We start from the raw sequence: 57,671 nt of genomic DNA, 5'->3' as shown, positions 1-57,671 counted from the left end.
TTATTCTGTATCAAACAAACATAAGCACAATTCTTGTGTAATCTTAATGGGCTTTTTTTCTGTAATTTCATATAGCTCGTGTATTATATCAGGAATTCCATCATGAAACTGTATTTGACAGCTTGCATGATAACCCTTCCAGGCATTAGCAATTGGCTGTGTTTTAAATTCCGAGAAAAAGCATAACACGGTTACCTTACATCTTATTATAGAATCCGGCTCAATTACCCCATTGTTGATCCGCATAATTGCATTGTACTCTTGTCCAGCAGGAATATCAGCATCGGCGAAACCGTGTATAAAATAAAGACAATTTTCAGCGTGCAGATATTTTCGGAAATTATCAACCAATAAAGGGTCAACATGATACTGTGTACTGTTCGCTTCTATTTCAGGAATCAGTATATCGCGCGAAAAGCCTGGATGGAATCGTGCCCAAAGGTTCAGTTTGCAGTTCTGGATTTTTGAATTATCGTGAGATAACATATATTTTCCTTTCAGAGTCAATGCGTTTTATTCCAAGGGTATACAAATTCCGATTTATAGAGATATTATACAGCAGTCCAATCCCCCCTGGCAATTAAAGCCTGCAATTGCTTATTTTTCCCTTGTGTCTGTTGGGTGTTATAGTTCTGCGGGCTTCCTGCCGGCTGTGCAGGCCTGCTTTTCAAGATTTTGCGAAGTGTTTTCATCGGAAATTCCTATCTCAAAAACCTGGCTCCTTTCTTGCTATATATTCATTAATACATAGATGCAATGGAGGGAAGAACATGAACAGTATGATGCTGGAACAAGGAACTATGCCCACGGCCACTCCCGAATCTCAAGGTGTTCCGTCCTGGGCTGTTTCTAATTTCCTGAAACGGATGAAACAGGAGGAATTGGAACTTCACAGTATCCAAATTCTCAGAAATGGGAAGTTGATTGCCGATGCGGTTGCGGCCCCGTATACGAAAGACAGTTTTCACCGGATCTTTTCAGCAGCCAAAGGCGTGGTGGCTACGGGGATGCTGTTTGCGATTCAGGAAGGCTATTATAAGCTTCACGATTTGGTGGTGCCCAGGCTGCCGAAAGAATGGATCCCAGAAGATTTGGACGAGCGGTGGAACAGGCTTACCATCTACCATCTTCTGACCATGAACACCGGACACGACTGCGACACCCTTTTTAAAATGTGGGGAAAGAGCGACTGCTGGATCAAGACATTTTTTGAGGTGCGCCCGGCCTATGAGCCGGGGACCTATTTCCGCTACGATATGGGGGCCCAGTATGTGATGAATGAGCTGATACGGCTGGCCACCGGGCAAAATCTGGGCGAATATTTGACGCCGCGGGTGTTTGAACCATTGGGAATCGGATATACCAACAACTTTACGGAGCCTGAAAAACTGTTCTTTTCTTCCACGATCCAGTTTCATCCGGACGGATTGACAAAACTGGCCCAGTTCTACCTTCAGAAAGGTTCCTGGGAGGGAAAACAGCTTTTGAGAGAAGATCTGGCGGTTATGGCGGGCATGCACCATTCCCCAAGCCATCACTACAATGATACCAATTCCGGGCAGCCGGATTCCAATTCAGGCTATGGATTCCATATGTGGAGAAACCGGGCGGGCGGTTTCCGTTTGTCCGGCGGACAGGGACAGTTCGGCATCGTTTTGCCGGATCAGAATATGGCTGTGGGAATTATGGCAACAGAGCATAATAACCGCCGCATCCTGGACGTATTTTTTGAAGAGATATTCCCCCATCTTTACCTGATGCCCAGACAGGAAGATCCCGAAGCTTATGAAGTGATGACAAAGATGTGCAAAGAGCTGAACCTGGCTCCAGAGACGGGAACATTTGATGATACGGCGGCATCAGCGGTGCATAGGATCAGATATCAGTTGGAGGAAAATGAGACGGGCCAGCAAGAGATCGGATTTGAATTTTTGGACGGCGAAGTGCGGATTCACTCTGTTTGGAGGGGCAAAGAGACGGAGTTTCGCTGCGGCATGGATGGCCGCTGGATCAAAAATCCGGGCGCAGGCTATCTGCTCAATAAAAATGATCCGGATCACATTGCGGATTTGGACCGAATTTTTTATTATGATCCATGGGAGACCATGCTGAGCGGCGGTTGGAAAAGCCCGGATACATTTGTATTCACCCTGCGGAGCGAGTCCCTGCTCTGCGGCTATACTTATAAATGCCGTTTCCGGGGAGATGAAATCGAGATACTCATACCGGATCATGCGGTTGTGGCCAGAAAAGAGGCCGATAAAACGGTAATGCATAAAATCACCGGCGCCAGAATCCGGTAAAGGAAAGGTGAAACATTTATTTCGAATGAGAAATGAGTGTTTCACCTTTTGTGCTGTTTTCAGGAAAAATACTGCAATATGAAATGGATGATAGATTTCACATTTGATTGACAGTGAAAAAAAACATGTTTATGATTGAACTAATAAATCAAAAGAGGGGAACGGGGCGAGGGGCAGATGACAAAAATATTATATATGCTGACGGAGGACTATCTGGAAGAACCAGTTTATAAATTAGCTGAGGAAATAGGCGTAGAAGTGATCCTTTTCCACATTTCCAGGGATGCGTCCGATGAAGAAATGAAAGCTTACATCAGCCAGTGGGAAGATATGGGCGTGGATATCATTCTGTGCAGGGGAAGCTGGTCCAGCAGGCTCAGCGGAATGGCAAAACGCGCCTATGTTATGCCTCTGAAATTTTCATTTGAAACAACCATTGCAATTCTCTGCGGATACAGGAAGGAAAATCCTGGATTTTTCGGGGCGGAACGGAGAAAAGTGCTGCTCATATCCAGTTATAAACTGCCCTTGAATATGGAAATTCTGGATGAATTGTTCAATGCGGAATTTACAAATGTGTGTTTCAGAAGCCGTGATGTGGATGAGGAGATGATCGAACTTGCCAGAGGCTTTGACCTGGTGATCTGCGGAAATAAGCACAATGCGGCGATGAGGAGGCTGGGAATCAATTCTTATTATCAGGTGATATCTGAGAACCAGACCCTGCATGATAATTTTGTGATGGCGGATATTCTGGCCCAGTCCAGAAAACAGCTTCAGGAGAAAAATGACGAGATTCGGAATATATTGGACAACAGTTTTAACGCGGTCATTTCCATGGACCGGGAGGGAATTATACGGCAGGGAAACGGACAGTTGAAGCGGTACTTTAAGCGTGATCTGAATGACATTATCGGAAAGAGCATTTATGAGTTCATTCCCAGCCTGGAGCCCGGTTTGGTGCAGAAAGTGGTGGACACGGCCACTGGATTTTATGGGGAACTGGTGGAATTTGACAACCGGATTCTGGTTATGAACAGCTTTCCCGTTTATTCAAAGGGTACGGTCAGCGGCGCAGCCCTTCATTTTGAAGAGCTGAGACAGATTGAGCGGGTGGAACAGAAGATCAAGGCGGAATTTTACAACAAAGGACTGGTGGCGAAATACAGCTTTGACGATATCATCGGCCAGTCCCAGAGCATGGAACAGGCCAAATCCTATGCCAGGGAGTTTGCCAAACACAGTTCCAATGTGCTGATCTATGGGGAAAGCGGGACGGGAAAGGAACTGTTTGCCCAGAGCATCCATAACCAGAGTTCCAGGAAAAACGGGCCCTTTGTGGCGGTAAACTGCGGCGCCCTGCCCAATAACCTGCTGGAGAGCGAGCTGTTCGGATATGTGGGCGGTGCATTTACCGGGGCGTCTAAGAACGGAAAGAAGGGCTTGATGGAGCTGGCCCATAAGGGTACCATTTTCCTGGATGAAATATCGGAAATGGATCTCATGGGGCAGGTCAGGCTTTTAAGGGTATTGGAGGAACGGGTGATTTCCAGAATCGGGGATGACCGGGTGATTCCGGTGGACGTTCGAATTGTGGCCGCATCCAATAAGAATTTGAAAAAGCTGGTGGAAGAGGGAAAATTCCGGGTGGATTTGTATTACCGATTGAATGTGCTGATGTTAAAAATTCCGCCTCTCAGGGAGCGGGAGGGGGATATAGAGATCTTGACGGACCGTTTTATCCAGCATTTTGGGGAGCTGAACAAGAAGCAGATCGAGGTGAGCCGGGAGGCGATGGATGTGATGGTCCACTATCCCTGGAGGGGAAATGTGAGGCAGCTTCGGAATTTCTGCGAACGCCTGGTCATCATTTCCAATAAACGGACTGTAGAAAGGGGATTTGTGATACAGCAGTTAAATGACAGCTACTTTGAAGTGATCGGTTCTGATCTGGAACAGGCAGACAGCAGCGGGAGCAGTCACACGGATACAGCCAAACGCAAAGAAGAGGGACTGGAAACCGGAAGCCGGAAAGAAAAGGGCCGGGAACCTGTCCGGAGGGAACAAACGGACGGTGAGGAAAGAGAAAAACGGCGGACTTTGCTTGCGAAAGCCGGAGACAGCGAAGAAAAACAGCGCCTTTTAGAAGCCCTGAACCAGGCGAAAGGAAGGCGGGATGTGGCGGCCGAACTGATGGGGATCAGCAAAACCAGCTTGTGGAGGCGGATGAAGAAATTTGGGATCGAAGAACGGTATTGAGAATAAAAAAATTGGAACGTTTCTTGCTTATAAAAATAACAGGGAAAGACTAAATGAAATGAAAAGGGGGACCTGTTATGCAAAGAAATACGTTGCCGGGCCAATACTCAGGATTTGGAGAACCCATTTATCCATCCTATCAGAAATTTTCCTTATATGTTCCCGGTTTTGACAATACCAGACTGGCTGTGGACGTCATCCGTCCTGTTGAGGAAGACGGTACGCCGGCGCCGGGGCCATTTCCGGCGATTCTGCTGATTTCGAGAGGCGGGAGATATGGAGATATTACGGATGCCAGCGGGCCGGATATCATCCACCACTGCGTTCCTTACGGATATGTGGGAGTGGTGGCGGAAATGCGGGGCTGCGGCGCATCCTATGGCACTAATGACAGCTTTTGCAGCATCGACAACCGCCAGGATGTTACCTGCATTTTAAACTGGATTGAAGCCCAGGAATGGAGCGACGGAAAGGTGGCTGCCTACGGGGGATCCAACCGGGGGCTGATCCAGTTCGCCTCGGCTGTGGCGAAACCGGCTCCGGGAAAGGCGCTGAAAGCTATCACCCCCGTGGTTGCCAATCCGGATTTTTATTACCAGGATTACCCTAACGGGGTTTCGGCTCTTCCAAGAAGAAAAAATCAGTCGGGAAGCCATGTGCCGAAAGAGAAATTATCGAAAGAAGAACTGTTAAAGACCGTGGTTCCGGTGGATGAGGATTCGGACGGAACTATGGCCTATGAGGCGTATGAGACGGGGCAGTATGGAAAAAACCATGCGTTTATGGGCTGGCTTTTGTTAGAAGACATGTGCCGGGATGATTCAAATCCCAATCTGGGCGGGGAACAGACCAATCTTACCATTCCGCCGGACACGGATTTGGAGGTGTTCAAAAACAGCGGGATCAAAGTGCACCAGTTTGCGGGTTTCATAGAATCGGGGGCATTTGGGCAGCTTATGGCGGCAAAAGAATGGGGCGGCAGCATTATCATAGGGCCCTGGGACCACCGGGAGAGCAGGCGGGGGACCAAAGGATTTCCGGAAGGGGAGTTCGACTTTAAAGCGGAACATTTAAAATGGTTTGACGCGGTGTTAAAGGGAAAAGACAACGGATATTTCCAGAAACCGCCTTTCATCTACTACACCCAGCAGGCGAAGCCGGGGGAGCACTGGAGGTGCAGCGATACCTGGCCTTTGGAAACGGTCCGGCCCATGACCCTTTACTTGTCTGGAAAGAAATCGGATACCGTAAATTCCGTCAATGACGGCAGTCTGGTTCAGAAAAAGCCGGAGGAAACTTCATTTGCACAGTACCGGGTGGATCCATCCATCCAGGTGTTTGACGATGGAGAAGGCAGCACCATGGACCGGATGCATTTGACCTGGGATGGGGATATGACGGAAGGGGTGGACAAAAAAGGGCTGACTTTCACCAGCGCCCCCCTCTTTAAAATGTATGAGAATGAAATGACAGGCGTAACCAGCGTGGATCTGTGGGTGACATGCACCCAGAACGACGCGGATTTCATCGTCTATCTGGAAGAAGTGCTGGCAGACGGTACGTCGAAATATGTGTCATTTGGCTGCCAGAGGGCGTCCCACAGAACCAGCCTGCCGAGAAAGGCCTGGAATGAGTGCGGAGCTCATTATCATCCCTGTATGCGGGCAGATATGGAGGCCTGTTTGGAGGAAGGCATGGATCAGCCGGTGCATCTGCAGTTTCACATTGAGCCGGTTTCCTATGTATTCCAAAAGGGCAGCCGGATCAGAATCACCGTCACCTGCGCCAACAGCCAGTGTTTCCAGCACAACATGTATGACCCGGCAAATCTGCCTGAAATCAGGCTGTGCCAGGGTGGGGAACTGGCTTCATTTGTGCGGATACCATTTGTGGAGCACACGGAAAATGTTTACAATGGCATTGTGAAGATGGGAGAAGAGGAAGGTCCGGGTTCGCTGTACTTTTTTAAGAACCATACGTACCTTTACTGCGGAGGCATTTGGCACAAATTCCAGTCGGATTCGCCTGAAATGGAATATAAGATGAAGGACGGGGCCGCTTATTTTAAAGCCGGATTCACGTTCCGTCAGGAGGGGTATCCGGTTATGGACGGCATTCTCCAGGATTACCGGGGAGGAGACAAGGCGGTTTCTCTGTTTCCGGCCAAACGCAGCCTGTTTTTGGACCGGGTACCGGTAAGCCCCAGGGAAGAAGTCCTGTATGTCCCGGATTCCAAAACTTTGTATATGGAAGTGTTCCGCTCTTTCGACGGCAGTGAAAATGCGCCCTGCATTGTATACATACACGGATACAGCGCAACTCCGTCCATGATACGCCCCCAGGTCATGGAATTCACCCAAAATGGCTACACGGTGATAGGAATCGATCTGCGGCCTTATCCGCCCAACTGTTTCCCGGATTACATTTACGATATCAAGGCGAATATCCGTTACATCCGGGCTCATGCACAGGAGCTGGGGATCGATCCGGACCGGATCGGGTGTTACGGGCAGTCTTTGGGCGGAAATTCAGCTCTCATGCTGGCCGCCGCCGGTTCGGTTCCGGAACTGGAAGGAAATGTGGCCGGAAATGAAGGCATTTCCAGCCGGGTACAGGCGGCGGCAGTGGGATTTGGCTGGTCGGACCTGCTCTATATGGGAAAGGACCTGCTGGACGAATACTCCCATGCCGGAGAAGAGGTAAAGCTTCAGAAGTTTAAAAATACGGACGGCCCATTTTCCCCCCTGGCCCAGGTGATCGGATTTGCCGGTGAAGGAAAAGGGGTGAAGGTGCTCAGGGATTATCTGGAGAGCGGTAAAGAGGGTTCTGACCCTGAGATGGACGAAATGCTGAGACGCGCCAGAGGCGCCAGCCCGGTCAATTATATCGGCCCGGACTGTCCGCCCATGGTTTTATACGCCGGCCTGGGTATGACCCGGGTGGATATTCCCAACCGTCAGACTTACCGGACTTTCGAGACGTGCAACCGCTACGGCGCGGACTGTTTTATGTTCAGCAATACCAATGGCGAATATGGGATGAAGCCGGAGATCACAAATGCAATAAGGTTCTTTTTCGACCGGAATCTGAAAAATGGCCCGGTGGTAAAAAAGAGCGTGATGGTTCCGGGAAGTTTTGATATTGTGGAAGACTACAAAGACCGTAAAATGGATTATGCTCCGGCAGTGAAAGACGGCCAGGGCAGGATACTGGTTTCATCGGAATATGTGAAAGAAAGATTTCAAATAGAAATTTCCGGTGAAACGGAAATTAACGGAAAGAGGTATTTCACGCCGGATAAGCTGGCCGGGACGGACATCGGTATGGAGTATTATCCTGATAAGGATATGGCTGTGCTGGCGCCTGTGAGCGCGCTCCAGGAAAAGAAGGTGCCTAGCAGGGAAGGGGTATAAAAAGGAAGAAATTTTTGCTTTTTGCGGGAGTTACGCAGAAAAGTGGACCGGGGAACCGTCAGGAGGCCAAAATCGGAAGGCCCCTTCCCCGGTCCGCTTTTCTGCTGGTGGTTTAATATTAAGTTTCAGAGGACATAAAACTTTATACTTTTTCTTTGGATAACAGGTGTTCAAATTCATCAATAGTTTTTGCATCGCCAGCCAGTAGTAGCCAGTTCATTAAAACATTCATATCCTTCTCGCCTTCAATCCGTAAAGTTAGTTCTTCTGGAAGTTCACCAAGTTTCTGTAAAAACTTAATTAAGCATGCCCGCGTTCCTTCCAGCCTTCCTTCTTCACGGCTCAGCCTTCTGGTTTCCTGAACATCATAAGCTTCAAAACTATCAAACAACATACTGATCCGCCTTTCTTTAATCATATCAGTAAATTCAGCTACTTCGTCTTTTGGCACATTAAGCCGGTGCAGAAATGCCGCCACAATTGTGCTGATCAGTTTCAGCAGATAATCCGGAGTATGAGTTTCCAAATGTTCGAAATACTCGGGCGGAATTCCATCCAGATTCTTAAAATCTTCTGAATTACGCAGTTTGTTAATCAGCATGATCAGAGACAATTCATCGCCGAAATTAATGATATCTTTATTGGTGTAATCGTGCAGCCGTACCACTTCATATACAAAATCAGGGATATAATCTTTAAATACATCCGCAAGATAAATCCGCTCGGAAAACCTCTTTGCCGCCGTCCAAATGCCGGTTCCTTCGTAATACACAATGGGCAGAATCGGCGGGTACTTAAAATCTCTGGTTTTTGTTACCCCCTCCGAAAGCTTCTCCATCTCTTTTTCATAATCGTTCCAGATCATCACCATATAACGAAGGAGTTTCATACACATCTCAAATGATACCGAGGATTGATGTTCGATCAGAGCAATAAAATACAGCATGCTCCCATCTCTGAGTTCAATCCTATTCACTGTATCAGAATTGCGTTCTTCATCCCACAGGGACACGAATCGTTCGGAGATATTCGTAATCTGGTCTGGAGAAATATCTTTTAAAATATCCAGATTTACGTAATCCCGAAGAAATTCGGCGCATAAAATAGGATCTTCGAACACCGCCTTGGCTCCCTGGTCGTGGATTTCCCTGATTGTACTGTTTTTCTTTTCTTTCATATCCTTTTCCTTTCATTTTGGAGGATAAGATATAAAAGAAATATTTCTGGTATATTCATTATACCAGAAGCAGGGAGAACAATACAATTAAATTTCTTTCATATCTTATCAAATTTACGGTATCTAAAGACTCTTTTATTTCATAAATAAAATGGGAATTACGGCAGGATTCTGCCTATTGATTCCAGACGGAATTAGAATAAACGTCCGAGAATATGTACAGTAAGTATAGCAATTGATAGAAGAAAAAACAACCATTTTTTGCTTTAAGTTAGCGTCACGCTCAATGTTAAATTTGTCTACAATTCTCAAAATTGTTTTTAATTTCTTGTTTATGAGAAAACCAGCAGAAAAGCAGGGAGGGCGGGGACGAAGTCCGGGGACCGGAACGAGGGAAACAAACCATACAGGGTTCGTGTGGAAACCGTTTAGTTGAACTTAGGCTTTCATCATCAAAGAAGGCGGACAGAAACTGAAAACCGAATCAGTTTCTGAGATGCCCCTGAACGGTGAAGTCATGAGGAGTTTGCCGTTCAGGGGCATCGGACTACCCTCCCCGCTTTTCTGCATAACTTTCTCCTTAAAACCTCAATTTCCCAACGGATTTTCCACCTCAAACAATTCATCCAAAGTCAGCTTCAATATTTTGTTGGCGAAGTAATAATCATGAATGCCCGGCTGTGTAATAAACTTATTTTTAAGCCCCAGACTGTCCAGATATTCGTGGAATTCTGTGCACAGCGGCAGGCCGTAATCCTCGGTTCCGCAGGCGGTGAAGATCATAGGCGGCTCGGTGCTGGAGTGGGAAAGCTGTTCGGCCAGCCAGATCAGGTCATTTTCGCTTCCCCTCACCTCATCTTTGGGGCCGAAGGCCGCGTCGATTACGTTGAAGCTGGCTTTGATGCCCCGCTGTTCCGCCAGTTCCCGCATTTTAACCTGGTCTTTGGCCCCTGAGACGGACATGACCGCGGCGAATTTTTCAGGGCAGCGCAGAGCGGCTTTCATAGCTCCGTGGGCGCCCATGGAAAAGCCCATGATGAAATTGTCTTTTCTCAATGGGGAGGAAGGAAAAAGGGTCTGGACGAGCCTTGGAATCTCTTCGGTCAGATAGGTGAAATAGGGCCGTCCGTATTTCATATCGCAGTAAAATGTCTCCGGCGCGTCGATGGACACGGACATCATATTTTTCTCATTTAAAAATAATTCCAGCTGTGTGTTCCTGTACCAGGTTGTGGAATCTCCGGTTCCTCCGTGGCAGAGATAGAGGGTGGGAAACTTCCGTCCCGGTTTGTAGATTTCATCCAGGCTTTTTCCCCGGAGAGGCCCTCTGCTGATATCGGGAAGGGTGACGGTAATTCTGGTTGCGCAGTTTAAGACTGCTGAGTAAAAATCATAATTGATCAGTCCCATGATAAACCTCCTTTGATTGGCCATTGTTTAATTTCTATTCATCTCTATCCTGTAGTTAAAGCAAATCTGGTGCCAATAATGGTAACAGTTAAAACTTCACTGAGCTGCCGCCAATAACTGCCCTTATCACCCGGCGATACGGTGAAAAATACAATTGTTGGCACCAGATTTGCTTAATTATATAATGAAATACAATTTTTCTGTAATAGTTCAGGAGGCGGGAAAAACGGTGAAGAAGATCAGCCGTTCTGAACAGTTATATTTTTCGTGATAAGTCCATGTCTGCGCTGCTGTCATGGGCTTAGGTGAAGTCAGCGGCGCAGAAACGGAGTAGCAGATGAATCAATTAATCGGGACAAAAGATATAAAATCACCTTATACAGGACGTAATTACTGCTTTACACAGAAAATGATGATCGTTTCGCCGGGCGGCAGAAAAGTGATGCTGAACCAGTACACCCACAATCTGAGCCGCCAGACTGTGGAGGATGACGGGGATATTTATATGGCCCTGCCTGATCTCGTTAAGATCTTCAGCCCGGAATGGAAACTGTCCGGTTCCGGCACGGTACAGTGCAGCGGTATAATAATGCGGTTTGAGGCCAATTACCGGAATGTGGAATGCGGAGAAAAGATGATTATGCTGAAGCGGGTTCCATTTGAAAAGGATGAATGGCTTTATGTTCCGGTGGCGGAAACCATGGAAAAGATATTCGGAAGATATGTGTTCCGCATCGGAAAATACATTGGGATCTGTGACCGGGAAGAGGACAGCGCATTGAAATTCGACGGCCCGTCCAGTCAGGATTTTACAGAACACAGGCTCGATTTCCGGTTTAATAAGACCATTGGCGATATCTATGACACCGTATGGATGCCGGAAGCAAAACGGCTCAACGTGTACCGCATGTATATTCCGTCCTCTTATGACGGAACCAAGCCATTTAAACTGCTGCTCTGCCTCCATGGAGGCAATGGGAATTCGGATACGGTGTTCATCAGGAGCGGCCAGAAACTCCAGTATTATGCGGAAAAATTCGGTTACATCCTGCTGGCCCCCAATTCCTTTGTTCACGGAAGCAATTACGGAGGGGTGATCCCGCCTGTCCACATGTTTCCGGAGCCGGAAGAAAAGACGGAGCACCCCCAGTTCTATTCTGCCGAAGTGGTGCGGGAAAACAGGGTCGCCCAGAATTATTTGAAACAGGTTTTGGATCTGGTACTTGAAAAATGGAATATTGACAGGTATCATATATTTGTAATGGGCAATTCCATGGGAAGCGTGGGCACCTTCCATGTGCTTTCCCAGTGGCCCAGGCTGTTTCGGGCGGGAGTTCCCACGGGAACCATGCCGCTCACCGAATATCTGGATGTGGAAACACTGAAACAGAGCCCCATTTATTTTCTGGTGGGAACTGAGGATTCCAATGATCCGGCGGACATGAGACGGCGGTATCTGGAACTGAAGGAACAAGGGTTGGATATCCGGTTTCAGATGATCGGCGGAGGATACCACTCCGACGCCTGGGTGCAGGAATTGGAAAGCATTTTTGCATTCTTTGAGGAACTTTGATAGAATGAAGGAGTTCAGAATGCAGGAGTTCAGAATGCAGGAGTTTAGAATACAGGATTTAGAATGTAGGTTTAGAAAGCAGAATTTATAAAGTAGGGCTTAATGAGCCTGATAACACAGAAGAAACGGGATGATGGTAATGTTAGAACTGGGATATCAGCAGGCATTGGAACAAAAACAGATTTTATCGCAGAAAATGATCCAGTCTGCTGAAATTCTTCAGATGGACGTGCAGGAACTGGAAGAGTATATCCAGAAACAGGCTCTGGAAAATCCTTTGATCGATTTAGAGGAGATGGAAAAGGGGATTTCCGGCTTTTTATACGGAACAGAAAAGCATGAAAATGGTGAAAATGAAGATTTAAAGCGGAAGCTGGAATGGCTGAACCATGCGGACGAACAAAACCGGCTGTATTATGCCCAGGAATATGAGGAATCCGAGGAGAAGACGCCGTGGAATTTCGCCATGGAAGAAAACAGTCTGGAAGATTTCCTGATGAGCCAGCTTGTTATGCTGGCCGATACGGAGGAAGACAGAGAATGTTTGGAATTTCTGGTCTGTTCCCTGGATTCTAAAGGCTATCTGAAAGAGGATACCTGGGCGCTGGCCCAGGAGATGAAGATTCCCCACAGCCGTTTGGAGAAGTATTTGAAAATCCTTCAGTCGGTGGAGCCGGCCGGGGTCGGGGCCCAGAACGTAAGCCAGTGCCTGATGATCCAGTTAGAACGGATGCGGGAGAGCGGCTTTATCGATGAAGAGCTGTTTGAGCATGTTTCCCGGATGGTGGAACAGCATTTGGAAGAGCTGGGAAAACGGCGTTTTGCTCAGGTGGCGGAGCAGATGGGAATTACGGTGGAACAGGTGGATGTCTGTTACCGGGTGATTCAGAAGCTGAACCCCATACCGGGCAACAGCTTCAGTTCCAGGGAAACCCTGCGTTATATCAAACCGGATGTAACAGTGGTTAAATTTGAGGATTATTTTGAAATTCTGGTAAATGATATGAACACGCCCAAAATTACGTTCAACCAATATTATCTCAGGATGATGAACCAGGATTCTTCTAAGGAAGTCCAGGAGTACATAAAGAACAAATACCAGCAGGCCCAGTGGATGCAGCATTGTGTGGAGGAGAGAGGCAGTACACTGAGAAAGGTGACGAGAGAAATTGTGTCCATTCAGCAGGAATTTTTTGAAAATCCCAACGGGAAACGGGTGCCCATGAATCTCCAGACCATTGCAAACCGCTTAGAAATCCATGAATCCACCGTGAGCAGGACGATCCGCAATAAGTTTCTGCAGTGTTCCAGGGGAGTTTTCCCCCTTAACTATTTCTTTGTGAAGGGAGTGGCGGAGGCCCCAGGAGGGCCGGTCACGCCGGAAGATTTGAAACAGAAGATCATGGAAGTGATCGGGCGGGAGAATAAACGGAAACCTTTGAGCGACCAGAAGATATCGGAAGAATTAAAGAAGATGGGAATCGAGATTTCGAGAAGGACAATTGCCAAGTACCGGGGGGAATTGATGATAGCCGATGCTTCGGGGAGAAAGGAATTTGTTTAGAGAACGGCAGATGTTCAGGCGGCTAATCCTCTTGAACGACAAAACCGGTTCCGCTGCCCTGAACGGATTCAAAAATAATGTAAACAGATAATATCATAAAGTGATCCGCCAGATAGGGGGCGGGCAATACAGGCTGAAACATTTACGGCCTGTATTGTCCGCTCCCTTTTCTTTGACGAGTAGAGCATGGTGTGAAAAATAATACGAAACCCAAAATAATATGAAATCAACATTTCACCGCCTGAAATGTGAAAGATTCCTTTCAATCCCCCCTGTTTGGAAAATTGATAGCTTTCAGGTGAAAGGGATTAAATATTAAAACACTTTATTGTAGAAATATATGAATAAAAAACATGAAATCGGCAGAAAAATTGGCACGGGTTTTGCTTATATAAAGATAAACAACAATTGAGAAATTAAAAGGAAAGGAGAGTAGGGTTTTAGATTTAATAAAATCCGAATAAGGGAATGGGGCGTTATGTAGCAAAAAGAATTTTATGGATGATTCCCGTTTTATTGGGCGTATCGTTTCTGGTGTTTACGCTGATGTATTTTACACCGGGAGATCCTGCCGCAATTATTATGGGACCGGAAGCGACTCCGGCAGAGCTGGAGGCATGCAGGGTGGAATTGGGACTGAATAAACCGTTTATCGAACGGTACCTGCTCTATATTTACAATGCATTTTTCCATTTTGATCTGGGCACTTCTTATATCAATGACCGTCCGGTTATGACAGAGCTGCTTCAGAGATTTCCTTATACCTTCAAGGTTGCGGGAATCAGCGTTCTGATCGCTATGGTGATCGGAATTCCTCTGGGAGTTATGGCTGCGGTAAACCAGTATACATGGAAGGACAACGCATCCATGCTGGTGGCGCTGTTTTCCATGTCCATGCCCAACTTCTGGTTCGCGCTCATGCTGGTACTTTTGTTTTCACTGAAACTGGGATGGCTGCCCGCAACGGGAATCGGCCACTGGACCTGTTATATCCTGCCGTGTTTTTCCATCGGGGTACATAGTGCGGCGGGGCTTGCCAGGCAGACCCGGTCGGGAATGCTGGAAGTCATACGACAGGATTACATCATCACTGCCAGGGCAAAAGGGCAGAAAGAAGGAAAGGTTATTTACGGCCACGCTCTCCGCAACGCGCTGATCCCCATCATCACACAGGTGGGAACCATGCTGGGACGCCAGATGGGCGGAGCCATTATCGCGGAATCCATTTTTTCCATACCGGGAATCGGATCCTATATGTCTACGGCCATTAAGAGCCGCGACTATCCGGTTGTCCAGGGCGGGGTGCTGTTTGTAGCCGTTATATTCGCGCTGTCCATGCTGCTGGTTGACATTCTGTACGCTTTCGCTGATCCGCGAATGAAATCCAGGTATCAGACGGCGAAAAAAAGAACTGCGTAGAGGGGGAAAAGGAACGTGACGGAAGTAAAAGAGAGAAAGAAAAAACAAAGCCAGTTTTCAATCATCATGCACCGGTTGAAAAGAAATAAAATGGCTATGCTGGGCCTGGTTGTTATCGTACTCATGACCCTGGCCGCGATATTTGCTCCCATTATTGCGCCCTTTGGGTATGAGCAGCAGGATTTATACCATATCTTTGCAGCTCCCGGAGGCGACCACCTGTTTGGGACGGACAATCTGGGCCGGGATATACTGAGCAGGCTTTTATATGGAGGACGGCAGTCCTTGAAAATCGGCATCGTATCGGTTGCCATTGCATCCACACTTGGAATCATCATCGGTTCCATTGCGGGATTTTACGGCGGAAGAGTGGATAACCTGCTGATGCGCTTCCTGGATGTTTTCCAGGCGGTTCCCGCACTGCTCATGTCCATCGCCATTGCGACCACGCTGGGGCCTGGAATCAATAACGCCATGCTGGCAATCGGCATCACCACGATTCCCGGCTATGCGCGAATGACGAGAGCTTCATTTATGAGTGTGCGGGGAATGGAATATGTGGAGGCGGCGACGGCCATCAATGCCACGGATTTCCGGATCATTTTGAAACATATCCTGCCCAATGCCATTTCACCTATGATCGTGCAGATCACCATGGGCGTGGCGTCGTCAATTCTGGCTGCGGCTTCTTTAAGCTTCATGGGTCTGGGCGCTCAGCCGCCGCTGCCTGAGTGGGGAGCCATGCTGTCGGCAGGAAGAACATATATCAGAGATTATCCATACCTTTGTATCATTCCGGGCGTGGTTATTATGATGGCCGTACTTTCCTTGAACATGCTGGGAGACGGTTTGAGGGATGCGCTGGATCCCCGTCTGAAAAACTAGGAGGTACCTATGAGTCAGGAAAAATTAATCGAAGTAAATGATCTGGTGGTGGAGTATACCGCCGACGGCAGCATCGTCCACGCCGTCAACGGAGTTTCCTTTTCCCTGAATAAGGGAGAAACCCTGGGCCTGGTAGGCGAGACGGGAGCGGGCAAAACCACCATAGCGAAGGCGATTTTAAGAATCCTTCCGGACCCGCCGGCCAAAATCCGTTCCGGCAGCATCATTCTGGAGGGCAGAAATATGTTCGAGATGTCGGAACGGGAGATGAGAACCATCCGTGGAAACAAGATTTCCATGATTTTCCAGGACCCGATGACGGCATTAAACCCCATTTACACGGTGGGATTTCAGATCGCGGAAGCCATCGGCCTGCATGAAAATATCAGCAGGAAGGAAGCCGAAATCAGAGCTGTTAAAATGCTTGAAATGGTAGGCATTCCGGGAGAACGTTTCAGTGAATATCCCCACCAGTTTTCCGGCGGAATGAAACAGAGGGTGGTAATCGCCATGGCTTTGGCCTGCAACCCGGAACTGCTTCTGGCAGACGAGCCGACCACTGCCTTAGACGTGACCATCCAGGCCCAGGTGCTGGATATGATGAATAATTTGAAGAAGGAACTGGACACCTCCATGATCCTGATCACCCACGATCTGGGAATTGTGGCGGAGATGTGCGACAAGGTGGCCGTGGCCTATGCCGGTGAAATCGTGGAAATTGGTTCGGCGGAGGAACTGTTCGACCACACCAGCCATCCGTATACAGAAGGGCTTTTCGGTTCCCTTCCCAGCTTAAAGAGCAAAGAAAAACGGCTGAAACCCATTGCGGGAATGATGCCTGATCCTATGAATCTTCCTGAGGGATGCTCATTTTCACCCAGATGCCCTTATGCCACGGAACGGTGCAGGAATAATAAAATAGAATTGGCGCATTTGGGCGGCACACATTACAGCCGCTGTATCAGAAAAGGGGAGGTGAAATAGTATGGAACCGATTTTGGAAGTTCAAAACTTAAAAAAGTATTTTACCACTCCTAAGGGAACTCTTCACGCGGTGGATGATGTATCGTTTTCTCTGGAAAAAGGGACTACGCTGGGAGTTGTAGGAGAATCGGGATGCGGAAAATCCACCCTGGGAAGGACCATTCTCCACCTTCTGGACAGCACAGGCGGAAAAATCATGTTCGAAGGCGAAGATGTGACCAATGTGAACAAACAGAAGCTGCGGCAGTTAAGGGAAAAGATGCAGATCATTTTCCAGGACCCCTTTTCTTCCCTGAATCCACGTATGTCGGTGAGTGAGATCATACAGGAACCCCTTGTGTTAAGAGGCGGAATGAGCAAGGAGGAGATGGAGAAGGAGACGCTTAACCTGATGGAAACCGTGGGTCTGGCGGAACGCCTTGCAACCTCTTATCCCCATGAACTGGACGGAGGCCGCAGACAGAGAATCGGAATTGCCAGGGCTTTGGCTTTAAACCCCAGCTTCATCGTATGTGACGAGCCGGTTTCCGCTTTGGACGTTTCCATTCAGGCGCAGATTTTAAACCTGATGCTGGATTTACAGGAACAGCGTGGGCTGACCTACATTTTCATCACCCACGATTTGTCGGTTGTGAAATATATTTCCAATGAAATTGCGGTTATGTATCTGGGACAGATGGTGGAAAAGACCACCTCGGATGAGCTGTTTGAATATACGCTGCATCCTTATACAAAGGCCTTATTGTCGGCGATTCCCATACCGGACATCCACGTGAAGAAAAACCGCATCCTGCTGAAAGGGGAGATCACATCTCCCATCAATCCGAAGCCGGGCTGCCGGTTTGCGGCCAGGTGCCCATATGTGGAAGAGAAATGCCATCAGCCCCAGGAGCTGAAGGAAATTATGCCGGGACATTTTGTTTCCTGCTGTAAGGTGAAAGAAATCAATAATTTATAAATTATATATGCCCGCAAGGGCAGAACGGAGGGTATTTATGAAGTTAAAAAAGGTTATGGCGCTGACTATGGCAGTGGTAATGGGGGTCAGCATGGCGGGATGCGGCGGTTCTGGCAAAGGAAGCCAGCCGGCGGCAGGCAGTGAGGCGAAAACGGCGGAATCGTCACAGACGGAAACCACGTCCGCGCCGGCAACGATTGACGCCAAATCAGCGGCAGGAGACGAAGACGCATTGGCGCAGGAGATGGTGATGCCCGCATCCAGTACAAGAGATACGGTCAATATCCAGGTCTCTTCCGATCCGGGTTCCTTATGTCCGTTTAATACAGGCGGCGGACAGTCTGCCAACATCATTTACAAACAGATTTGTGAACCTTTATTCGATTATGGATTTAATTATGAGGTGGTTCCCATTTTGGCGGAAAGCTGGGAACAGACCGACGACACCCACTATACGTTCCATTTGAGAGAAGGGGTTAAATATACGGACGGCAATGATTTTACCGCCAAAGATGTGATATTTTCCATCAAAATGTATGCCGCCGATCCGGCTAAAAAGCAGTATGTGAAGACCATTGATATTGAAAATACAAAAATTATTGACGACCATACTATTGAAATCGCATTGACGAAACCGGATGCCTATTTCATGAGCTGCTTTAAGAGCTGTGTGATCATGAATGAGGATTCCTATAACAACAGCCCGGATAAATTCGCAGAAAAACCCATCGGAACAGGCCCTTATAAATTGGAAAGCTACATCGGCGGAAACTCAGCCAAGCTGGTGGCAAATGAAGATTACTGGGAGGGAACGCCTGCAATTAAAAATGTAAATATCAAGGTGATTAACGACGTATCACAAAGATGTATCGAACTGGAAACAGGCGGTGTGGATCTGGTTGTGGAACTGGGACAGACGGATTATGGACGCATTGAATCCGACGACCGTTTTAACGCGATCATCAAACCTGGATACAAATCCAATTCCTTCTATTTTAACTGCAGCGAACATTCTATTTTCAATGATGTCAGAGTCCGTCAGGCAGTGGCCTATGCCATTGATAACGCGGCGATTTTCGCGGCAATCTATCAGAACAAATTTGGTTCTGTATCAACCGCGTTCCCGTCCAACGGTATGATCGACTATGATACGAAATGGGAAGAGGGCGGATATTATTCTTTAGATGTGGAAAAGGCAAAATCTCTGCTGCAGGAAGCCGGAATCGCAGAGGGAACCAAGATCACAATCATAACAAATGAGGATAAAACATTATTGTCAAACTGCGAAATCGTTCAGGCTATGCTGTCTCAGATCGGTTTGACAGCGGAAATTTCATCTTATGAAAAAGCGGTTTACAACTCTGCAATTGATGATGAAGCAGGCGGCTGGGATATGGCTACCAATGCATTTACCGCTCCGTCTGGTTATGTAGCTGATATGGGATATGCTTATTTTGCTAAAGACGGAATTAACCGTTCCTGTTATTTCAACCAGGAACTGGAAGACGCGGTAGTTGCCAGCACGCAGATCACGGATGACGCGAAGAGAAAAGAGCTGACCGACAAGATCGTGCAGATTCTTCAGGATGAAGTTCCGGCTTATGCTTATACACGTCTGGCCGTTAACTGGGCCTGGGTGAAAGAGCTGAAGGGATTCAATGTCTGGGGGCAGAATGATTTATTTGTTAAATATCTGTATTTTGAATAATTAGTGACAATTCAGGGGATGAGCCTTCTATACAGTTACAATTAAAATAATAACCGGAATGCTGCAGCCGAGGAAGGCAAAAACCCTGCCCGCTGCAGCATTTTGAATTTATTATGAAAATGAATTTATAATGAAAATACGGCCGCGCAGATATGCCCAAATTTGAGCCGGAGCCACACATTGGAATGCGCCGCGCAGCATTGACGCAAAAAGCGCTCCGGCATGGAAGGAATAAAATGATATGCCCATTATTAAAGAAAAAAACTTTTATCTCCATGTGATAAAGCTGGTCCTTCCCGTAGCGGTCCAGAGCCTGATCACCACCGGCATTAATCTGATGGATACGGTGATGCTGGGCAGTTTTGGAGAACTGCAGTTATCGGCCTCCGCCCTGGCAAACCAGTTCGTTATGCTGTTTCAAATCTTCTGTATGGGAGTTGGCTGCGGGGCTGCGGTTCTCACCGCCCAATACTGGGGCAGCAGAGAATTGATGAAGCTTAAACAGGTCATGACTTTGATGTTCAGAATTGTGCTGATCGCGGGAACGGCCTGTATGATATTTGTGATGGGAAATTCAGCATGGATTTTATCCGTATACACAAAGGATGAACAGGTGATCATGTATGGCGTAAAATATATGAAAATTCTTCAGTATACGCTGATTTTCTATGCTGTTTCCATCGTGTCCACACAGGTGCTGAGAAGTGTGAAAATGATGAGGATCCCCATGTACAGCTCTTGCATCTCCTTTTTCCTGAATATTTTTTTCAATTACATTTTTATCTTCGGAAAATTCGGAATGCCCAGGCTGGAAATCCAGGGAGCTGCCATCGGGACGCTGGCAGCCCGTGCGTTTGAGATGTGTTTTATTATGGGTTATATCCTGTTTGTGGATAAAAAGATAATGTACCGGGTTAAAGACCTGTTCAGGCCCTGCATTGGCCAGTTGAGGAAATTTACCAGATACAGCATACCTGTGATGGTAAGCGATATGCTCTTGGGAGTGGGAAACAGCGCGGTATCCGTGGTGATGGGGCATATCGGGGCGGGCTTTGTGGCCGCCAATTCGGTGACCAATGTGACGTCCCACATCAGCACGATCCTGGTCATGGGATTCGCAACGGCGGCTTCTTCCGTGGTGGGAAACACGCTGGGTGAAGGGAAAGAAGAGCGGGCTTTTACGGAGGGAATTACCTTCTTCTTTCTGGCTGTCCTGCTGGGAATATTCGGCTGTGTGCTGATTTTGGCGACCAGCGGACCCATTCTCAGCATGTATACGCTGGAAGAGGAGACGGTGCTCATCGCCAGACAGCTTATGGAGGCCATCGCAATCATCGTATTCTTCCGCTGCACCAGCATGATTTTGACAAAAGGGGTATTGAGGGCAGGCGGGGATACCCGGTTTCTGATGATTGCGGACATCATTTTCTTGTGGGTGATCTCCATTCCTTTGGGATATATGGCTGGTCTGGTTTGGCATCTTTCAGCGTTTTGGATTTACTTTGCGCTCATGGGGCACACGGTGTTAAAGAGCGTGCTGTGTATCTGGCGTCTGCTTTCGAAAAAATGGATGCACCGGATTGCGGAATAAAAGAATTGGGTTTATTTCAAATAAATGAAGTGCCTTGATTAAGGATGCCCGGTGACTGGTCCGGGCTGGTGATGAACGAAGATGGATTAAAAATGAAGGAAGGTATGGACAACAATATGGAAAACAGAGAATTGGTCATGTATGGAGTGGGGGACTGCGCCCCTTACAGAGAAGATTTATCATCGTCATTTGCGCATGTGGCGGACAGATTCAGAAAAGGGGATCTGACCTTTGGACAGCTTGAGGCGGTGCTCAGTGAAAGCGGGGTTTTATCTTCCTGCACCAGGATGCCTTGCAGTTCCAAGCCGGAACTGGCAAAAGTGATGAAGGATGCGGGATTTGATGTGATTTCCTTTGCGTCCAACCATGCGCTGGACTATGGAAGGGATGCGTTTTGTGAAACCTGCAGTCATATCCGGGAAGCGGGGCTGTATTTAACGGGAGCGGGAGAGGATGAAGAGTCAGCCAGAAGGTATCCTGTGATCGATGTGGAGGGGACTAAGGTGGCGGTGCTGGGCTATAACAGCATTCTGCCCCAGGGGTTCTGGGCCCAGGAAAAACGGCCGGGATGCAATCCGGCCAGGGGCATTTCCGCCTATGTGCCCGTGGAGCATGACCAGCCGGGGACGCCGTGCCGGATTTATACATTTCCACATCCGGAAGATTTGGAACGGATGATAGAGGACATTGAAGAGGCGAAACAGAAGGCGGACCTGGTGGTGGTATCGATCCATTGGGGAATCCATTTCAAAGAGGCGGTTCTGGCTGATTATCAGAAATATTACGCCCATTTTGCCATTGACCACGGCGCTGATTTGATTCTGGGACATCATGCCCATATTCTGAAGCCTGTTGAGGTGTACAAAGGAAAGGCGATTTTTTACAGCCTGGGAAATTTTGCCATGGAAGAAGTGACGGACATGCTTCGTGACCAGAAGGCCATTGGCCAGGATATGAAGACATCCAAAAACCACACGGAAATGACAGCCATCAGCTCCGCTTTTCAGACCACAAAACGAAGCTTTCCCATGGACTGCTATCTGTCCATGGTTGTGAAATGGACGGTTAAGGACAAAAAGATCCAATCCGTGTCCTTCCTTCCCGCCTATCTGCCGGAAGACGGGGCTCCTTATATTCTGGAGCCGGAGGATCTGAAATTTAATGAAGTTGTGGAGTATGTGAAGAAGATCAACCGGGAAGAGACGCTTGAGGACGGCATTTTTGAGGTCAGAGACGGGGAAGTTATTGTAAAACTATGTCCATAAAAAAGAAGGCCCTGGACCTGTTAACAGGTTGGGGCCTTCTTTTTATTACAATAGGACAGTTTGTCCCGGAAAACATTAAATCCATGAGGGACAGGCTCTCTCATTCTATCCGAAAATTCTCCATCCGCAGATAAAGTTATTGGACCACCAGCCGCTTAAACTCCGGTGAACAACCTTACCGTTACTGGAGGAGGCGTCGATTACGGTTCCGCCGTTTGCGACAATGCCCACGTGGCCGCTCACTACGATGATATCTCCTGGCTGGAGGGCCGAAATGCTGTTGATTCTCGTGTATTTTCCTACATTCCGCCAGCCGGAGGAAGTAAGATAACTCTGTCTGACGCCGGCCTGGTTCAGGCACCAGTAAACAAAACCGGAACAGTCAAAGGAATTGGGCCCTTTGGCTCCCCATACATAGGGACTGCCGAGTTTGGAACTGGCGATGGAGATCAACGCGCTTGCTCCGGCTCCGCCGCCGCCACCGCCGCCAGAAGAACCGCCGCTGCCGCTGCTGCCGGAAGAACCGCCGGAACTACCTCCGTTATTGTTCTTGGAGCCGCCGCCGGAAGTGGTCTTTCCTGAATTAGCCGGGGCTTTGTTCACTTTATCGGAAGTCAGCTTCGCCATGGTCATGATTCCAACCGATCCGTCCGCGGACAGGCCGTTGTTGGACTGGAAGGACTTAACCGCTTGTTCCGTCAGCTCGCCGAAATATCCGGTCGCATTGGAAGAGGAGAGATAACCGTACTTGCTGAGAAGCTGCTGAACCCGTTCTACAGCTTCGCTGCTGTCGCCCAGAACCAGACCGTTGGGGCGGGCGCTGGAACTGTTTAAGGCGATTCTGGTGGATGGCCCTAAATAACCGTCGACTACCAGGTCATTTCTGGACTGGAACTGTTTGACTGCCAGGGAAGTGTCGCTTCCGTAAGTTCCGTCCGGCTTGGAAGTCATGTAGCCCAGTTCATTCAGACGGTTCTGCGCGGCCAGCACCACTTCGCTCTTTTCTCCAAATGCCAGGATATTGGGTTTGATTTCATCACTGTACATCAGGTTCAGCGTCTGCCAGCCCACTTTACCATCCATGTTGATGCCATTGGTTTCCTGGAGCTTTAATACGGCGGCTTCCGTAGTATCGCCGAAATTGCCGGTTACCAGATCGGCTGTGGGCAGGTAGCCCAGTTCGTAAAGCCGGTTCTGAATCCGTTTGATATCATCGCCGGAAACGCCTTTGGCCACTGCATAATACTTGGCTCCCGGATCCATGATGGCATCCCAGGTAGCGCTGCCCACAATGCCGTCCATGGCCAGTTCGTTCTGCCTCTGGAAGGAGCGGACAGCGGCCATGGTAACAGGGCCATAATATTCGGTTGGTTCATCATTTTCCATGAATCCCAGTTCCATCAGCCGGGCTTGTAATTCTGCCACTTTTGGATGCTGTACGCCGTCTCTTAAATATTCAGGCGCAGGCTCCGTTTCCGGGATATCCATCTTTTCTATGTATTCATATTCAGGGCCGTCCGGTGTTAAGCGTTTCATTCCGTCCGGCATCTGCAGTTCGTTGGAGGCTGCCGCAGTTTCTTCCGCGTTGGAAGGCGTCGCCGTTATGGGTTTGGCCTTGGTACAGGCCGTCAGCATACAGGCGGACAGGGCGGCGGCTAACAGCAGGGGTTTGCATTTTTTAAATTCAGTCATCTTCACAGTCCTTTCATTAAGTCGAATCCTGTCTATTTTAACACATAATTGTCTAATAGAAAAGAGATATCGGGATGCAGATTTAGGAAACTTGAGATACCGCAATCAGATATTTTGTGCTATAATCGGAAAATGTAGGATGCTTTGTATTATTATGGCATGATTAGGAATTGCAGGGCATAAGGAAATATAAGGAGAAAGGAACAGGAAGGATTATGAATGCAGGTGATTTGGGAATTTATGTAGCTTCTGTGACCCCGTTTACACAGGATGACAAGGTATGGGGGGATGCGCTTGCAACGCTGATGGAGCGCAATTTAAAAGAAGGAGCTGCCGGTTTTTTTATCGGAGGAAGCAGCGCGGAATGCTTTTTGCTCTCCCACGAGGAAAGAATCAGCACATTTGAGATCGCTTCCGGGCTGAAGGGAAGAACGGATCTGATTGCCCATGTGGGAAGCCTGTCTACAAAAGAGTCCATTGAATTCGCAGTGGAGGCCAAAAGGCTGGGATTTGACCGGATTGCGGCAACCCCGCCGTTGTATTACGGATTTTCCCCAAAAGAGGTGTGTAAATATTATTATGAGATTTCAGCGGCAGCGGATATGCCGGTTATCGTATATAATTTCCCGGGCAATACGAAGCGGGAATTCGATTTGAACCAGCCTGATTACAGGGAATTGTTTAAAAGCAGCGCCATTGAAGGGGTGAAACATACCAATCAGGTGGTATATCAGATGGAACGTTTTCTGGAACTGAATCCGGAACTGAAGATCTGGAATGGATTTGACGAGACTATGGTGGCTGGCCTGGCTTTGGGCGCCCATGGTTCCATCGGAAGCACATTTAACTGTATGCTCCCTCATTATAAGAAGATTTTTGACGCGTTTTTGGAGGGCAGAATCGACGACGCAAGGCTTATGCAGCATAAAGCCAATCATATCATGGAAGCTTTCTGCAATGTGGGCCTGATTCCGGCTGTCAAATACGTGCTGGAAACCCAGGGCAATCCTGTGGGAGATCCCAGAAGCCCGTTTATGCCTTTGGGCGAAGACGCGAAGCGCTATGTGGATCAGATTTTAAAAGAGAACCTGATCGTTTAAGATTCTGTTTCACGGCAAGGCTTTTGTTTCCATGGTTGTTTCTGTGATTGTAAGAATTTCGTAAAATGCAAATTATTCCAAAGATGGTATACTAAAAAGTATCTGATACTATGAGGATACATATAACGCAGACGTCAGGATGGATAAACGTCCTGAACGGCTGCAGGCTGACAAGGAGCAGGACATGAAAAAAAGGACAGTAAACAGAAACAAACGGATTCTGACGGCCCTGTTGACCGCGGTTCTCACATTTTCATTTGCTGCGGGAAGCCAGGCCGGCGTGGTGGGCCCGGGAGCCCGTGTGAAACCTTCTACCAACGGGGTGACCATTTACGTGAGCAAGATCAACAAGGAAGTTACGCTGAAGCAGAACGGCGTGGTGATCGGAACTTATCCGGCCTCTTTAGGTGAGGAATCGGGCTCCGGGGATAAAGAGGTGCAGGGTGACCGGAGAACGCCCAGCGGAGACTTTTACGTTTGCCTGAAGAATGACAAGAGTTCCTATTATTTGGCTTTGGGCGTATCTTATCCGGCCATACCGGATGCGGAACGGGGATATGAAGCGGGGATTATCACGGCGGAAGAACGTGATGCCATCATTCAGGCCAACAAGGCGGGAGAGACGCCGCCCTGGGATACCGCTCTGGGCGGGGCCATTGAAATCCACGGGGACCGTTATCCGGGCGGTGTGACCGCAGGGTGCATTGCGGTGGATAATTCGGTAATGGATATTTTATGGGAATACTGCCAGGTGGGCGTGCCCCTCACCATTGGACCGTAAGGGCTGTGAAGGCTGCTGTTCGCGGCCCCTGGCGGAAGCCCCGGCCTGTCGGCTGTGACCAGTAACCTGTGAATTGGAAATCTGTCAGAATATACTTGACATATGTCGGAAATAAGAGTAATATATGACATATGTCAGAAATGAAGGAGAACTGTTATGCCACGTCCGCAAAAAAAACGCAGAATATGTGCGATGCCGGAATTTGCCGCATTCGCGCCATGTCACAGGGAGGCTGATCCTGAGATCATCGACATGACCCTGGACGAATATGAAGCGATCCGTTTAATCGATCTTTTGGGCTGTACCCAGGAGGAATGCGCAGGCCAGATGGAGATTGCCCGGACCACGGTCCAGGCGATTTATGACGGCGCCAGGAAGAAGCTGGCGGATGCGCTGATCAATGGGAAGCGGCTGGAAATCGGAGGCGGACATTACAGGATCTGCCCTCATTCCGGACAGTGCTGTGAGAGGGCATGCATGAAGCGGGAGAGCCGCGGGATGCATTGCTGCAGCAAAGGAAAAGATGAGGAGGTTTCACAATGAAGAAGATAGCGGTAACATATGAAGCAGGCCAGGTATTCCAGCATTTTGGCCATACGGAGCAGTTCAAGGTATATGATGTGGAGGACGGCAAGGTGGTTAAGAGTGAAGTGATCAATACCGTGGGCGAAGGACATGGCGCGCTGGCCGGATTTTTAAAGGATAAGGGAATTGATACCCTGATCTGCGGCGGAATCGGCATGGGAGCCAGGATGGCGCTTTCAGAAGCAGAGATTGATTTATATCCGGGAGCCGCAGGAGCCGCGGATGAGGCAGTGGATGCCTTATTAAAAGGCAGCCTGAATTATGATCCGGATACCATGTGCAATCATCATCATGAAGGTGACCATGACTGCCACAGCGATGACCACCACTGCGGAGGCCATTGCCATTCATGACCGGCATTTTCGGCCAGGAAGATAAGCCGTCTGAACTGTTGCATGTATATAGTGGAAAGGCATTCCAGACGGGTGCCTTTCTTCTTGTTCTTCAGGAAAAATGTCCTGTTGAACAAAAAAGTATCCTGACCGGCATTTTCGGCCAGGAAGATGAGCTGTCTGAACTGCTGCAGTGATTTTAGATGCAGGATAACAGCCTATGGAATTCTTTTACATGACAGGATACAAATAAGAGGAGAACAGGATTATGAGCAGGGTAACAAAAAAGGCGGCGGGAGGTTATGAAGTGGACATGTGCCACGGCCCTTTGCTGGGAAAGATCATTGTATTCGCAGTACCGCTTATACTATCAGGTATTTTACAGCTATTATTTAATGCGGCGGATATTATCGTGGTGGGGCGTTTCGCGGGAAGCGAAGCCCTGGCAGCGGTGGGATCTACCAGCTCTTTAATTAACCTTCTGGTCAATGTGTTTATCGGGCTTTCCATCGGAGCCAATGTCCTGGTTGCCAGATTTTACGGCGCTGGAAAGGATAAAGAGGTGGAGGAAACCGTACATACGTCCATCCTGCTTTCCGTGATAAGCGGCGGAATTCTGCTGGTGGTTGGAGTGCTGTTAGCCAGGCCCCTTTTGACGCTGATGGGCACTCCGGACAATGTAATCGAGCATTCCACACTGTATATGAAGATCTATTTTGTGGGAATGCCGGTTATGCTGCTGTATAATTTCGGCGCGGCTATTTTAAGGGCTGTGGGAGATACGAAAAGGCCCCTCTACTTCCTTTTTTCCGCCGGAATTGTCAATGTGGTGCTGAACCTGATCTTTGTGATTGTATTTTCCATGGGGGTGGCCGGAGTCGCATGGGCAACCGTGATTTCCCAGTGCATTTCGGCGGCGCTTATCATCATGTGCCTGATGAAGTCGGAATCCTCTTATAAACTATATTGGAAGAAACTGAGGATTGTGCCTGCCAAGATGAAGGCAATTGCCAGAATCGGGTTCCCGGCCGGGCTCCAGGGAGCGATATTTTCCATTTCCAATGTGCTGATCCAGTCGTCCATCAACTCCTTTGGTTCGGTTGCCATGGCGGGAAATACGGCTTCCTCCAATATTGAGGGATTTATCTATAACTCCATGAACGCTGTTTATCAGACCGCTTTAAGCTTTACCAGCCAGAACTTTGGGGCGGGAGAGTATAAGCGCATGAGAAAGGTGATGTACATCTGCCTTGGACTGGTAACCCTTGTAGGGGCGGTGATGGGATTTGGCGCAATATTAGCCGGACGCCATTTGCTGGGAATCTATTCTTCCGATCCGGAAGTGATCCGGTTTGGACTTTACCGTCTTACAATCATTGCGTCCACATATTATATCTGCGGATGGATGGACACCATGGTAGGCGTTCTGCGTGGTATGGGCTATTCGGTTATGCCCATGCTGGTTTCCCTGACTGGGGCCTGCGCGTTCCGCGTGCTTTGGATCTTTACCATATTTGCGGCAGACCGCACCCTCACAACCCTGTATCTGTCTTATCCTGTTTCCTGGGGGATTACGGCGGCAGCTCACGTGATCTGTTACTTTATGATCAGGAAAAAGGTGGAAAGGGGCAGAGTATATTAATAAAAACGGACGGAAAAATCCCCATACAGGCGCTTGCGGGCTCCTGTATGGGGATTTTTCCGTATAGTATATGATTACACAAAATAGAGGATAAAGTGGGAGAATTGGCAGTTCTCCCGCTTTTTAAATGGCAGTTATTTCTTATTATCCCTGGGCAGGATAATGTTGAGTAATACGGCAACAATGGTTGCGATTACAACCGGCGATTTCCCGAAAATGGTGGTCACCCATGACGGGAACGCGGATAAGGAAGAAGATGCCTGGGAAACACCCATACCCAAAGCGGCTGCTAGTCCGACGATGGAAGTATTCCGGTAGGTCATATCTTCCGACATTACAAGCTTCATACCGGTCATAGCGATAGAAGCGAATACAGAAACTGTGGCCCCGCCCAGCACGCACTGAGGAATTGTGGTGAGGAGAGCGGAGAATTTGGGAACCAGGCCGGCCATCAGGATTAAAATGGCTGCCAGGCCCAATACACAGCGGTTAATAACTTTCGTGGTAGTAACGATACCTACATTCTGGCTGTAAGTAGCGGTAGGGAGACCGCCAAGCAGGGAACCCAGAATATTGGTGATTCCGTATCCTACAATCGCGCCTTTTAACTCTTTGTTGTCCGGCTCTCTGTCCATACTTCCTATGGTTGTGGCGGAGAAGTCGCCGATTGCCTGTATGGAGTTGATTGCGAACAAAAGTCCGATGGCGATGCAGGAGGAAACTTCAAACTCGATGCCGAAATGCATTATTTTGGGAAGCTGGAACATGCCTGCCTCTCCGATTGCGGAAAAATTAACCATACCGAAAGGCATAGAAACGATATATCCGGCGATGATTCCAATCAAAATAGAAGCGAGTTTAAAGATACCTTTTCCAAAATGATTTAACAAAGTAACAACAACTAAAGTGAAAATAGCGATCAGCCAGTTTTGCCAGGAACCGTAATTTGGGCTTGAGGTTCCTCCGGCCATATAGTTAATGGCAGTGGGATATAAGGACAGACCAATGGTAAATACTACCGTTCCCGCAATGAGCGGAGGGAAGAATTTACGTATCTTATCGATGGAAAGTCCTACCAGGATGGCTACAATACCGCCAAAGATCTGTGCACCCAGGATCGTGGCGATATTAAAGTCTCCTGCAATGGCCTGCATGCTGGGCAGATAAGCGAAACTGACGCCCATGATGACGGGCAGGCCGGAACCGATGTGAAAGCCGGTTTTGCTTCCGATCGGGAATAGCTGTAATAATGTTGACAGTCCAGATACTACAAGTGCCGCCTGAATCAGGATAACCCGGCTGGCATCGTCAATACCTGCAACACTGGCAATGATGATGGCCGGAGTTACGCAGCCGACGATCATTGCAACCACATGCTGTAATGCCAGGGGAATTGCTTGTGAGAATTTTGGGACACCATTCAGTTCAAAGATTGACCCTTGCTGTTTTCCGTGATCCATGTAAATCCTCCTTATGCTTTTTGAATTTTCGTACCGGTTTTGCCCTGGATTCCGTCTTTTGCTTTTTCAAGTAAGGTGATCAACGCTTTGCGTCCAGGTTTTGATTCGGCGAATTTAACGGCTGCCTCAACTTTTGGCAGCATGGAACCCGGCGCAAAATGACCTTCTTCAATGTACTTTTTAGCTTCGTCAGGTGTTATGGAATCAAGCCATTTTTCATCTGGTTTCCCATAGTTAATGGCAACTTTTTCAACAGCAGTGAGGATGATTAAGTAATCGGCGTCCAATTCCTCTGCCAGGAGACAGCTCGCGAAATCTTTATCGATAACAGCGCTGGCGCCCTTTAAATGGTTTCCTTTCAGAGTAACGGGAATTCCGCCGCCGCCGCAGGCGATAACCAGCTGGCCTTCGTCAACTAAGGAACGAATGGCTCCCAGTTCGATGATCTGGGCTGGCTTCGGAGAAGCCACAACGCGGCGCCATCCCCGGCCGGAATCTTCTTTCATGATATATCCGTATTTTTCTTCCGCAATCCGTGCCTGTTCTTCTGTCATGAAATGACCGATTGGCTTAGACGGATTCTGGAAAGCCGGATCGTCCAGATCCACCCGCATCTGGGTGATCATGGTGGTTACCGGGATATTGTCAATATTCCGGTTCAGCAGTTCTTCTCTCAGGGCATTCTGAAGGTCATAGCCGATATAAGCCTGGCTCATGGCCACGCAGACGGAGAGAGGGGTATTGGGCTGGTTCGGGTCTTCTCTGGAAAGAGCCGCCATGGCGTTGTTGATCATGCCGACCTGAGGTCCGTTTCCATGAACAACCACCACTTCGCAGCCTTCTTCAATCAAATCAACAATGGCTTTTGCGGTGATTTTAACCGCAACCATCTGCTCCGGAAGGGTATTTCCAAGCGCGTTGCCCCCCAACGCGATAACGATTCTTTGTTTCTTCTCCATGATAAAATCTCCTTTTTGAGTGAAAAAGGGCCGCCTGCCGGCAAATGCGCAGGCGGCTCCTGTGAATTTAATTATTTAAGAATTCTTGGAGTTCCTTTTTCTTCCAGTTTCTTTAAGATAGCAGCCGGATCCTGGAACTTAGCGAGGAAGATCATGGCGGCGATTACATATGGTTTGTAGCTTGCTTCTTTGTAAAGAGGATCTCTGTAACGGTCGAATACGGATGCTTCAACTTCTCCGTCTACGCAGCTTACATCGTTGATGTCAGCCGGTAAGCAGTGTAAGTAAAGGGCTTTTCCGTCTTTTGTGGTCTTCATCAGTTCTTCGGTACAGCACCAGTCTTTGTGATTTGCGTTCTGAGCCAGAAGTTCTTTCTCCAGAGCTTTGATTCCTTCGCTGTCGCCTTTTCCGTATAAGTCGGTACGTTTTTCCATAGCTGCAAATGGAGCCCAGCTCTTTGGATATACGATATCAGCGTCTTTGAAGGCTTCTGCCATGCTGTTGGTTCTCTTGAAGCTTCCGCCTGATTTCTCAGCGTTCTTCTTAGCAACTTCTTCAACTTCAGGCATTACTTCGTATCCTTCCGGATGAGCCAGAACAACTTCCATGCCCATACGTGTCATCAGGCCGATTACACCCTGAGGAACGGATAACGGTTTTCCGTAGGAAGGAGAGTAAGCCCATGTCATAGCCAGCTTTTTGCCTTTTAAGTTCTCAATTCCGCCGAATTCGTGGATGATGTGAAGCATATCAGCCATAGCCTGTGTAGGATGATCGATATCGCACTGTAAGTTAACCAATGTAGGTTTCTGCTCTAAGATGCCGTCTTTGTGTCCCTGGGTAACAGCGTCAACAACTTCGTGCATATAAGCGTTTCCTTTGCCGATGTACATATCATCGCGGATACCGATAACATCAGCCATGAAGGAGATCATGTTGGCTGTCTCACGAACGGTTTCGCCGTGAGCTACCTGGGATTTTCCTTCGTCTAAATCCTGAACTTCCAGACCTAACAGGTTGCAGGCAGATGCGAAGGAGAAACGGGTACGTGTGGAGTTGTCACGGAATAAGGAGATTCCCAGTCCGCTTTCAAATACTTTTGTGGAGATGTTGTTTTCTCTCATGTAGCGGAGAGCGTCAGCAACGGTCCAGATGGCTTCCAGCTCGTCGTCTGTCTTTTCCCATGTGAGGAAGAAGTCATTTTCATACATTTCTTTGAAGTTTAATGCGTTCAGTTTGTCGATGTAATCCTGTAAAGTTTTCATAGTTTTAATAGCCTCCTGATTTATTATGGTTTGGTTTGTTTTTATGGTTTGATTGGTTTGCTGCTTAAATGAATTTGGATAGTTGAATATTATTATTTATTTGTTAACATTGGGCTTCCGGTATGCCTCTCGTTAATTTGGGGAAGGAACGAGGGTGTTTTCGGAAATGCCTTCACCATTTAGTGTGAATGACCTGGCCCTTAAAGTAAATGGCTTGGTGCCTTAGTGTAAGCGGCCTGGCGTTTTCATGTAAATGACCTGGCCATTTAGTGCGAACGACCTGGCGCTTACATTAAATGGTGAAGGGTATTATGTTAATAATTATTTGCAGTACAAGGTTGGCAGTGCCGCATAAACAGCCGCACAGGTAACTAAATCTTTCTTCCATGTCTTCTCATTCGGAGCATGAGCCTGAGCTTCAGCGCCAGGTCCAAAACCGATGCATGGAATTCCGTTACGTCCCATGATGGATACGCCGTTGGTTGAGAAGGTCCATTTATCGGTAAGAGGACGTGCTTTTCTCATCTCAACTGTTTCATCAGAACCGGTGCGCTCGTCGCCGAACATGCTCTTATAAGATTCTTCCAGAGCTTTTGTCACTGCATGATCCTCAGGAATTACCCAGGTCGGGAAGTAGCACTCGATCGGATAAGTAAGGCCCTTGTAAGAAGGACGTGCGTAATCATACATGGAAACCTTTACGTCGTCGCCGTATTTCTTAACGTTCGGCAGACTGCGGATCTCGTCTAAGCAGCTTTCCCATGTTTCACCGGCTGTCATACGGCGGTCTAATGAAACGGAGCAGGAATCTGCAACTGCACAGCGGCTTGGTGATGTGAAGAAGATTTCTGAGGTGGTAACTGTACCGCGTCCTAAGAAACGGGCTTCTTTCCACTGTGGGTTGTATTTTTCATCCAGCATTTTAACCAGGCCTTTGATCTCTGTGCTGTCTTCTGCGTCGTTCTCATTCAGGGAACGTACATCTTGAAGGATGTCAGCCATCTTGTAGATCGCGTTGTCGCCTCTCTCCGGAGCGGAACCGTGGCAGGAAACGCCCTTTACGTCGATGCGGATTTCCATACGGCCTCTCTGTCCGCGGTAGATGCCGCCGTCAGTCGGCTCTGTGGAAACTACGAATTCCGGTCTCACTTTGTCTTCGTTGATTATGTACTGCCAGCAGAGGCCGTCACAGTCTTCTTCCTGAACCGTACCGGTTACTAAAACGGTGTATTTGTCGCTTAAAAGGCCTAAATCCTTCATGATCTTAGCTCCGTATACTGCGGATACGATGCCGCCAAGCTGATCGGAAGTTCCGCGGCCGCCGATTTCGGAATCGGATTCGAAACCTTCATATGGGTCGAATTCCCAGTTGTTGATGTTGCCAATGCCTACGGTATCGATATGTGCGTCATATCCGATTAAAGTAGCGCCTGTTCCCATGTAGCCAAGTACGTTGCCCATTGGATCGATCTCAACTTTGTCGAATTCCAGTTTTCTCATCTCTTCAGCGATGCGGTCGATGTGAGCTTTCTCGTCGCAGCTTTCGCCGGGGAACTTTACGATGTCACGTAAAAATTTAGTCATGTCAGCTTCGTAATTTTTAGCAGCTTCTTTGATTTTGTTAAAATCCATAATGAAATACCCTCCATTTAATATAGAATATATAGTTTATTAAAAAGTTCATTAACGCTCATTGCCATCCCAGACGATTGATTTGTAACGGTCCGGGTCGGTATCGCCTTCTGTGGAGAAGAGCAGTACCTTAGAATCTTTGTTGAGGCCAAGATGTTCTCTTAATTCTTTGTATTCGTCCATCAGCATGATGCATGCCAGCACACCGAAGGGTGCGGCTCCTGATTCGCCGGAAGTAACCTGCGGATCGCCTTTCATCGGAGCGGCCAGCATGCGCATACCCTTTGCCGCAGCCCAGTCGGGAGCGGAAATAAATGTATCCACATGATTCTTTAAAATATCCCAGGAAATGGTGTTGGGCTCGCCGCATGCCAGACCTGCCATAATGGTCTGCATATCGCCGTCCACAATGTAGATGCCGCCGTCGCCTGCTTTTGCGCCTTTATAGAGGCAGGCAGCCACATCGGCTTCCACAACCACAACTTTAGGAGGATTCTCCGGATAGCGGTTTGCAAAATATCCCTGAACCGCGCCTGCCAAAGAACCAACGCCTGCCTGAATGAACACGTGAGTCGGTCTGTCGCAGCCATATCCTTCTAACTGTTCGTTGGCTTCCAGAGCCATGGTTCCGTATCCCTGCATGATCCAGGCCGGAATCTCTTCGTAACCATCCCAGGCCGTATCCTGAACCACAACCCCGTTAGGAGTTTTAGCAGCAGCGGCAGCAGCCATGCGGACACATTCGTCATAGTTGACTTCTTCAATGGTAGCGATGGCGTTTTCCTTGCGGATGTTTTCCAGACGGGTCTGTGTGGAACCCTTTGGCATGAACACGACTGCTTTCTGTCCCAGCTTGTTGGCTGCCCATGCAACACCTCGTCCATGATTGCCGTCTGTGGCGGTGAAGAAGGTTGCCTGGCCGAACTCTTCTCTTAATTTATCAGAAGTCAGGACGCTGTATGGAAGTTCGGAAACGTCTTTTCCGGTCTTCTGAGCTATGTAGCGGGCCATGGCGAAAGAACCGCCCAGCACTTTAAATGCGTTTAAACCGAACCGGTAAGATTCATCCTTAACATACACTTCGCCAAGTCCTAAATATTCTGCCATGTGGTCCAGCCTGGCAAGGGGCGTCTCGCTGTACTGCGGGAAACTCTCGTGAAATGTCCTCGCTTTTTTGATCTCAGAAATAGCCATAACAGGTAACTGCCTGTCGTCTGTTTTGGGCATCTTATTGACAGCCCATTCAATTGCTTTCATGTTGAAAACCTCCTAAATTAATCATGCTGCGTGGTGCTTTTAGCCGTCTCTGCGGCCTGAGCCTGTTTGATGGAATCCAGATAACTGTATAAGGTGAATTTTGAAATACCGAAGTAGTTGGACACCTTATCACCCGACTTTGTGATTAAGAACGCTCCGGCGTCATTCAGATACCGGACCGCAGCCACTTTGTCATCCTTGCTCATGAGAGCCACCGGTTTTCCAACCAATGCCACCGACTGTTCCAATAAGGTATCCAGCAGGTCGTTGACATTGTGGGTGATCTTCTTAGGCTGCTCTTTGGAGTTCTCCGTTTCGGTTGAAATGAGAGAACGGAGGGCCGTATCAATGGTGAGAAGACCGGTGATGTCATAGTTGAGTGAAAATATGTATTCTACGTCGTTATTTGCACCCCTGATATACATGGTACTGGATTTTAAAATCCTGCCGTTATCTGTCTTAGTCAGATAGGCCAGACGATCTTCCAAGAGTTTCGGATCCTTGTTTAAGGTCTCCAGAACGATGCCGGAGGGACCGTCGCCTACGGAACGGTTGGTGATGTTTCCGTTTTCAATGTAGACGATGGAGCTTTCGATGTTTTTCTTGGTGAGATCGTGGATTACTATTTCACATGCGCTGCCGAATTGGGTGGCAACTCCATGTGCGATCTGAATCAGCAGATCCAATGGGTAACTCATACTGATACTCCCTTTCGCGAAATGTTATCATACTCCCATCATAGCATATAAAAATTAAAAATCAATACTTTTTCTAAAAATTTTTTAGGTAAACTCAAAAATTTTTCAAATGTGTCTTGCATTTCTTATTTATTAATGTTAGACTGTAGACATAAGGCAATATGTAGTTTGCGCTGCCGTTTCGGGGAAGGGCGGTTGTGCATAATATCCAATATCATTATATGAGCAAAGGAGAATAAAACATGCTGGTAATAGGCAATGGAAGAATGATAACAAGAGATGACAGCAATCCGTTTGTGGAATGCGGAGCGGTTGCGATAGATGGGAACACGATCGTAAAAGTGGGTTCCTTAGATGAGGTAAAACAGGCTTATCCCGATGCGGAATACATCGACGCCAGGGGCGGAGTGATCATGCCTTCATTTATTAATGTACATGAGCACATCTACAGCGCGTTCGCCAGAGGATTGAGCATCAGCGGATACGATCCCCACGGATTTTTAGACATCCTGGACGGGATGTGGTGGACCATCGACCGCCACCTGACCCTGGATCAGACATATTTAAGCGCCATGGCGACGTATATCGATTCCATTAAGAACGGAGTGACTACCGTCTTCGACCACCACGCCAGTTTCGGACACATAGAAGGGTCCTTATTTCGCATAGAGGAAGCGGCAAAAGAGACCGGAATCCGGTCCTGCCTCTGCTATGAGATCTCCGACCGTGACGGAAAGGATAAGGCGAAGGCTTCTGTTAAGGAAAACGTGGATTTCATCAAACACGCCCAGGCGGACGACAGCGATATGATAGCCGGAATGATGGGAATGCATGCTTCCTTTACGATTTCCGACGAAACCATGGAATTATGTGCGGCCAGCAAACCGGAAGGCGTGGGATACCACATCCATGTGGCGGAGGGGATCGAAGACCTTCACCAGTGTTTAAGCGCCCACGGCAAACGGATCATCGACCGTCTGATGGACTGCGGTATATTAGGAGAGAAAACCTTAGCGGCCCACTGCATTTACGTGAACAAGCACGAGATGGAGCTTTTAAAGGAAACGGATACCATGGTTGTACATAATCCGGAATCCAACATGGGCAATGCCTGCGGATGCCCGCCCACCATGGAAATCTTCCATACAGGCGTGCTGACCGGACTTGGAACAGACGGTTATACCCACGATATGACAGAATCTTATAAGGTGGCCAATGTGCTCCACAAACATCACTTGTGCAACGCCAACGCGGCCTGGAGCGAGGTTCCGGCCATGCTGTTTGAGGGAAATGCGAAGATCGCCAACCGTTACTTTAAAAAGCCTCTGGGCGTATTGAAAGAAGGAGCGGCGGCGGATGTGATTGTAACCGATTATATCCCTCTGACACCCATGAACGCAGGGAATGTGAACAGCCATATCCTGTTCGGAATGACGGGACGGAGCGTCGTTACCACAGTAGCCAACGGTAAAGTGCTGATGAAAGACAGAATCCTCACCTGCATCGATGAAGAAAAGGTGATGGCGGACTGCCGCCAGGCTGCCGCTGAGCTGGCGAAATCGATCAACAGCAGATAGGAACATCAGATAGGAATAAGAGACGATTCATTTATATATATAATTAGGAGGAAAGAACCATGTCAGACAGAATGACCCCAATGCCATTTTCCCAACTGGTACAGTGGATACTTGAGGAAGAAAAGAATAGAGGAACTGTGTTTGGAGTTCACAAACCATATGCGGCGAAGGAAGAGAATAACCGTGCAATTTTCGGAAGAAATTTAGAGACGCCCGTAGGCCCGGCCGCCGGCCCCCATACCCAGCTGGCCCAGAACATTACCGCTTCTTATTATGCGGGAAGCCGTTTCTTCGAATTAAAGACCGTGCAGATCATCGACGGTGAGGACCTGCCGGTAAATAAACCGTGTATTCTGGCGGATGACGAGTGCTATAACTGTGAATGGTCCACCGAATTATACGTGCCCCAGGCTCAGGCGGAATACATTAAAGCCTGGTTCCTGCTTCATGTGATGGCTAAGGAATTCGGCCTTGGAGCAGCGGACGGATTCCAGTTCAACATGAGCGTCGGATACGACCTGGAAGGAATCAAATCACCGAAGATCAACCGTTTTATCGAATCCATGAAGGATGCGAAGGATACGGAAGAGTTCAAGGCCTGTAAACAGTACCTGTTAGACCATGTGGATTCCTTTAAGAATGTGACCGCAGAAGATATCGAAGGCATTTCTTCTAATATATGTAACTCGGCAACCCTTTCCACCCTGCACGGATGCCCTCCCCAGGAGATCGAAAGAATCGCCGTATATCTGATCACTGAGAAGGGATTACATACATTTATCAAATGCAATCCGACCCTTCTCGGATATGAGTTCGCGAGAAAGACCATGGACGCCATGGGTTATGACTATGTGGCCTTCGGCGATTTCCATTTCCTGGATGATTTGCAGTACGAAGACGCTGTCCCCATGTTAAAACGTCTGATGGCTCTGGCTGCAGAGAAGAACCTGGAATTCGGCGTGAAGATCACCAATACCTTCCCGGTAGACGTAAAACAGCAGGAACTGCCCAGCGAAGAGATGTATATGTCAGGAAAATCCCTGTTCCCATTGTCCATTTCTTTAGCGGCAAAGCTTTCTAAGGAATTTGACGGAAAACTGCGGATTTCCTATTCAGGCGGCGCGGATTACTTCAATATTAAACGGATCGTGGACGCGGGAATCTGGCCGGTTACCGTGGCTACCACCCTGTTAAAGCCGGGCGGATACCAGAGGCTGGTGCAGCTGGCGGAGCAGACTGAGGAGAAAGACACTGTATTTGCAGGCGTTGATGTGGAGAAGGTTTCGAAACTGGCAGAGGACGCCATCACAGATGAGCACCATGTAAAAGCCGTGAAGCCCCTTCCGTCCAGAAAGATGAAAAAACAGGTTCCCCTTACGGACTGTTTCGAAGCGCCTTGTAAAGAGGGCTGCCCGATTCATCAGGATATCACCGCTTATATGCAGCTGGCCGGAGAAGGAAAGTTTGAGGAAGCCCTGAAAGTGATCACAGAGAAGAATCCCCTTCCATTTATCACAGGCACCATCTGCGCACATAACTGTATGAGCAAATGTACCAGAAACTTCTATGAAGAGCCGGTACACATCAGAGACGTGAAGCTGACCGCGGCAGAAGGCGGATTTGACGCCCTTATAAAGACCATTAAAAAGCCTCAGGTTTCCTATGATAAAAAGGCGGCAGTGATCGGCGGAGGCCCTGCAGGTCTGGCAGCAGCGTTCTTCTTAACGAGAGAAGGAATGGAAGTTACCTTATTTGAACAGAAAGACAGCCTGGGCGGCGTGATCCGCCACGTGATTCCGGGATTCAGAATCTCCGGCGAAGCCATTTCAAAAGATGTGGAGCTGGTTTCCGCTTACGGCATGAATGTGAAGCTGAACACGAAAGTGACCGATCTGGATGAAGTGAAGAACCAGGGATTTGATTATGTGATCCTGGCTGCAGGCGCCAGCAAACCCGGCGTGCTCACACTGGAATCCGGCGAAACCGTGAACGCCCTGGATTTCCTGGCTGAATTCAAGGCCAAGGACGGGGCTGTGGATATCGGCAAGAACGTAGTTGTAATCGGCGGAGGAAATACCGCTATGGATACGGCCAGAGCAGCCAAGAGAACAAAAGGAGTGGAACACGTATACCTGGTATACCGCAGAACCAAACGCTATATGCCTGCCGATGAGGAAGAACTTGTGATGGCAGTGGAAGACGGCGTGGAATTCAAAGAGCTTCTGGCTCCAAAGCGGCTGGAAAATGGCTCCTTAATCTGTGATGTGATGGAACTTTCCGAGATGGACGCATCCGGCAGAAGAGGGGTAAAAGCTACCGGTGAAACCGCTGCAGTTCCGGCCGATACAGTGATCGGAGCGGTCGGCGAGCAGGTTCCAACGGAATTTTATAAGGCCAACGGAATCAACGTGACCGAGCGGGGCAAAGCCATGGTGAACCAGGATACCCTGGAGAGCAGCCGGAAAGGCGTTTACGTGGTGGGCGACGGCCTGTACGGACCGGCTACCGTGGTAGAAGGCATCCGCGACGCGAAGAAGGCGGCCGAGGCCATTTTGGCAAAATCTGTTGCCAAAGACTACAGCGAACAGGCCGATATGGCGGATATTTACGGAAGACGGGGCGTCCTTTTGGAGAAGCAGGATGGAAAAGCCGAATCCGGCAGATGTTTAACCTGTTCTTCTGTCTGCGAAAACTGCGTGGAAGTTTGTCCCAACAGGGCCAACCTTTCCATCACAGTTCCGGGCATGGAGAAACACCAGATCATCCATGTGGATTATATGTGCAATGAATGCGGCAACTGCAAGAGCTTCTGTCCATATGACAGCGCGCCTTATCTGGATAAATTCACCTTATTTGCCAATGAAGCGGATATGGAGAACAGCAAAAACCAGGGATTCGTTGTGCTGGATAAAGATGCAGTGAGCTGCAAAGTCAGATATCTGGGCAGCATCCTGACCTTTAAGGCAGGGGAAGCTTCCGATCTTCCGGAAGGGCTTGTTAAGATTATGGAAACTGTGTGTAAAGACTATTCCTATTTATTAGGTTGAAAATGAGATGGAAAGCGGGTGCGGGAATGTACACCTTATTGATTAATGGAAAACAGGTACAGGTGGAAGAGGACAGAAAGCTGATCGACGTCCTCAGGAATGACTGTCATTTAAAGTCCGTAAAGGACGGATGCAGCGAAGGAGCCTGCGGCACTTGTACCGTCCTGGTGGACGGCAAGCCGGTGAAGGCCTGTGTACAGAAGGTATCGAAGTTTGAAGGGAAATCCATCGTGACGGTGGAGGGCCTTGGCGAACGGGAAAAAGAAGTGTTTGTTTATGCATTTGGAGAAGCGGGAGCCGTACAGTGCGGCTTCTGCATCCCGGGAATGGTCATCTGCGGAAAGGCCCTGATCGACCAGAATCCTGATCCCACCAGGGATGAGGCGGCGTTTGCCATCAGGAACAATATCTGCCGCTGTACCGGTTATAAGAAGATCATCGACGGAATCCTGCTGGCGGCTAAGATTTTACGAGAGGGCACGCCGGTGGAGAGAAAGACCATAAGCGGCGTGGGACAGAGGGCCCACCGGATCGACGTGGAAGAAAAGGTGCTGGGCCGCGGCGAGTACGTGGATGATATGGAAGTGGAAGGCATGATCTACGGAAGCGCCCTCCGGGCCGCTTATCCCAGGGCCACGGTGGTTTCCATCGACACATCCAAAGCAAAAGCCCTGCCCGGCGTGCGCGCTGTGGTGACGGCTGAGGATGTTCCGGGAAGCGTGAAGGTAGGCCATCTGAAACAGGACTGGGATACTCTGATTCCTGTGGGAGAGCATACCCGGTATTTAGGCGACGCGGTCTGCCTGGTTGCGGCGGATACGCCGGAACTGGTGGAAGAGGCGAAAAAGCTGGTGGAAGTGGTATACGAAGAACTTCCGGCTGTATTTGATCCGATGGAGGCCATGAAAGAGGGGGCTCCGCTGGTACATAAAGAGGGCAATATTCTGGCTCATGAACATTTGGTCCGGGGAAATGCGGACGAAGCCATCAGGAATTCGGCCCATGTGGTGACAAAGCAGTATTTCACCCCGTTTACGGAACATGCATTCCTGGAACCGGAGTGCGCGGTTGCCATCGTGGACAGGGAAAAGGGAGAAGCGGTCATCTATTCTTCCGACCAGGGCACTTACGATACCCAGAGGGAGTGTTCCAAGATGCTGGGATATCCCATGGAAAAGGTGCATGTGATCAACAAGCTGGTGGGCGGCGGCTTCGGCGGAAAAGAAGATATGTCGGTGCAGCACCATGCGGCTCTGCTGTCATACCATACGGGACTTCCGGTGAAGGTGAAGCTGACCAGGAAAGAGAGCATTTTAGTTCATCCCAAGCGCCACCCGGCCTGGATGGAATTTACAACCGCCTGTGATGAAAATGGTTATCTGACCGGCATGAAAGCCAAAGTGATTACGGATACGGGCGCATACGCTTCGCTGGGCGGCCCTGTCCTTCAAAGGCTCTGCACCCATGCGGCAGGCCCATATAATTACCAGAACATTGAAATCGACGGAACGGCCGTTTATACGGATAATCCGCCTGCCGGGGCCTTCAGAGGGTTCGGCGTAACCCAGAGCTGTTTTGCCACGGAATGCAACCTGGACGCGCTGGCTGAGGAAGTGGGAATCTCCGCCTGGGAGATTCGCTGCCGCAACGCCATCCGGCCGGGACAGGAACTGCCCAACGGCCAGATCGCGGCTCCGGGAACCGCTTTGGTGGAAACCTTAGAGGCTGTAAAAGAGGTTTATGAAAATCATCCGAGAGCCGGTATCGCCTGCGCTATGAAGAATGCAGGCGTAGGCGTGGGGCTTCCCGACTGGGGACGCTGCCGTCTGACCATTGAAGACGGAAAAGTCTATATCAGATCCGGCGCATCCTGTATCGGACAGGGACTTGGAACCGTTTTGGAGCAGATTTGCTGTGAGACTACGGGCTTAAAAGAAGAGGATATCGTCTATGTGGCCGCAGAAACCAATTTAGCGCCTGATTCAGGAACCACTTCGGGTTCCCGTCAGACTTTGATTACCGGGGAAGCGGTAAGGCTGGCGTCTCTGGACATTAAAAAGGACATGGAAACCCATTCTCTAAACGAGTTAAACGGCAGGGAATACAAAGGAGAATATCTGGCGGCCACCGATCCTATGGGAAGCCCCAAGAAGAACCCGGTATCCCATGTGGCTTACGGATACGCCACCCAGGTCGTTCTTTTGGATGAAAATGGAAAAGTGGAAAAGGTGGTGGCAGCCCACGATGTAGGAAAGGCCATCAACCCGTTGTCTGTAGAAGGACAGATCGAGGGCGGAGTTGTGATGAGCCTGGGATATGCCCTGACGGAGGATTTCCCGCTGGATCATGGAAAACCGTTAGCCAAGTTCGGCACCCTGGGCCTGTTCCGGGCGGATAAGACGCCGGATGTGGAAAGCATTATTGTAGAAAAGAACAAGGATTCCCTGGCTTACGGGGCAGTGGGAATCGGTGAGATCACTTCAATCCCGACTGCACCGGCAGTACAGAACGCGTATTACAGATTTGACGGCAGATTCAGAACCAGTCTGCCGCTGGAGGGAACCCCATATAGCAAGAAGAAATAAAGAGTTCTGATGAATTGGAAGGAAGTGGCGATATGAAACGATTACTGAAGGGCGGCACCGTTGTCATGGAAACTTACCATGAGAAACTGGATGTGCTGATGGACGATGAGAGCGGAACCATCTGCCGGGTGGCGGAAGGAATTGTTCCGGAAGAGGGGACGGAGGTTGTGGATGTGACCGGGAAACTGCTGTTTCCGGGCTTCATCGACGCCCATACCCATTTTGACTTAGAGGTGTCCGGCACGGTAACTGCCGATGACTTTGAAACAGGAACCAAAGCGGCCATTGCAGGCGGCACCACCATGATTATCGATTTTGCGACCCAGAACAAGGGGGAAACCCTTCATGAAGCGCTGGCGAACTGGCATAAGAAGGCGGACGGAAAGAGTTCCTGTGACTATGGATTTCATATGGCCATTTCCGACTGGAATGAGGAGATCAGCCGGGAACTGGAAGAGCTGGTGAACGGAGGAATTACCTCTTTTAAAGTGTACATGACTTACGATAATATGGTTCTGGACGATAAAGAGATTTACCAGGTGCTGAAACGGTTAAAGGAAGTGGGAGGCATCACCGGCGTTCACTGTGAAAACTCGGGGCTCATAAAGGCCCTGATTGAAGAGCAGAAGGCCAAGGGAAATCTTATCCCTTCCGCCCACCCGAAGACCAGGCCTGATCTGGTGGAAGCGGAGGCGGTCAGCCGTCTGCTGAAAATCGCTGATCTGGCCAAAGCGCCTGTGATCGTGGTGCATCTCAGTTCGGGAGCCGGTTATCAGGAAGTGAAATACGCCAGGGAGCGGGGGCAGGAAGTGTATCTGGAAACATGTCCCCAGTATCTACTGATGGACGACAGCTATTATGACAGGCCGGATTTTGAAGGGGCCAAATATGTCTGCTCCCCGCCTCTTAGGAAGACCACGGACCAGACCAGGCTGTGGAACGCCCTGCGCAAGAACAACATCCAGACAGTTTCCACCGACCACTGCAGCTTTACGATGAAGCAGAAGGAAGCGGGTATCGATGATTTTACGAAGATTCCAAACGGCATGCCGGGAGTGGAAAGCCGCCCTGTGCTGTTTTATACTTACGGTGTGCTGGAAAAGGATCTTACCCTGGAACAGATGTGCCGCATGCTTTCGGCCAATCCGGCAAAACTTTATGGCGTATATCCTGAGAAAGGGTGTATAAAAGAGGGGAGTCATGCCGATATTGTAGTATGGGACCCGGATGCGGTCTGGGTGATGACCAAAGAAAACCAACATGCCAACACGGATTATTGTCCGTTTGAAGGCACTGAGGTGAAAGGGATTGCGGGCCAGGTTTATTTAAGAGGTGAACTGGCGGCTGAGAACGGCGTAATATGTAAAGAGCATAAGGGAACCTATGTAAAACGAAGGAAATATATTCAGTTTTAGAGATGAGTTATAGTTAGCCGGTTCGTCTGCCGTGAGGCACATGAGGCATACGAGACACGCTCTATCAGGCAGACGTGGAAACCGGCACAGCAGGAGCGGACAAATGGAAATACTGGAATTAAACTTGAAACAGACGGAAGAAATTTACAACACTCATATGAAGCGTGATTTCCCGGAAAATGAGATCCGCCCGTGGAAGTGGTTTTTATCCATGTGGGAAAAGGGGCATTATCTGGGGCTGGGGCTCTATGAGGGCGGCGGACTGAGGGCCTACGGCTTTTTCGTGCAAAAACATGGGTTTCCTTACGTTCTGCTGGATTACCTTGCGGTTTGTGAGGCGTTTCGAAGCGGAGGATACGGAAGCAGGTTCCTGGAACTGATGAGGGAATATTTTTCCGGTATGGAAGGAATTATGCTGGAATGCGAAACCGTTTCGGCGGCGGAAAATAAGGAGGAATATTTGACCCGCCAAAGGCGTATAAATTTCTATATGCGCTGCGGCGCGTTGTATACCGGAGCGGGCTGCCGCATGTTTGGAGTAGATTTCACCATTTTACTGTATCCTGTGAAACAGGAGAAACCGGGGGAAACGCCGGTTTGCTCCATTATGGATGAATTATATCATGTGATGTACACGCCGAAGGCTTACCGGGAAAAGGTGAGCCTTTGGCTGGATATGAGCGGCGAAGGACTTTTAGCTGCCTTAGGGCTTGAAAAACGGGTACCCGGGGTCATTTCCCTGGTGGGCGGAGGCGGAAAGACCACCGTCATGTATGAACTGGCTAAAGAGCTGGAACGCATGGGAAAACGGGTGATTGTGACCACCAGCACCCATATCCGCAGGCCGGATGGATATCAGACTGTAATCGGAGACCGGGCGGAGGTTTTGGACCGGGTGGTCTGGGATTCCGGGATTCTGGCTGCCGGGCAGGAAGCGGAAGGCGGAAAACTGAAGGGAATGCCGCTGGAAGAGATTGGAAAGCTGAAATCCTATTGCGATGTGCTTTTGATCGAGGCGGATGGGGCCAAAGGGCTGCCGCTTAAAGTCCCGGCGGGGCACGAGCCTGTGATCATTCCTGAGACTGAGATGGTAATCGCCTGCGCGGGTCTGGACTGTATCGGAAGGCCGGTGAAAGATATCTGCTTTCGGGTGGAAGAGACCTGTAAGCTGCTGGGAAAGAAGCCGGAGGAGCTCATTTCTCCCCGGGATGCGGCCCTCATCCTGTGTTCAAAACAGGGAAGCCAAAAGGCGGTGGAAGGCCGGGAATACAGGATCGTGCTCAACAAAGCGGACGATGGGGAGAGAAAACGGATGGCAGAACAGATTATCGGCCATTGCAGGAAGGAATACAGCGGAATTACCGCAGTAACAGCATTTGAACAAGGAAAAATGGCTCTGGCATTGAAGTTTGGGCCATGGAAAGGAGATCAGGATGAATGCATATCAGGAGATAACTAGACGGCTGGAACAGGGGCCGATTTACCTTTTTACCGTGGTATCCGGGTCTTCGCTGGGAGAAAAAGTGATCTTACAGGACGGGGAATTCATTTCCCTGAATTCGGGAATGGACCAGTTCTGGAGCGCGGCGGTCATGCTGGCCGATTTAACCCTCTGCCCTTATCAGTATGAAGCTTTCGGGGAGCAGATTTTCGTGGAACGCATGGTTCAGGAACCGGAGTTAGTCATCTGCGGAGGCGGCCATATTTCCCAGGAGCTGGCTTTTATGGCGGATTACCTGGAATATCCCTATACGGTTTTAGACGACAGGGAGGAATTTGCCAACCGTGAGCGTTTTCCAAAGGCAAAGGAGTGCATCTGCCGGGATTTTAAGGAGACATTGGAACAGAGGGTATTCTCTCCCAATGCCTATTACGTGATTGTGACCCGGGGGCATGCGGCGGATTTGGAGTGCCTGGAGCTGGTTTTAAAGCGCCCTTACGGATATGTGGGCATGATTGGCAGCAGGGGAAAAGTGAAAAAGACCATGGATGCCCTGAAAGAGAAGGGATTTTCGCAGGAGCAGCTGGATGAGGTTCATGCGCCCATCGGCCTGCCCATCGGAGGGGAAACGCCCAGAGAGATCGCAATCAGCATTATTGCCCAGTTGATCCAGAGGAAGAACGCTGACCATCCGGCCAGCTACATAGAGAATGGAATGAGGGAAGTTTTGGAACAGGAGAGCAGCGGTCCCAGAATGCTTCTCAGGATTATTGGAAAAAGGGGATCTGCCCCCAGAGGGATCGGAAGCCGGATGATCGTATTTACGGATGGAAATTTATGTGGCACCATTGGCGGAGGTATGATAGAATATAAGGCAGTGGAACATGCAGCCGATCTGCTGGCCCGGGGAGTGGAAAAAGAGGTAAAGACTTACCGTCTGAATACGGAAACGGCCGGAGCCCTTGGTATGTGGTGCGGCGGCGAAGTGGATATATTGTTTGAATCCTGCTGACAGGATGGAGGAAATGATGGAAGACGGTACGTTTAAGTTTCATATGCGTCTTCGCGTATACAGGGAAGAGCGCAATTTTGGCCCGGGAGTTTCCACTCTTATGAAGCTGGTGAAGGAAACTTCTTCTTTATCGGCCGCCTGTAAGGAGATGAACATGTCTTATTCAAAGGCGTGGAAGATCATCCGGAATGCGGAGCAGGACCTGGGTTTTCAATTGATGGAAGGAACCAGAGGCGGCGAAAGCGGCGGGGGGACGGTGCTCACGGAAAAAGGCGAGGAGTTTTTGAACCGTTACCTGGAATTCCAGGAGGAAACCCAGAAGGCGGCGGAAGAGATTTTCGGCCGGATATTTAAAAGGGCAGAAGGCGAAAACGGCGGTTTTTAGGGCTGGCCGTACACAGAGGCGGGAGTTCCGCAGGAGGAACTCTTTTCATTTCATTTGGATATTCTTACTTGAAAATAACGAATGCGCTGAGGAGGTTAGAGCGTGTGTGAAAAAACGCTTTAACATGGAGGATTAACATGAAAGAAATTCGCACAGAGGATGCAGTTGGACAGGTGTTGTGCCATGATATTACACAGATTATACCGGGAGTGGTGAAGGACGCCAGGTTCCGGAAGGGGCATGTGGTTACGAAAGAGGATATACCGGTCCTTCTGTCCCTGGGAAAAGAACATCTCTATATCTGGGAAAATGACGAAACCATGTATCATGAAAATGAAGCGGCGGAAATATTGTATGAGCTGTGCCGCAATGATTTCATGAACCGGAGTGAGGTAAAAGAAGGTAAAATTGAATTATCGGCAGCCGTTGACGGCCTGCTTAAAATAGATACGGAACTGCTGGATAAGATCAACAGTCTGGGAGATATGATGATCGCATCCCGCCACCCCAACACTCCGGTGAAAAAGGGGGACAAGATCTGCGGCACCCGGATCATTCCGCTGGTGATTAAAAAGGAAAAGATGGAACAGGCCAGGGCCGCATGTGAAGGCAGGCCCATATTCACCCTCCTTCCCTATAATAAGAAAAAAGTGGGGATAGTGACCACCGGAAGCGAAGTGTTCCATGGAAGGATTGAAGATAAATTCGGACCTGTGCTGGTGAAAAAGGCGGAGGAATACGGATGTGAGATATTGGGGCAGACCCTGACGGACGATAACCCGGAACATACCACAAAAGCGGTTTTGGACTTCATCGCCAAGGGAGCCGATCTGGTGCTGTGCAGCGGAGGAATGAGCGTGGACCCGGATGACAAGACGCCGCTGGCCATCAAGAATACGGGAGCGGAGGTTGTGACTTACGGAGCGCCGGTGCTGCCTGGCGCCATGTTCATGCTGGCCTATGCCAAAGGGGACGGACAGAAACGGATTCCGGTGGCAGGCCTTCCCGGCTGTGTGATGTATGCAAAACGCACGATTTTCGATCTGGTGCTGCCAAGGCTTCTGGCTGACGATCCGGTGACCAAAGAGGAAATCGACAGGCTGGGCAGAGGCGGCCTTTGCTTAAACTGTGAAATCTGTACTTATCCCAACTGCGGATTTGGAAAAGGATGGTAAAGGAACATGGGAGAATTAACACATTTTGATAAAGACGGCAATGCCTGGATGGTGGATGTGGGAGAGAAGGCGGAGACGGAGCGGGTTGCCGTGGCCTGTGGAAAGATCTATGTCAATGAAGAGGTGTTCGAGGCGATCTGCAATAAAACCGCCAAGAAAGGCGACGTGCTGGGAGTGGCCCGGGTGGCCGGCATCATGGGGGCGAAGAGGACATCGGAACTGATTCCCCTCTGCCATATTCTGATGCTGACCAAATGCAGCCTGGAATTTGAACTTCACCGGGAGGAATGTTCCGTGGAGGCGGTGTGCACCGTGAAAACCTTTGGGAAAACAGGGGTTGAGATGGAAGCGCTGACAGGAGTGAATATCGCCCTTTTAACTGTTTACGACATGTGTAAGGCCATGGACCGGGGAATGAGGATCAGCGATGTCTGTCTGCTGAAAAAGGACGGGGGAAAGAGCGGCCTTTATCTGAAAGAGGGAAGCCATGATTGACAAAACGGGAAGAAGGATTGACTATATAAGGATTTCGGTGACGGACCGGTGCAATTTGAGGTGCTGTTACTGTATGCCGGAAGAGGGAACCGAGCTGATCAGCCATGATGAGATCCTGACCTTTGAAGAGATTGAAATGATCTGCCGCTGCGGAGTGGAGTTGGGAATTAAAACAATTAAACTGACTGGCGGGGAGCCGTTAGTGAGGAAAAATCTGCCTTATCTGGCTAAAAGGCTTCATGATCTGCCGGGAATCGAGGATGTGACTATTACGACCAACGGCTGCCTTTTAGAGGAACAGGCCGGGGAATTAAAGGCTGCGGGGATTTCCTGCGTGAATGTGAGTTTGGATACGCTGGACCGGCTGCATTTTGCTGAAATCACCAGAAGGGACAGCTTTGAGCAGGTCATGAAAGGGATTGATGAGGCGGCGGCCTGTGGGCTGAACGTGAAGTTGAACTGTGCGGTGATGGAAGATCTGACGCGGGAGGATGTGCTGGATTTCGCGGCATTTTCGGAGGAAAAACAGATTCCTGTGCGGTTTATCGAGATGATGCCCATCGGGCAGGGCTGCCGGTTCCATGCGATGGACAATGAAGCGCTTCTGGATATTTTAAAGAGCCGTTATCCGGATCTGAGGGAATCAAAACGGATCTGGGGCCATGGCCCGGCCCGTTATTATGAGTTCGGCAGCCGGGGCTGCGCCGGTTTTATCAGCGCGGTCCATCATAAATTCTGTGACAGATGCAACCGTGTGCGTCTGACTTCGGACGGATTTTTGAAGCTGTGCCTGGCATCGGAAGAGGGGATTAATTTAAGGGACCGGATACGCGCCGGTATGAATGATAAGGAATTGACGGAATTGATGAAACAGACCATTGCCCAAAAGCCGGTAAGCCATCATTTTGAAACGGCGGGTTCTGGATCGTTCAATATGAATCAGATAGGAGGATGAGTTATGGGAAAGATCATGGCAATCTGCATCAGTGAAAAAAAGGGCACTCAAAAAAGCAGAATTGAAAAAGCGGTATTCATTACGGATTTTGGAATTGAAAAGGACGCGCACGCGGGGAAATGGCATCGTCAGGTGAGCCTGCTTTCGTATGAAACCATAGAAGCGTTTAAAGCCCGGGGAGCAGAGGTAAAAGACGGGGCGTTCGGGGAAAATCTGGTGGTTTCAGGCATTGACCTGATAAATCTTCCGGTGGGAACTCTGCTTCGAAGCGGGGATGTGCTTTTGGAAGTGACGCAGATTGGAAAGGAATGCCACAGCCACTGTGAGATTTATAAGAAGATGGGGGAATGCATCATGCCCACCAATGGCATTTTCACAAAGGTTCTGCAGGGCGGGACCATAAAGACAGGAGACGAGATTGAGATATGTACCGAGTAGGGATTATTACTTCCAGCGACAAGGGAGCGGCCGGGGAGCGGGAAGATTTAAGCGGACCGGCTATTGAAACTATGCTGCCGGGGGAATTGTACCAGGTGGTCAGTTACCGGGTTTTGGCGGATGAGATGGAGGGGCTGAAGGCGGAGATGATCAGGCTTTCGGATGAGGAGCGCTGTGATTTGATCCTCACCACGGGGGGAACCGGGTTTTCGCCCAGGGATATCACGCCGGAAGCTACGCTGGCAGTCTGTGACCGCATGGCGCCTGGAATTGCGGAGGCCATCCGGTCTTACAGTTTGAGCATAACAAAACGGGCCATGCTGAGCAGGGCGGTCAGCGGAATGAGAGGCAGAACTTTGATTATCAACCTTCCGGGAAGCCCTAAGGCGGTGAAGGAAGCGTTGGGATATATTCTGGATACGCTGCCTCATGGACTTGATATATTAACGGGAAAGGCGGGGGAATGTGCACGATGAAAGTATTGGTGAAGGGGGCCGGGGATCTGGCCAGCGGAATTGGAGCCAGGCTTTACAGGAGCGGGTTTTTGGTTGTGATGACGGATATTGAGGCGCCGACGACTGTGCGGAGGACGGTGGCATTTTCACCGGCTGTCTATCTGGGAAGCATGCAGGTAGAGGATATTACCGGAGTGCTCTGCGGGAATCTGGAGGAAATCGAAGCGGCTCACCGGGAGGGACGGATTGCGGTTTTGGTGGATGAACGGGCTGAAATGGGGCTGAGCTGGAAACCTGATGTGGTGGTGGACGCCATTTTAGCCAAGGTCAATTTGGGAACGAAGATGGCGGACGCCGAAATGGTCATCGGCGTGGGGCCGGGATTTACGGCGGGAGAGGACTGCCACTGCGTGGTGGAGACCAAAAGAGGGCATGACCTGGGCCGCTGTATCTGGAGCGGAAGCGCCATTCCCAATACGGGAGTGCCGGGAATGATCGGCGGATATGACAAGGAACGGATTATCAGAGCCACGGCGGATGGGATTTTTAAGGGAACCGTTTCCATCGGGGATCTGGTGGAAAAAGGGGATCTGGTGGGATATTCCGGGGATTCGCCTGTTTACGCCCAGGTTGGCGGAGTTGTCCGGGGATTATTACAGGACGGAGTGATGGTGAAGACCGGAATGAAGTCCGGGGATGTGGATCCGCGGGGGAATGTGGAGAATTGTTTCAGCATTTCAGATAAGGCTTCGGCGATTGGAGGCGGGGTGCTGGAAGCGATTCTGCATCATTTTTGGTTTGAAAATAAGAAAACACTTTAAAAAGTGTTTTTTTATGATAACGTTATTCTTGAACGAGAATAACGATGCGCTGCCACGAGGGCGTAAAAATGAGAGAAGGAAAAGGAGAGTTAAAATTATGAGAAAAAACAGTTTGGTGAAAAAGGCGGCGGTTATGATGGCAGCTACGATAGCGTCTATGTTAGTGTTAACGGCCTGCGGGAAAACGGGAACTGCGGTGGATGGCGTGGGTAAAACGGAAAGTACCGGAAATGCAGCGTCAGGGGAAAAGAAGGCGGGAGAGGGAAATGAGGCCGATTCTAAGGCGGATTCAAAGTCTGAGACGGAAGAAAATAAGGATAAAGAAGTGGTGAAAGCCTCCGATGAAGGGAAAGATTCGGGGGGAGAGACAAAAATTCTTATTGCGGCGGCGGCCAGCTTGAAGTATTCTTATGATGAAGAATTGATCCCCATGTTTGAAGCGAAATATCCGGGAATTAAGGTGGAAGCGACGTACGACAGTTCGGGAAAACTCCAGACCCAGATTGAGGAAGGGCTGGAAGCGGATGTATTCATGTCGGCAGCTATGAAACAGATGAATGCTTTAAAAGAAGAATCCATGGTTGACGGGGACAGCATTGTGGAGCTGTTAGAGAACAAGATTGTTCTGATCGTACCGGAGGGATCGGATTCAGAAATCACCTCATTTGAGGATATTGTCAATGCCGATTCTATCGCATTGGGCGATCCGGACAGCGTTCCGGCAGGGCAGTATGCGAAGGAGGCATTAACAAGTCTTGGTTTATGGGAGGATGCTGCGGCAAAAGCCAGTTTGGGAACCAATGTGACGGAAGTTTTAAATTGGGTGGCGGAAGGCAGTGCGGACGCAGGGATTGTGTACGCTACGGATGCAGCCACAACGGAACGTGTAAGAGTGGCAGCCGACGCGCCGGAGGGAAGTTTGGCGAAAAAAGTCATTTATCCGGTGGGAGTGGTTTCGGCCTCTGAACATAAAGACGCGGCGGAGAAGTTTGTGAAGTTTCTGCAGACGGATGAGGCGATAGGAGTGTTTGAAAAGTATGGGTTTACGGGGAATTTGGGGGATTAAAAGGCTGTATTAAAAGGCTGCATTAAAAGGCTGTATTAAAATGCTAGGTCATTTACATTAAAAGGCCAGGCCATAAACAGTAAAGGGCTAGGTTATTGACAGCAAAAGGCCAGGCTATAAACAGTAAAGGGCCAGGCCGTTGACAGCAAAAGGCCAGGCTACAAACAGTAAAGGGCCAGGTCGGTGACAGCAAAAGGCCAGGCCATAAACAGCAAGAGGCCAGGCCATTAACAGTAAAGGGCCAAGCCATTAACAGTAAAACGTGAAAGGATTTTCGAAAATGACTTCATGGTTGATTTCAATTAAAACGGCATCGGCGGCAATCTGCATCACCTTCTTTCTGGGAATCGCGGCGGCAAGATTTGTCGTCAACATGAAAAATGAAAACTGGAAAATGTTCCTGGACGGAATCTTAACCCTTCCTCTGGTGCTCCCTCCCACGGTGGCCGGCTTTTTTCTTCTCTATCTGTTCGGTGTTAAGCGCCCTATCGGCCGCTTTTTCATAGAATATTTTGGGATTAAAATCGCCTTTTCCTGGGGAGCTACAGTGCTTGCGGCTGTTTTGATTTCATTTCCCCTCATGTACCGTTCTGCCAGAGGGGCGTTTGAACAGGTGGATGAGAATCTGATTTATGCTGGAAGAACCCTTGGGCTCTCGGAATGGACGATTTTCAGGAAGATCATTATGCCTGCCGCCATGCCGGGCGTGCTGTCCGGCGGGGTGCTGTCATTTACCAGAGGGCTTGGGGAATTTGGCGCCACAGCCATGATTGCGGGAAATATAGCGGGGAAGACCAGAACCCTGCCGCTTGCCATTTATTCGGAAGTTGCGGCAGGAAATATGGACAGGGCGGGAGATTATGTTATAATTATTGTAGTGATGTCCCTGCTGATCGTAGGCTGTATGAATTACTATGTAATAAGAAGAAAGAGATATGAATAAGGGAGAGCCGATATGAGTTTACAGGTGGATTTTGAGAAGAAGCTGAAGGATATCACTCTCCGGATCGCTTTTGAGACCGATGAAAACAGCGGAATCCACGGGATTTTAGGGGCGTCCGGCTGCGGAAAAAGCATGACGTTAAAATGTATTGCCGGAATCCTGACCCCAGACCGGGGGCGGATCGTCTTAAACGGCAGGGTGTTGTTTGATTCGGAAAAGAAGATTAATTTGAGGGTGCAGGACCGGAAAGTGGGCTATTTGTTCCAGAATTACGCCCTGTTTCCTAATATGACGGTGCGGCAGAACGTGGAAATCGGGGCCGCCGGTCATGACAGTGTGAAAAAGAAGGAGAATGCCGGGCGCTGTATGAAGCTTTTGCAGGTGGAGGATCTGGCTGATAATTATCCGGGAAGATTGTCAGGAGGGCAGCAGCAGAGGGCGGCCCTGGCCCGGATATTGGCATCCGAACCGGATGTGCTGATGCTGGATGAACCATTTTCCGCGTTGGATTATTATCTCAAGGAGAGCATACAACTGGATTTGCTGAACATTTTGAAGGAATATGAAGGGGATATTTTGATGGTCACTCACAGCAGGGATGAGATTTACAGGTTCTGCCGGAATATTCACGTGCTGGAGCAGGGGAATATGGTGGTATCCGGGAAGACCAAAGAAGTGTTTGCCAATCCCCAGGTTGTGGCGGCGGCGAAATTGACCGGCTGTAAAAATATCGTGGAGGCAGTCCCCATATCTAACCATGAAGTTGAAGTGCCTTCTTGGGGGACGACGCTGACATTTACGGAAAAGGTTCCAGAAGAAATCGACCATATCGGTATCCGTGCCCATTATTTTCGAAAGAGAACGGCGGATGACAGCGTAAACGTGATACCGTGCAGGGCCAAGCGGCTGTTGGAAGATCCGTTTGAGATGACGGTAATCCTGGACAACGGTATCTGGTGGAAAATCCCGAAAAGGGAATGGAAAGAGCAGTATTTGGAAATGCTGCCCAAGGAACTTGTGGTTCCGGAAGAAAGCATTTTATTTTTGAAAAAATAGGACAAACCACAATCAGAGGAGGAAGGTATGGGGCTCGCATTAGTACTTTTGGCTGCAGGAAGCAGCCGCAGATTTCAGGGAAATAAGCTTTTATATCATTTTTCGGGGAAACCAATGTACAGGCATTTAACAGACCGGCTGGAAGAACTGCCTGCCTCCTCGTTTGAACAAAAGATTGTGGTCACCCAGTATGAGGAAATAGCGGAGGAGTTGGAGAAGAGGGGATTTGAAGCGGTTTATAACTATGATACGGAGCTGGGCATTTCCCACTCCATTCATCTGGCCCTTCCCGCTTTAAAGGATTCTGTGGATGCGGTGTGTTTTGCGGTATGTGACCAGCCTTATCTGACTGGGGAAACTCTGCTGGCCTTTCTCAGGGAATGGCGCAAAAGCGGAAAAGGGATGGGGTGTCTGACCCATCAGGGGGAATTTGGCAATCCGGCTGTATTTTCCATGAAGTACCGGGATGAGTTGATGGATCTGACCGGTGATGTGGGCGGACGCAGGGTGATCAGGAAACATCTGAGTGACCTGTATTTGTATGAGGTAGAGGACGGAAAGGAGCTGGTGGATATTGATATCAGGCTTGGAGGGATGGAAGATGAGACGGTTTAAGAAAAATACAGCGGCCATGATGGGCGCAATTCTTATTATGGTTCTTGGACAGACGACGCTTTCCTATGCAGGAACCTGGGTTCGGGCGGAGGACGGCGGATTCCGCTATGAAACGGAGGATGGAACCTTTGCTTCCGGCTGGCTGATTGATGATGGTAAATGGTATTATTTTGATGAAGAAGGCCGTATGGACACAGGATGGATTATGGATCAGGGCCGCTGGTATTACCTTTCACCCGCTTCAGGAGAATGGATTGTTCCTCCCATCAATGAGAATACCGTAAGCTATCTGTTGGAAAATGCTCTGGCTGACGCTGGTCTTTATCAGGATGAGGAGAATTTGGATACCAGGATTGAATCAATTACAAAAACTACGGTTGTGATAACTGTGGGGAAAATAGACCGGCCAGAAAGTTTTCGTGGATTTGCGCAGTTTAAGGTGGACAGGAAGACACGAAAGGCGGAGGCTGTGTTTGGTGGAACGGATTTGGAATTGTAAACGCATATTATATAGAAGAAACAGCTTCATTGTAAGCGGTAAAAGCTGTTTGAACCTTTCCGAAAGGAGATAGGAAGCGTCCTGAAAAGGATTTTTTTATCTCCTTCCGGAATTTTTTTGCTTTGTGTGTATGGAAGCTTTTTACTCCGATCGTTGGGTGGAGTGATACATATTGTTAAAACTTTGATTATAATCCGAGGGGGCAAAAATGGGCTTATATCGTATAATTAGCCATGTATAACTCAAAATATTAAGGAAAACTTCAAATAAAGTGGTTACAAATTAAAAAAAAATTAAAAAATCTTTCAAAAAGTGTAGACGTATAATTACGAACGAGTTATAATAACGTTAGATCAATTGGAAGAAAATACAATTACATAACAAAGATTTTGGAATTTAACATAGGTATGTTAAATTTTTTTAGCGTTTATAAAAATACTTTTACAAAATATCGTAAAATTACGATAAAACGGAGGGGAACTTTAATGAATGAGTTGAAAACGCGATGGCATGATTATGGAAGGAGATTTATCAGCATGACGCTTGCGCTCTGTATGTTTTTTCAGAGCGCATTTCCGGTAACTGCCTTCGGGGCGGTCAGGGTGCCGGATTCGCAGATCAAGCAGGCCAATAGTGCGGAGAGAGATACGAAGCCTAAAGAGTACCCGATTATGACAACTTCCATGAAGAGGACGAACGGTGGGAGCACAGAGTTTGATCCGGGATTGATGGTGTCGAAAGGTACGGTAGCTCTAAAACGTGGAGAGATCGTAACTACCGAATCAGGTGTTTATGCTACTGGTGACGGAAGCTTTGCACAGATCGGAATTCATTTTGAACTGCCCTATATTTTCAGCACTTTAGATGAAGAAAGCCAGGAAACCCACTATTATTATTCCTACAACGCCGAACCGGAAAAACCGGGGGATGTACTGCTGGGTGGTGTGGAGATGAATATGGCTTCCACAGACCGTTGGAACATCTTTTTCCCGAATCCGGATGAAGCTCTGCAGGAGATAAATCTTCTTGAAGCGGAAACTGAAGGGACATCAGCAGAAGCATTGGATGAGGAAGAAGAGACAGAAGAGACAGAAGATACAGCCGATACAGCTTCCGGCAGCAATGCAAAAAAGGCAAACAAAAAAGCAACGGCTGATAAGGCTACAGGCAGCAATGCTCTGAAAGAACAACTGGAAAGTATCCAGAACAGTATTATGCCGGTGGCGGAAGAAGATTTTGAACATGAAGTACTGGGAGGCATTAAACTCCCTAGATATGATAACTCAGCATGGCCGAGGGAAAACCCGGAGCTGGGGGCCTCGGTTGGATGGTATAGAGGCGCTGTGACAGTATTGGAGAAAGATATCATTACTTCAGGCGTAACGCCTACTTTTATAACATCTTTCCGATTTTGGACTGTACCGGGAGAGAGCCTTCCGGAAGGTGTAGAGGCCAGAGTATTTACCTGGGCCCATTATGACCGGTATGCACCAACGACCAATATATCCAATAGTAATATTTATGCTGATGCTTACCTGCTTGACAGTTGTGTTGCCCCCGGCAACAGACTGGACAGTTCAGAGACTAACAAGCTGAACCTGTTCTATACCAACTTAAACTGGGACAGCAAACTGGATGCAAGGCAGGATGATCCCAGCAGCAACTTTGTTTTAGGCTGGCAGAAATACAACTATGCTTCCTACGATTTTGAAATTTCCAATACATCAGGTATGGTGAAGAATCTGGATGGCACCTGGGATTTTCCGAGAAAAGAAGGAA

The 57,671-nt window shown here is 48.9% G+C and carries 47 protein-coding genes (1 of these 47 only partly in view); 36 read left to right on the top strand and 11 right to left on the bottom strand.

From position 1 onward, the window contains the following. The gene (locus GPL15_RS08360; protein WP_215697900.1) at positions 1 to 486 is read right to left on the bottom strand and encodes a hypothetical protein; all 486 of its coding nucleotides are present in this window, start codon (positions 484 to 486) and stop codon (positions 1 to 3) included. Between the two features lie 284 nt (positions 487 to 770). On the opposite strand from GPL15_RS08360, the gene GPL15_RS08355 reads away from it, so the two are divergent. The 3 genes from GPL15_RS08355 to GPL15_RS08345 all read left to right on the top strand — a co-directional run bounded on the left by GPL15_RS08355 (position 771) and on the right by GPL15_RS08345 (position 7,975). Next, the gene (locus tag GPL15_RS08355) at positions 771 to 2,303 is read left to right on the top strand and encodes a serine hydrolase domain-containing protein (protein ID WP_215697898.1); all 1,533 of its coding nucleotides are present in this window, start codon (positions 771 to 773) and stop codon (positions 2,301 to 2,303) included. A gap of 177 nt (positions 2,304 to 2,480) precedes the next feature. Next, complete coding sequence (locus GPL15_RS08350) at positions 2,481 to 4,562, top strand: sigma 54-interacting transcriptional regulator (protein ID WP_215697896.1); 2,082 nt, start codon at positions 2,481 to 2,483, stop codon at positions 4,560 to 4,562. A 77-nt stretch (positions 4,563 to 4,639) separates the two neighbouring features. Next, positions 4,640 to 7,975 carry a CocE/NonD family hydrolase gene (locus GPL15_RS08345; protein WP_215697894.1) on the top strand — a complete coding sequence of 1,112 codons (3,336 nt, stop codon included), beginning with the start codon at positions 4,640 to 4,642 and terminating at the stop codon, positions 7,973 to 7,975. A 142-nt stretch (positions 7,976 to 8,117) separates the two neighbouring features. On the opposite strand, the gene GPL15_RS08340 is transcribed toward GPL15_RS08345, so the two are convergent. From GPL15_RS08340 to GPL15_RS08335, 3 genes are all read right to left on the bottom strand, one after another. Next, complete coding sequence (locus tag GPL15_RS08340; protein WP_215697892.1) at positions 8,118 to 9,152, bottom strand: Rpn family recombination-promoting nuclease/putative transposase; 1,035 nt, start codon at positions 9,150 to 9,152, stop codon at positions 8,118 to 8,120. Between the two features lie 438 nt (positions 9,153 to 9,590). Then, positions 9,591 to 9,722, bottom strand: a complete 132-nt coding sequence (locus tag GPL15_RS27700; protein ID WP_275950468.1) for a hypothetical protein — start codon at positions 9,720 to 9,722, stop codon at positions 9,591 to 9,593. 18 nt (positions 9,723 to 9,740) lie between these two features. After that, the gene (locus GPL15_RS08335; RefSeq protein ID WP_215697890.1) at positions 9,741 to 10,562 is read right to left on the bottom strand and encodes an alpha/beta hydrolase family protein; all 822 of its coding nucleotides are present in this window, start codon (positions 10,560 to 10,562) and stop codon (positions 9,741 to 9,743) included. Between the two features lie 337 nt (positions 10,563 to 10,899). Between GPL15_RS08335 and GPL15_RS08330 the strand changes: the two genes are divergently transcribed. The 9 genes from GPL15_RS08330 to GPL15_RS08290 all read left to right on the top strand — a co-directional run bounded on the left by GPL15_RS08330 (position 10,900) and on the right by GPL15_RS08290 (position 22,509). Next, positions 10,900 to 12,135 (top strand): hypothetical protein, encoded by a 1,236-nt coding sequence (locus GPL15_RS08330; protein ID WP_215697888.1) that lies wholly within the window; start codon positions 10,900 to 10,902, stop codon positions 12,133 to 12,135. Positions 12,136 to 12,265: 130 nt separating this feature from the next. Then, the gene (gene rpoN, locus GPL15_RS08325) at positions 12,266 to 13,699 is read left to right on the top strand and encodes an RNA polymerase factor sigma-54 (RefSeq protein WP_215697886.1); all 1,434 of its coding nucleotides are present in this window, start codon (positions 12,266 to 12,268) and stop codon (positions 13,697 to 13,699) included. Between the two features lie 468 nt (positions 13,700 to 14,167). Further along, complete coding sequence (locus GPL15_RS08320; protein WP_215697884.1) at positions 14,168 to 15,118, top strand: ABC transporter permease; 951 nt, start codon at positions 14,168 to 14,170, stop codon at positions 15,116 to 15,118. A 15-nt stretch (positions 15,119 to 15,133) separates the two neighbouring features. Continuing rightward, positions 15,134 to 16,003 (top strand): ABC transporter permease, encoded by an 870-nt coding sequence (locus GPL15_RS08315; RefSeq protein ID WP_346344919.1) that lies wholly within the window; start codon positions 15,134 to 15,136, stop codon positions 16,001 to 16,003. 9 nt (positions 16,004 to 16,012) lie between these two features. Further along, the gene (locus tag GPL15_RS08310; RefSeq protein WP_215697882.1) at positions 16,013 to 16,987 is read left to right on the top strand and encodes an ABC transporter ATP-binding protein; all 975 of its coding nucleotides are present in this window, start codon (positions 16,013 to 16,015) and stop codon (positions 16,985 to 16,987) included. Between the two features lies 1 nt (position 16,988). Further along, positions 16,989 to 17,945 carry an oligopeptide/dipeptide ABC transporter ATP-binding protein gene (locus GPL15_RS08305; RefSeq protein ID WP_215697880.1) on the top strand — a complete coding sequence of 319 codons (957 nt, stop codon included), beginning with the start codon at positions 16,989 to 16,991 and terminating at the stop codon, positions 17,943 to 17,945. Between the two features lie 37 nt (positions 17,946 to 17,982). Next, positions 17,983 to 19,653 carry an ABC transporter substrate-binding protein gene (locus tag GPL15_RS08300; RefSeq protein WP_215697878.1) on the top strand — a complete coding sequence of 557 codons (1,671 nt, stop codon included), beginning with the start codon at positions 17,983 to 17,985 and terminating at the stop codon, positions 19,651 to 19,653. A gap of 241 nt (positions 19,654 to 19,894) precedes the next feature. Then, on the top strand, positions 19,895 to 21,244 hold the full coding sequence (locus GPL15_RS08295) for an MATE family efflux transporter (RefSeq protein WP_215697876.1): 1,350 nt from the start codon (positions 19,895 to 19,897) through the stop codon (positions 21,242 to 21,244). 92 nt (positions 21,245 to 21,336) lie between these two features. Further along, positions 21,337 to 22,509, top strand: coding sequence for a CapA family protein (locus tag GPL15_RS08290; RefSeq protein ID WP_215697874.1), 1,173 nt, complete (start codon positions 21,337 to 21,339; stop codon positions 22,507 to 22,509). Between the two features lie 105 nt (positions 22,510 to 22,614). Here GPL15_RS08290 and GPL15_RS08285 read toward each other — a convergent pair whose 3' ends face one another. Continuing rightward, on the bottom strand, positions 22,615 to 24,201 hold the full coding sequence (locus GPL15_RS08285) for a peptidoglycan-binding protein (protein WP_346344918.1): 1,587 nt from the start codon (positions 24,199 to 24,201) through the stop codon (positions 22,615 to 22,617). Between the two features lie 215 nt (positions 24,202 to 24,416). Here GPL15_RS08285 and GPL15_RS08280 point away from each other — a divergent pair, with 215 nt between their 5' ends. From GPL15_RS08280 to GPL15_RS08260, 5 genes are all read left to right on the top strand, one after another. After that, the gene (locus GPL15_RS08280) at positions 24,417 to 25,301 is read left to right on the top strand and encodes a dihydrodipicolinate synthase family protein (protein WP_215697872.1); all 885 of its coding nucleotides are present in this window, start codon (positions 24,417 to 24,419) and stop codon (positions 25,299 to 25,301) included. Between the two features lie 184 nt (positions 25,302 to 25,485). Continuing rightward, entirely contained in the window at positions 25,486 to 26,082 is a 597-nt protein-coding gene (locus tag GPL15_RS08275) for a L,D-transpeptidase (RefSeq protein WP_215697870.1), read from the top strand. 156 nt (positions 26,083 to 26,238) lie between these two features. Next, entirely contained in the window at positions 26,239 to 26,625 is a 387-nt protein-coding gene (locus GPL15_RS08270; RefSeq protein WP_215697868.1) for a DUF134 domain-containing protein, read from the top strand. Further along, positions 26,622 to 27,020 carry a NifB/NifX family molybdenum-iron cluster-binding protein gene (locus GPL15_RS08265; protein ID WP_215697866.1) on the top strand — a complete coding sequence of 133 codons (399 nt, stop codon included), beginning with the start codon at positions 26,622 to 26,624 and terminating at the stop codon, positions 27,018 to 27,020. Before GPL15_RS08270 ends, GPL15_RS08265 begins: the two co-directional genes overlap by 4 nt. 247 nt (positions 27,021 to 27,267) lie before the next feature. Next, positions 27,268 to 28,641, top strand: a complete 1,374-nt coding sequence (locus tag GPL15_RS08260) for an MATE family efflux transporter (RefSeq protein WP_215697864.1) — start codon at positions 27,268 to 27,270, stop codon at positions 28,639 to 28,641. A 134-nt stretch (positions 28,642 to 28,775) separates the two neighbouring features. On the opposite strand, the gene GPL15_RS08255 is transcribed toward GPL15_RS08260, so the two are convergent. The 6 genes from GPL15_RS08255 to GPL15_RS08230 all read right to left on the bottom strand — a co-directional run bounded on the left by GPL15_RS08255 (position 28,776) and on the right by GPL15_RS08230 (position 35,912). Beyond that, on the bottom strand, positions 28,776 to 30,101 hold the full coding sequence (locus GPL15_RS08255; protein ID WP_215697862.1) for a nucleobase:cation symporter-2 family protein: 1,326 nt from the start codon (positions 30,099 to 30,101) through the stop codon (positions 28,776 to 28,778). An 11-nt stretch (positions 30,102 to 30,112) separates the two neighbouring features. Beyond that, positions 30,113 to 31,060 carry a carbamate kinase gene (arcC, locus tag GPL15_RS08250; protein ID WP_252198204.1) on the bottom strand — a complete coding sequence of 316 codons (948 nt, stop codon included), beginning with the start codon at positions 31,058 to 31,060 and terminating at the stop codon, positions 30,113 to 30,115. Positions 31,061 to 31,131: 71 nt separating this feature from the next. Further along, positions 31,132 to 32,325: a knotted carbamoyltransferase YgeW gene (ygeW, locus tag GPL15_RS08245; RefSeq protein WP_215697861.1), complete on the bottom strand. Its 1,194-nt coding sequence runs from the start codon at positions 32,323 to 32,325 to the stop codon at positions 31,132 to 31,134. 321 nt (positions 32,326 to 32,646) lie between these two features. Next, complete coding sequence (locus tag GPL15_RS08240; protein WP_215697859.1) at positions 32,647 to 33,957, bottom strand: YgeY family selenium metabolism-linked hydrolase; 1,311 nt, start codon at positions 33,955 to 33,957, stop codon at positions 32,647 to 32,649. A 51-nt stretch (positions 33,958 to 34,008) separates the two neighbouring features. Continuing rightward, on the bottom strand, positions 34,009 to 35,214 hold the full coding sequence (gene dpaL / locus GPL15_RS08235; RefSeq protein ID WP_215697857.1) for a diaminopropionate ammonia-lyase: 1,206 nt from the start codon (positions 35,212 to 35,214) through the stop codon (positions 34,009 to 34,011). Between the two features lie 17 nt (positions 35,215 to 35,231). Continuing rightward, a complete protein-coding gene (locus GPL15_RS08230; protein ID WP_215697854.1) occupies positions 35,232 to 35,912 on the bottom strand; it encodes a helix-turn-helix transcriptional regulator in 681 nt (226 codons plus the stop codon). A 242-nt stretch (positions 35,913 to 36,154) separates the two neighbouring features. Here GPL15_RS08230 and ssnA point away from each other — a divergent pair, with 242 nt between their 5' ends. From ssnA to GPL15_RS08135, 19 genes are all read left to right on the top strand, one after another. Then, a complete protein-coding gene (gene ssnA, locus GPL15_RS08225) occupies positions 36,155 to 37,489 on the top strand; it encodes a putative aminohydrolase SsnA (RefSeq protein WP_215697853.1) in 1,335 nt (444 codons plus the stop codon). A gap of 59 nt (positions 37,490 to 37,548) precedes the next feature. Continuing rightward, positions 37,549 to 40,536, top strand: a complete 2,988-nt coding sequence (gene ygfK, locus GPL15_RS08220; RefSeq protein WP_215697851.1) for a putative selenate reductase subunit YgfK — start codon at positions 37,549 to 37,551, stop codon at positions 40,534 to 40,536. A gap of 26 nt (positions 40,537 to 40,562) precedes the next feature. Further along, a complete protein-coding gene (gene xdh / locus GPL15_RS08215; RefSeq protein WP_215697849.1) occupies positions 40,563 to 43,121 on the top strand; it encodes a selenium-dependent xanthine dehydrogenase in 2,559 nt (852 codons plus the stop codon). A gap of 32 nt (positions 43,122 to 43,153) precedes the next feature. Then, complete coding sequence (gene hydA, locus GPL15_RS08210) at positions 43,154 to 44,536, top strand: dihydropyrimidinase (RefSeq protein ID WP_215697847.1); 1,383 nt, start codon at positions 43,154 to 43,156, stop codon at positions 44,534 to 44,536. 103 nt (positions 44,537 to 44,639) lie between these two features. Then, a complete protein-coding gene (gene yqeC, locus GPL15_RS08205) occupies positions 44,640 to 45,995 on the top strand; it encodes a selenium cofactor biosynthesis protein YqeC (protein WP_215697844.1) in 1,356 nt (451 codons plus the stop codon). After that, a complete protein-coding gene (locus tag GPL15_RS08200; protein ID WP_215697841.1) occupies positions 45,970 to 46,989 on the top strand; it encodes an XdhC/CoxI family protein in 1,020 nt (339 codons plus the stop codon). The genes yqeC and GPL15_RS08200 overlap by 26 nt, the downstream gene beginning before the upstream one ends. A 13-nt stretch (positions 46,990 to 47,002) precedes the next feature. Beyond that, positions 47,003 to 47,374: a LysR family transcriptional regulator gene (locus GPL15_RS08195; RefSeq protein WP_252198202.1), complete on the top strand. Its 372-nt coding sequence runs from the start codon at positions 47,003 to 47,005 to the stop codon at positions 47,372 to 47,374. A 137-nt stretch (positions 47,375 to 47,511) separates the two neighbouring features. Further along, entirely contained in the window at positions 47,512 to 48,549 is a 1,038-nt protein-coding gene (locus tag GPL15_RS08190) for a molybdopterin-binding protein (RefSeq protein WP_215697838.1), read from the top strand. Positions 48,550 to 48,555: 6 nt separating this feature from the next. Next, the gene (gene moaC, locus GPL15_RS08185; protein ID WP_215697835.1) at positions 48,556 to 49,044 is read left to right on the top strand and encodes a cyclic pyranopterin monophosphate synthase MoaC; all 489 of its coding nucleotides are present in this window, start codon (positions 48,556 to 48,558) and stop codon (positions 49,042 to 49,044) included. Further along, complete coding sequence (moaA, locus tag GPL15_RS08180) at positions 49,037 to 49,999, top strand: GTP 3',8-cyclase MoaA (protein ID WP_215697831.1); 963 nt, start codon at positions 49,037 to 49,039, stop codon at positions 49,997 to 49,999. Before moaC ends, moaA begins: the two co-directional genes overlap by 8 nt. Positions 50,000 to 50,002: 3 nt before the next feature. Then, positions 50,003 to 50,437 carry an MOSC domain-containing protein gene (locus GPL15_RS08175; protein WP_215697828.1) on the top strand — a complete coding sequence of 145 codons (435 nt, stop codon included), beginning with the start codon at positions 50,003 to 50,005 and terminating at the stop codon, positions 50,435 to 50,437. After that, positions 50,425 to 50,913 (top strand): MogA/MoaB family molybdenum cofactor biosynthesis protein, encoded by a 489-nt coding sequence (locus GPL15_RS08170; protein WP_215697826.1) that lies wholly within the window; start codon positions 50,425 to 50,427, stop codon positions 50,911 to 50,913. Before GPL15_RS08175 ends, GPL15_RS08170 begins: the two co-directional genes overlap by 13 nt. Continuing rightward, a complete protein-coding gene (gene yqeB / locus GPL15_RS08165; RefSeq protein WP_215697824.1) occupies positions 50,910 to 51,713 on the top strand; it encodes a selenium-dependent molybdenum cofactor biosynthesis protein YqeB in 804 nt (267 codons plus the stop codon). Before GPL15_RS08170 ends, yqeB begins: the two co-directional genes overlap by 4 nt. A 97-nt stretch (positions 51,714 to 51,810) precedes the next feature. Further along, positions 51,811 to 52,779, top strand: a complete 969-nt coding sequence (gene modA / locus GPL15_RS08160; RefSeq protein ID WP_252198200.1) for a molybdate ABC transporter substrate-binding protein — start codon at positions 51,811 to 51,813, stop codon at positions 52,777 to 52,779. Positions 52,780 to 53,059: 280 nt separating this feature from the next. Further along, positions 53,060 to 53,722, top strand: coding sequence for a molybdate ABC transporter permease subunit (modB, locus tag GPL15_RS08155; RefSeq protein WP_215697822.1), 663 nt, complete (start codon positions 53,060 to 53,062; stop codon positions 53,720 to 53,722). Positions 53,723 to 53,734: 12 nt separating this feature from the next. Beyond that, entirely contained in the window at positions 53,735 to 54,778 is a 1,044-nt protein-coding gene (locus GPL15_RS08150; RefSeq protein WP_215697820.1) for an ATP-binding cassette domain-containing protein, read from the top strand. A gap of 27 nt (positions 54,779 to 54,805) precedes the next feature. After that, positions 54,806 to 55,393 carry a nucleotidyltransferase family protein gene (locus GPL15_RS08145; protein ID WP_215697818.1) on the top strand — a complete coding sequence of 196 codons (588 nt, stop codon included), beginning with the start codon at positions 54,806 to 54,808 and terminating at the stop codon, positions 55,391 to 55,393. Next, positions 55,380 to 55,892 (top strand): hypothetical protein, encoded by a 513-nt coding sequence (locus GPL15_RS08140; protein WP_215697816.1) that lies wholly within the window; start codon positions 55,380 to 55,382, stop codon positions 55,890 to 55,892. Before GPL15_RS08145 ends, GPL15_RS08140 begins: the two co-directional genes overlap by 14 nt. 485 nt (positions 55,893 to 56,377) lie before the next feature. Further along, on the top strand, positions 56,378 to 57,671 hold the start of the coding sequence (locus GPL15_RS08135; RefSeq protein WP_215697814.1) for a hypothetical protein. 34,988 nt of this gene lie beyond the right edge of the window; the window shows 1,294 of its 36,282 coding nt (coding positions 1-1,294); the start codon lies at positions 56,378 to 56,380; its stop codon lies beyond the right edge, outside the window.

Source organism: Clostridium sp. MCC353, assembly GCF_018785315.1.
GTDB lineage: Bacteria > Bacillota > Clostridia > Lachnospirales > Lachnospiraceae > CHH4-2.
The sequence above is the reverse complement of the archived record's forward strand: the minus strand, read 5'-3'. Positions and strand labels throughout refer to the sequence as shown.

Coding starts and splice junctions, on each gene's coding strand:
- GPL15_RS08360 (WP_215697900.1), bottom strand. CDS start 486: ATGTTATCTCACGATAATTCAAAAATCCAGAACTGCAAACTGAACCTT.
- GPL15_RS08355 (WP_215697898.1), top strand. CDS start 771: ATGAACAGTATGATGCTGGAACAAGGAACTATGCCCACGGCCACTCCC.
- GPL15_RS08350 (WP_215697896.1), top strand. CDS start 2,481: ATGACAAAAATATTATATATGCTGACGGAGGACTATCTGGAAGAACCA.
- GPL15_RS08345 (WP_215697894.1), top strand. CDS start 4,640: ATGCAAAGAAATACGTTGCCGGGCCAATACTCAGGATTTGGAGAACCC.
- GPL15_RS08340 (WP_215697892.1), bottom strand. CDS start 9,152: ATGAAAGAAAAGAAAAACAGTACAATCAGGGAAATCCACGACCAGGGA.
- GPL15_RS27700 (WP_275950468.1), bottom strand. CDS start 9,722: ATGCAGAAAAGCGGGGAGGGTAGTCCGATGCCCCTGAACGGCAAACTC.
- GPL15_RS08335 (WP_215697890.1), bottom strand. CDS start 10,562: ATGGGACTGATCAATTATGATTTTTACTCAGCAGTCTTAAACTGCGCA.
- GPL15_RS08330 (WP_215697888.1), top strand. CDS start 10,900: ATGAATCAATTAATCGGGACAAAAGATATAAAATCACCTTATACAGGA.
- rpoN (WP_215697886.1), top strand. CDS start 12,266: ATGATGGTAATGTTAGAACTGGGATATCAGCAGGCATTGGAACAAAAA.
- GPL15_RS08320 (WP_215697884.1), top strand. CDS start 14,168: ATGGGGCGTTATGTAGCAAAAAGAATTTTATGGATGATTCCCGTTTTA.
- GPL15_RS08310 (WP_215697882.1), top strand. CDS start 16,013: ATGAGTCAGGAAAAATTAATCGAAGTAAATGATCTGGTGGTGGAGTAT.
- GPL15_RS08305 (WP_215697880.1), top strand. CDS start 16,989: ATGGAACCGATTTTGGAAGTTCAAAACTTAAAAAAGTATTTTACCACT.
- GPL15_RS08300 (WP_215697878.1), top strand. CDS start 17,983: ATGAAGTTAAAAAAGGTTATGGCGCTGACTATGGCAGTGGTAATGGGG.
- GPL15_RS08295 (WP_215697876.1), top strand. CDS start 19,895: ATGCCCATTATTAAAGAAAAAAACTTTTATCTCCATGTGATAAAGCTG.
- GPL15_RS08290 (WP_215697874.1), top strand. CDS start 21,337: ATGAAGGAAGGTATGGACAACAATATGGAAAACAGAGAATTGGTCATG.
- GPL15_RS08285 (WP_346344918.1), bottom strand. CDS start 24,201: ATGACTGAATTTAAAAAATGCAAACCCCTGCTGTTAGCCGCCGCCCTG.
- GPL15_RS08280 (WP_215697872.1), top strand. CDS start 24,417: ATGAATGCAGGTGATTTGGGAATTTATGTAGCTTCTGTGACCCCGTTT.
- GPL15_RS08275 (WP_215697870.1), top strand. CDS start 25,486: ATGAAAAAAAGGACAGTAAACAGAAACAAACGGATTCTGACGGCCCTG.
- GPL15_RS08270 (WP_215697868.1), top strand. CDS start 26,239: ATGCCACGTCCGCAAAAAAAACGCAGAATATGTGCGATGCCGGAATTT.
- GPL15_RS08265 (WP_215697866.1), top strand. CDS start 26,622: ATGAAGAAGATAGCGGTAACATATGAAGCAGGCCAGGTATTCCAGCAT.
- GPL15_RS08260 (WP_215697864.1), top strand. CDS start 27,268: ATGAGCAGGGTAACAAAAAAGGCGGCGGGAGGTTATGAAGTGGACATG.
- GPL15_RS08255 (WP_215697862.1), bottom strand. CDS start 30,101: ATGGATCACGGAAAACAGCAAGGGTCAATCTTTGAACTGAATGGTGTC.
- arcC (WP_252198204.1), bottom strand. CDS start 31,060: ATGGAGAAGAAACAAAGAATCGTTATCGCGTTGGGGGGCAACGCGCTT.
- ygeW (WP_215697861.1), bottom strand. CDS start 32,325: ATGAAAACTTTACAGGATTACATCGACAAACTGAACGCATTAAACTTC.
- GPL15_RS08240 (WP_215697859.1), bottom strand. CDS start 33,957: ATGGATTTTAACAAAATCAAAGAAGCTGCTAAAAATTACGAAGCTGAC.
- dpaL (WP_215697857.1), bottom strand. CDS start 35,214: ATGAAAGCAATTGAATGGGCTGTCAATAAGATGCCCAAAACAGACGAC.
- GPL15_RS08230 (WP_215697854.1), bottom strand. CDS start 35,912: ATGAGTTACCCATTGGATCTGCTGATTCAGATCGCACATGGAGTTGCC.
- ssnA (WP_215697853.1), top strand. CDS start 36,155: ATGCTGGTAATAGGCAATGGAAGAATGATAACAAGAGATGACAGCAAT.
- ygfK (WP_215697851.1), top strand. CDS start 37,549: ATGTCAGACAGAATGACCCCAATGCCATTTTCCCAACTGGTACAGTGG.
- xdh (WP_215697849.1), top strand. CDS start 40,563: ATGTACACCTTATTGATTAATGGAAAACAGGTACAGGTGGAAGAGGAC.
- hydA (WP_215697847.1), top strand. CDS start 43,154: ATGAAACGATTACTGAAGGGCGGCACCGTTGTCATGGAAACTTACCAT.
- yqeC (WP_215697844.1), top strand. CDS start 44,640: ATGGAAATACTGGAATTAAACTTGAAACAGACGGAAGAAATTTACAAC.
- GPL15_RS08200 (WP_215697841.1), top strand. CDS start 45,970: ATGAATGCATATCAGGAGATAACTAGACGGCTGGAACAGGGGCCGATT.
- GPL15_RS08195 (WP_252198202.1), top strand. CDS start 47,003: ATGATGGAAGACGGTACGTTTAAGTTTCATATGCGTCTTCGCGTATAC.
- GPL15_RS08190 (WP_215697838.1), top strand. CDS start 47,512: ATGAAAGAAATTCGCACAGAGGATGCAGTTGGACAGGTGTTGTGCCAT.
- moaC (WP_215697835.1), top strand. CDS start 48,556: ATGGGAGAATTAACACATTTTGATAAAGACGGCAATGCCTGGATGGTG.
- moaA (WP_215697831.1), top strand. CDS start 49,037: ATGATTGACAAAACGGGAAGAAGGATTGACTATATAAGGATTTCGGTG.
- GPL15_RS08175 (WP_215697828.1), top strand. CDS start 50,003: ATGGGAAAGATCATGGCAATCTGCATCAGTGAAAAAAAGGGCACTCAA.
- GPL15_RS08170 (WP_215697826.1), top strand. CDS start 50,425: ATGTACCGAGTAGGGATTATTACTTCCAGCGACAAGGGAGCGGCCGGG.
- yqeB (WP_215697824.1), top strand. CDS start 50,910: ATGAAAGTATTGGTGAAGGGGGCCGGGGATCTGGCCAGCGGAATTGGA.
- modA (WP_252198200.1), top strand. CDS start 51,811: ATGAGAAAAAACAGTTTGGTGAAAAAGGCGGCGGTTATGATGGCAGCT.
- modB (WP_215697822.1), top strand. CDS start 53,060: ATGACTTCATGGTTGATTTCAATTAAAACGGCATCGGCGGCAATCTGC.
- GPL15_RS08150 (WP_215697820.1), top strand. CDS start 53,735: ATGAGTTTACAGGTGGATTTTGAGAAGAAGCTGAAGGATATCACTCTC.
- GPL15_RS08145 (WP_215697818.1), top strand. CDS start 54,806: ATGGGGCTCGCATTAGTACTTTTGGCTGCAGGAAGCAGCCGCAGATTT.
- GPL15_RS08140 (WP_215697816.1), top strand. CDS start 55,380: ATGAGACGGTTTAAGAAAAATACAGCGGCCATGATGGGCGCAATTCTT.